General features: G+C 62.9%; 54 protein-coding genes and 1 pseudogene (1 of these 55 only partly in view). 19 read left to right on the plus strand and 36 right to left on the minus strand.

Annotation, left to right across the window (positions count from 1 at the left end):
- Positions 1–298 precede the first annotated feature (298 nt).
- From ACI2JX_RS07170 to lpxO, 3 genes are all read right to left on the minus strand, one after another.
- On the minus strand, positions 299–868 hold the full coding sequence (locus ACI2JX_RS07170; RefSeq protein ID WP_264234512.1) for a GNAT family N-acetyltransferase: 570 nt from the start codon (positions 866–868) through the stop codon (positions 299–301).
- A 79-nt stretch (positions 869–947) separates the two neighbouring features.
- Positions 948–1,292: a carboxymuconolactone decarboxylase family protein gene (locus tag ACI2JX_RS07175; RefSeq protein WP_264234513.1), complete on the minus strand. Its 345-nt coding sequence runs from the start codon at positions 1,290–1,292 to the stop codon at positions 948–950.
- 154 nt (positions 1,293–1,446) lie between these two features.
- Positions 1,447–2,346 carry a lipid A hydroxylase LpxO gene (lpxO, locus tag ACI2JX_RS07180; protein WP_186553379.1) on the minus strand — a complete coding sequence of 300 codons (900 nt, stop codon included), beginning with the start codon at positions 2,344–2,346 and terminating at the stop codon, positions 1,447–1,449.
- A gap of 212 nt (positions 2,347–2,558) precedes the next feature.
- Here lpxO and thpR point away from each other — a divergent pair, with 212 nt between their 5' ends.
- Positions 2,559–3,104, plus strand: coding sequence for an RNA 2',3'-cyclic phosphodiesterase (gene thpR / locus ACI2JX_RS07185; RefSeq protein WP_264234514.1), 546 nt, complete (start codon positions 2,559–2,561; stop codon positions 3,102–3,104).
- An 8-nt stretch (positions 3,105–3,112) separates the two neighbouring features.
- On the opposite strand, the gene ACI2JX_RS07190 is transcribed toward thpR, so the two are convergent.
- From ACI2JX_RS07190 to ACI2JX_RS07205, 4 genes are all read right to left on the minus strand, one after another.
- On the minus strand, positions 3,113–5,551 hold the full coding sequence (locus tag ACI2JX_RS07190; protein ID WP_404689750.1) for a TonB-dependent siderophore receptor: 2,439 nt from the start codon (positions 5,549–5,551) through the stop codon (positions 3,113–3,115).
- Between the two features lie 96 nt (positions 5,552–5,647).
- Entirely contained in the window at positions 5,648–6,622 is a 975-nt protein-coding gene (locus ACI2JX_RS07195; RefSeq protein ID WP_404689751.1) for a FecR family protein, read from the minus strand.
- Positions 6,619–7,125: a sigma-70 family RNA polymerase sigma factor gene (locus tag ACI2JX_RS07200; protein WP_186553375.1), complete on the minus strand. Its 507-nt coding sequence runs from the start codon at positions 7,123–7,125 to the stop codon at positions 6,619–6,621. Before ACI2JX_RS07200 ends, ACI2JX_RS07195 begins: the two co-directional genes overlap by 4 nt.
- Positions 7,126–7,235: 110 nt before the next feature.
- A complete protein-coding gene (locus ACI2JX_RS07205) occupies positions 7,236–7,835 on the minus strand; it encodes an NAD(P)H-dependent oxidoreductase (RefSeq protein ID WP_404689752.1) in 600 nt (199 codons plus the stop codon).
- Between the two features lie 93 nt (positions 7,836–7,928).
- Between ACI2JX_RS07205 and ACI2JX_RS07210 the strand changes: the two genes are divergently transcribed.
- Positions 7,929–8,525, plus strand: a complete 597-nt coding sequence (locus tag ACI2JX_RS07210) for a TetR/AcrR family transcriptional regulator (RefSeq protein WP_404689753.1) — start codon at positions 7,929–7,931, stop codon at positions 8,523–8,525.
- 97 nt (positions 8,526–8,622) lie between these two features.
- Here ACI2JX_RS07210 and ACI2JX_RS07215 read toward each other — a convergent pair whose 3' ends face one another.
- The 10 genes and pseudogenes from ACI2JX_RS07215 to ACI2JX_RS07260 all read right to left on the minus strand — a co-directional run bounded on the left by ACI2JX_RS07215 (position 8,623) and on the right by ACI2JX_RS07260 (position 21,263).
- The gene (locus ACI2JX_RS07215; RefSeq protein ID WP_404689754.1) at positions 8,623–9,828 is read right to left on the minus strand and encodes an NAD(P)/FAD-dependent oxidoreductase; all 1,206 of its coding nucleotides are present in this window, start codon (positions 9,826–9,828) and stop codon (positions 8,623–8,625) included.
- A 222-nt stretch (positions 9,829–10,050) separates the two neighbouring features.
- Positions 10,051–11,106 (minus strand): GlxA family transcriptional regulator, encoded by a 1,056-nt coding sequence (locus tag ACI2JX_RS07220; protein ID WP_404689755.1) that lies wholly within the window; start codon positions 11,104–11,106, stop codon positions 10,051–10,053.
- A 153-nt stretch (positions 11,107–11,259) separates the two neighbouring features.
- The gene (locus ACI2JX_RS07225; protein ID WP_186553370.1) at positions 11,260–12,369 is read right to left on the minus strand and encodes a sigma-54-dependent Fis family transcriptional regulator; all 1,110 of its coding nucleotides are present in this window, start codon (positions 12,367–12,369) and stop codon (positions 11,260–11,262) included.
- Between the two features lie 9 nt (positions 12,370–12,378).
- Positions 12,379–13,566, minus strand: coding sequence for an acyl-CoA dehydrogenase family protein (locus ACI2JX_RS07230; RefSeq protein WP_368972302.1), 1,188 nt, complete (start codon positions 13,564–13,566; stop codon positions 12,379–12,381).
- 9 nt (positions 13,567–13,575) lie between these two features.
- A complete protein-coding gene (msuE, locus tag ACI2JX_RS07235) occupies positions 13,576–14,136 on the minus strand; it encodes an FMN reductase (protein WP_368972303.1) in 561 nt (186 codons plus the stop codon).
- A 353-nt stretch (positions 14,137–14,489) separates the two neighbouring features.
- Positions 14,490–16,375: pseudogene (gene mrdA / locus ACI2JX_RS07240) on the minus strand (penicillin-binding protein 2).
- Positions 16,376–16,608: 233 nt separating this feature from the next.
- Entirely contained in the window at positions 16,609–17,619 is a 1,011-nt protein-coding gene (gene adhP / locus ACI2JX_RS07245) for an alcohol dehydrogenase AdhP (RefSeq protein WP_404689756.1), read from the minus strand.
- 98 nt (positions 17,620–17,717) lie between these two features.
- Positions 17,718–19,205 (minus strand): DASS family sodium-coupled anion symporter, encoded by a 1,488-nt coding sequence (locus ACI2JX_RS07250; protein ID WP_368972305.1) that lies wholly within the window; start codon positions 19,203–19,205, stop codon positions 17,718–17,720.
- A gap of 177 nt (positions 19,206–19,382) precedes the next feature.
- Positions 19,383–20,609 carry an MFS transporter gene (locus tag ACI2JX_RS07255; protein ID WP_404689757.1) on the minus strand — a complete coding sequence of 409 codons (1,227 nt, stop codon included), beginning with the start codon at positions 20,607–20,609 and terminating at the stop codon, positions 19,383–19,385.
- 216 nt (positions 20,610–20,825) lie between these two features.
- The gene (locus ACI2JX_RS07260; RefSeq protein ID WP_404689758.1) at positions 20,826–21,263 is read right to left on the minus strand and encodes an acetyltransferase; all 438 of its coding nucleotides are present in this window, start codon (positions 21,261–21,263) and stop codon (positions 20,826–20,828) included.
- Between the two features lie 374 nt (positions 21,264–21,637).
- Between ACI2JX_RS07260 and ACI2JX_RS07265 the strand changes: the two genes are divergently transcribed.
- Positions 21,638–21,877: a hypothetical protein gene (locus ACI2JX_RS07265; protein WP_264234527.1), complete on the plus strand. Its 240-nt coding sequence runs from the start codon at positions 21,638–21,640 to the stop codon at positions 21,875–21,877.
- Positions 21,878–21,953: 76 nt separating this feature from the next.
- Positions 21,954–22,223: a hypothetical protein gene (locus ACI2JX_RS07270; RefSeq protein WP_186553361.1), complete on the plus strand. Its 270-nt coding sequence runs from the start codon at positions 21,954–21,956 to the stop codon at positions 22,221–22,223.
- 131 nt (positions 22,224–22,354) lie between these two features.
- Here the strand turns inward: ACI2JX_RS07270 and ACI2JX_RS07275 are convergent, their stop codons facing one another.
- The 4 genes from ACI2JX_RS07275 to ACI2JX_RS07290 form a co-directional block, all read right to left on the minus strand.
- The gene (locus ACI2JX_RS07275) at positions 22,355–22,819 is read right to left on the minus strand and encodes a hemerythrin domain-containing protein (protein WP_186553360.1); all 465 of its coding nucleotides are present in this window, start codon (positions 22,817–22,819) and stop codon (positions 22,355–22,357) included.
- Between the two features lie 115 nt (positions 22,820–22,934).
- Complete coding sequence (locus ACI2JX_RS07280; RefSeq protein WP_264234529.1) at positions 22,935–23,378, minus strand: DUF421 domain-containing protein; 444 nt, start codon at positions 23,376–23,378, stop codon at positions 22,935–22,937.
- A 9-nt stretch (positions 23,379–23,387) separates the two neighbouring features.
- Positions 23,388–23,894, minus strand: coding sequence for a hypothetical protein (locus ACI2JX_RS07285; RefSeq protein ID WP_368972307.1), 507 nt, complete (start codon positions 23,892–23,894; stop codon positions 23,388–23,390).
- 10 nt (positions 23,895–23,904) lie between these two features.
- Positions 23,905–24,408 carry a CinA family protein gene (locus tag ACI2JX_RS07290; protein ID WP_368972308.1) on the minus strand — a complete coding sequence of 168 codons (504 nt, stop codon included), beginning with the start codon at positions 24,406–24,408 and terminating at the stop codon, positions 23,905–23,907.
- Between the two features lie 243 nt (positions 24,409–24,651).
- On the opposite strand from ACI2JX_RS07290, the gene ACI2JX_RS07295 reads away from it, so the two are divergent.
- The 4 genes from ACI2JX_RS07295 to ACI2JX_RS07310 all read left to right on the plus strand — a co-directional run bounded on the left by ACI2JX_RS07295 (position 24,652) and on the right by ACI2JX_RS07310 (position 27,172).
- A complete protein-coding gene (locus tag ACI2JX_RS07295) occupies positions 24,652–25,251 on the plus strand; it encodes a hypothetical protein (protein ID WP_264234532.1) in 600 nt (199 codons plus the stop codon).
- Positions 25,251–25,679 carry a phage holin family protein gene (locus ACI2JX_RS07300; protein WP_264234533.1) on the plus strand — a complete coding sequence of 143 codons (429 nt, stop codon included), beginning with the start codon at positions 25,251–25,253 and terminating at the stop codon, positions 25,677–25,679. Before ACI2JX_RS07295 ends, ACI2JX_RS07300 begins: the two co-directional genes overlap by 1 nt.
- Entirely contained in the window at positions 25,676–26,482 is an 807-nt protein-coding gene (locus tag ACI2JX_RS07305) for a DUF3618 domain-containing protein (RefSeq protein WP_404689759.1), read from the plus strand. Before ACI2JX_RS07300 ends, ACI2JX_RS07305 begins: the two co-directional genes overlap by 4 nt.
- Before the next feature lie 402 nt (positions 26,483–26,884).
- Positions 26,885–27,172, plus strand: coding sequence for a hypothetical protein (locus ACI2JX_RS07310; protein ID WP_404689760.1), 288 nt, complete (start codon positions 26,885–26,887; stop codon positions 27,170–27,172).
- 315 nt (positions 27,173–27,487) lie between these two features.
- Here ACI2JX_RS07310 and ACI2JX_RS07315 read toward each other — a convergent pair whose 3' ends face one another.
- Both ACI2JX_RS07315 and ACI2JX_RS07320 read right to left on the minus strand, forming a co-directional pair.
- Positions 27,488–27,790 carry an AzlD family protein gene (locus ACI2JX_RS07315; protein ID WP_404689761.1) on the minus strand — a complete coding sequence of 101 codons (303 nt, stop codon included), beginning with the start codon at positions 27,788–27,790 and terminating at the stop codon, positions 27,488–27,490.
- Positions 27,787–28,506 (minus strand): AzlC family ABC transporter permease, encoded by a 720-nt coding sequence (locus ACI2JX_RS07320; RefSeq protein WP_404689762.1) that lies wholly within the window; start codon positions 28,504–28,506, stop codon positions 27,787–27,789. The genes ACI2JX_RS07315 and ACI2JX_RS07320 overlap by 4 nt, the downstream gene beginning before the upstream one ends.
- A 118-nt stretch (positions 28,507–28,624) precedes the next feature.
- Between ACI2JX_RS07320 and ACI2JX_RS07325 the strand changes: the two genes are divergently transcribed.
- Positions 28,625–29,089 carry an Lrp/AsnC family transcriptional regulator gene (locus tag ACI2JX_RS07325; protein WP_264234537.1) on the plus strand — a complete coding sequence of 155 codons (465 nt, stop codon included), beginning with the start codon at positions 28,625–28,627 and terminating at the stop codon, positions 29,087–29,089.
- 305 nt (positions 29,090–29,394) lie between these two features.
- Positions 29,395–30,723: a DUF3100 domain-containing protein gene (locus tag ACI2JX_RS07330; protein WP_368973755.1), complete on the plus strand. Its 1,329-nt coding sequence runs from the start codon at positions 29,395–29,397 to the stop codon at positions 30,721–30,723.
- Between the two features lie 665 nt (positions 30,724–31,388).
- On the opposite strand, the gene ACI2JX_RS07335 is transcribed toward ACI2JX_RS07330, so the two are convergent.
- The 3 genes from ACI2JX_RS07335 to ACI2JX_RS07345 are packed head-to-tail and all read right to left on the minus strand — an operon-like array spanning position 31,389 to position 34,963.
- Positions 31,389–32,546, minus strand: coding sequence for a M20 aminoacylase family protein (locus ACI2JX_RS07335; protein ID WP_404689763.1), 1,158 nt, complete (start codon positions 32,544–32,546; stop codon positions 31,389–31,391).
- Between the two features lie 5 nt (positions 32,547–32,551).
- Positions 32,552–34,069, minus strand: a complete 1,518-nt coding sequence (locus ACI2JX_RS07340; protein WP_404689764.1) for an aldehyde dehydrogenase family protein — start codon at positions 34,067–34,069, stop codon at positions 32,552–32,554.
- Positions 34,070–34,072: 3 nt separating this feature from the next.
- Positions 34,073–34,963, minus strand: coding sequence for an NAD(P)-dependent oxidoreductase (locus ACI2JX_RS07345; RefSeq protein ID WP_368971420.1), 891 nt, complete (start codon positions 34,961–34,963; stop codon positions 34,073–34,075).
- Between the two features lie 179 nt (positions 34,964–35,142).
- On the opposite strand from ACI2JX_RS07345, the gene ACI2JX_RS07350 reads away from it, so the two are divergent.
- A complete protein-coding gene (locus ACI2JX_RS07350; RefSeq protein ID WP_186553349.1) occupies positions 35,143–36,054 on the plus strand; it encodes a LysR family transcriptional regulator in 912 nt (303 codons plus the stop codon).
- A gap of 5 nt (positions 36,055–36,059) precedes the next feature.
- Here ACI2JX_RS07350 and ACI2JX_RS07355 read toward each other — a convergent pair whose 3' ends face one another.
- From ACI2JX_RS07355 to ACI2JX_RS07390, 8 genes are all read right to left on the minus strand, one after another.
- The gene (locus tag ACI2JX_RS07355) at positions 36,060–36,794 is read right to left on the minus strand and encodes a peptidase (protein ID WP_404689765.1); all 735 of its coding nucleotides are present in this window, start codon (positions 36,792–36,794) and stop codon (positions 36,060–36,062) included.
- Positions 36,795–36,872: 78 nt separating this feature from the next.
- On the minus strand, positions 36,873–37,652 hold the full coding sequence (locus ACI2JX_RS07360; protein ID WP_264234543.1) for a transglutaminase family protein: 780 nt from the start codon (positions 37,650–37,652) through the stop codon (positions 36,873–36,875).
- The gene (locus ACI2JX_RS07365; RefSeq protein WP_264234544.1) at positions 37,649–38,599 is read right to left on the minus strand and encodes an alpha-E domain-containing protein; all 951 of its coding nucleotides are present in this window, start codon (positions 38,597–38,599) and stop codon (positions 37,649–37,651) included. The genes ACI2JX_RS07360 and ACI2JX_RS07365 overlap by 4 nt, the downstream gene beginning before the upstream one ends.
- A 3-nt stretch (positions 38,600–38,602) precedes the next feature.
- The gene (locus tag ACI2JX_RS07370) at positions 38,603–40,012 is read right to left on the minus strand and encodes a circularly permuted type 2 ATP-grasp protein (RefSeq protein ID WP_186553345.1); all 1,410 of its coding nucleotides are present in this window, start codon (positions 40,010–40,012) and stop codon (positions 38,603–38,605) included.
- 309 nt (positions 40,013–40,321) lie between these two features.
- The gene (locus tag ACI2JX_RS07375) at positions 40,322–41,263 is read right to left on the minus strand and encodes a LysR family transcriptional regulator (protein ID WP_186553344.1); all 942 of its coding nucleotides are present in this window, start codon (positions 41,261–41,263) and stop codon (positions 40,322–40,324) included.
- 103 nt (positions 41,264–41,366) lie between these two features.
- Positions 41,367–42,890: a tripartite tricarboxylate transporter permease gene (locus ACI2JX_RS07380; protein WP_404689766.1), complete on the minus strand. Its 1,524-nt coding sequence runs from the start codon at positions 42,888–42,890 to the stop codon at positions 41,367–41,369.
- Complete coding sequence (locus tag ACI2JX_RS07385; RefSeq protein ID WP_186553342.1) at positions 42,887–43,417, minus strand: tripartite tricarboxylate transporter TctB family protein; 531 nt, start codon at positions 43,415–43,417, stop codon at positions 42,887–42,889. Before ACI2JX_RS07385 ends, ACI2JX_RS07380 begins: the two co-directional genes overlap by 4 nt.
- A 20-nt stretch (positions 43,418–43,437) precedes the next feature.
- A complete protein-coding gene (locus tag ACI2JX_RS07390) occupies positions 43,438–44,448 on the minus strand; it encodes a Bug family tripartite tricarboxylate transporter substrate binding protein (RefSeq protein WP_404689767.1) in 1,011 nt (336 codons plus the stop codon).
- Positions 44,449–44,675: 227 nt separating this feature from the next.
- Between ACI2JX_RS07390 and ACI2JX_RS07395 the strand changes: the two genes are divergently transcribed.
- From ACI2JX_RS07395 to ACI2JX_RS07430, 8 genes are all read left to right on the plus strand, one after another.
- A complete protein-coding gene (locus ACI2JX_RS07395) occupies positions 44,676–46,001 on the plus strand; it encodes an MFS transporter (RefSeq protein WP_404689768.1) in 1,326 nt (441 codons plus the stop codon).
- On the plus strand, positions 45,994–46,953 hold the full coding sequence (locus tag ACI2JX_RS07400; protein WP_264234547.1) for an amidohydrolase: 960 nt from the start codon (positions 45,994–45,996) through the stop codon (positions 46,951–46,953). Before ACI2JX_RS07395 ends, ACI2JX_RS07400 begins: the two co-directional genes overlap by 8 nt.
- Entirely contained in the window at positions 46,950–47,963 is a 1,014-nt protein-coding gene (locus ACI2JX_RS07405) for a 4-hydroxythreonine-4-phosphate dehydrogenase PdxA (RefSeq protein ID WP_264234548.1), read from the plus strand. The genes ACI2JX_RS07400 and ACI2JX_RS07405 overlap by 4 nt, the downstream gene beginning before the upstream one ends.
- A gap of 388 nt (positions 47,964–48,351) precedes the next feature.
- Positions 48,352–49,665 carry an MFS transporter gene (locus ACI2JX_RS07410; RefSeq protein ID WP_368971427.1) on the plus strand — a complete coding sequence of 438 codons (1,314 nt, stop codon included), beginning with the start codon at positions 48,352–48,354 and terminating at the stop codon, positions 49,663–49,665.
- A gap of 30 nt (positions 49,666–49,695) precedes the next feature.
- Positions 49,696–50,871, plus strand: coding sequence for an L-lyxonate dehydratase (locus ACI2JX_RS07415; protein ID WP_186553336.1), 1,176 nt, complete (start codon positions 49,696–49,698; stop codon positions 50,869–50,871).
- Positions 50,872–50,926: 55 nt separating this feature from the next.
- On the plus strand, positions 50,927–51,922 hold the full coding sequence (gene araD1 / locus ACI2JX_RS07420; RefSeq protein WP_404689769.1) for a 2-keto-3-deoxy-L-lyxonate dehydratase: 996 nt from the start codon (positions 50,927–50,929) through the stop codon (positions 51,920–51,922).
- Between the two features lie 56 nt (positions 51,923–51,978).
- Positions 51,979–53,568, plus strand: a complete 1,590-nt coding sequence (locus ACI2JX_RS07425; protein WP_404689770.1) for an aldehyde dehydrogenase (NADP(+)) — start codon at positions 51,979–51,981, stop codon at positions 53,566–53,568.
- A gap of 104 nt (positions 53,569–53,672) precedes the next feature.
- Complete coding sequence (locus tag ACI2JX_RS07430) at positions 53,673–53,837, plus strand: hypothetical protein (protein WP_404689771.1); 165 nt, start codon at positions 53,673–53,675, stop codon at positions 53,835–53,837.
- A gap of 30 nt (positions 53,838–53,867) precedes the next feature.
- Here the strand turns inward: ACI2JX_RS07430 and ACI2JX_RS07435 are convergent, their stop codons facing one another.
- Positions 53,868–54,725 (minus strand): SDR family oxidoreductase, encoded by an 858-nt coding sequence (locus ACI2JX_RS07435; RefSeq protein ID WP_404689772.1) that lies wholly within the window; start codon positions 54,723–54,725, stop codon positions 53,868–53,870.
- Positions 54,726–54,767: 42 nt separating this feature from the next.
- Positions 54,768–55,066: the 3' portion of a type 1 glutamine amidotransferase domain-containing protein gene (locus ACI2JX_RS07440; RefSeq protein ID WP_404689773.1), read on the minus strand. Its footprint extends 241 nt past the window's final position; the window shows 299 of its 540 coding nt (coding positions 242–540); the start codon falls outside the window, past its right edge; the stop codon is at positions 54,768–54,770.

Consider the following 55,066-nt stretch of genomic DNA (forward strand, 5'->3'; position numbering starts at 1 on the left):
AGGCCAGACCCACAAGGTTCACAAGCTCTGTGGAAGTGGGCTAACCGGAGAAGAGGCCAGACCCACAAGGTTCACAGGCCCTGTGGAAGTGGGCTAACCCGAGAAGAAGCCAGACCCACAAGGTTCACAAGCTCTGTGGAAGTGGGCTAACCGGAGAAGAGGCCAGACCCACAAGGTTCACAGGCCCTGTGGAAGTGGGCTAACCCGAGAAGAGGCCAGACCCACAAGGTTCACCACCAACCCTGTGGGAGCGGGCTTGCCCGCGAAGAGGCCGGTACAGACGGCGCAAATGCTGTTGTTAGCGTCCGCGCCGCCGCGACACCCGCGCCTCGATATTCTTGCGCCCGATCAACAGCGCAGGCTTCTCCACCACCGGCTCATCGGCCAGCCATTTGTACATCACCAAACAATCCACCAACCCTAGCCGGGCATGCCGATAGGCCTTTGGCAGGCGCCCGACCGTTTCGAACCCCAGCGTGTGCCAGAGCGCCACGGCCACCTCGTTAGTGGCCACCACCGAGTTGAACTGCAGGGCGAGAAAACCTTCCTGGCGCGCCAGTTTCTGCGAGTGCTCGCACATCAGCTTGGCCACCCCGCGCCCGCGTGCTGCCGGGCAGACCATGTAGCCGCAATTGCCCACGTGCGCGCCAGGGCCAGCGGCGTTGGCCTTGAGAAAATATGATCCGAGCAACTCACCGTCCTGCTCTGCCACCAACGTGCGCAGGGGCAGTTCCAGCCACAACTGGCGAGCCTGCTCGGCGCTCAGCTGCGGGTCGTAGGCATAGGTCTCGCGGGCTTGGACGATGCTCTGGAACGTCGGCCAGAAGCGCTCGAAGTCTTCCGGGGTCATGGGGCGGATGTGAATCATGGCGGTTCCTGCGCAGGCTTGGCCGCCAAGTCTGGTGTGCGCAGCGTCGCCGCGCAAGGGCGACGACGCTCGCTGTGGCTTAGTCGCTAAGCTTGCCCACCGCATCCAGCGCGCGCGCCGAGTAGACCAGTGCTGCACCTGCGTTCATCGCCACCGCCACCCCCAGCGCCTCGGCAATCTCCTCGCGGCTGGCGCCGTGCTTGACGGCCTGTTGCGAATGCACGGCGATACAGCCGTCGCAGCGGGTAGTCACGGCCACGGCCAGGGAGATCAGTTCGCGGGTCTTGGCGTCCAGGTGGTTGGTCTTGGCCCCGGCGCCGCTGGCGGTCATGTAGCCGGCCACGGTATCGGGCGACAGTTGCTTGAGATCGCCGATGCCGGCCATCAGCTGCTTACGGTAGGCGTCCCAGTCCATCATGCTCATTGTCTTCACCTTGTGGGGTTTACGGCAGGAGCTTTGAGGCTAGTCGAATGTGCGCGGCGAGGAGGGGGGAAGATGGTCGGAAAAAACTACGACTTACGAACCTGTCGACACCGTGGGAGCGGCTAAGTCAGCTCCCACGCTGCCCAGCAGGGGTTCAGATGTAGATGAACAGCAACAGCAATGCTGCCACCACTGCCCATTTCTCCAGGTAGTAGCGCATGCGATTACGCTTTTTCAGCGCCTTGCCGCGTTCACGGATCTTGTAAATGCGGGTGAACAGGCGGTTGATGCCGCCAGTCTTGTCATTGGCATTGTTGGGCGCCGCAGCAGCGGCCATGACGTTGCGGCTGAACCAGCGATTGAACGCGGTCGCCCAACGGTACTTGAGCGGCCGCTCGACGTCGCAGAACAGGATGATTCGATTGTGCTCGGTGGTGTTGGCGGCGTAGTGGATGTAGGTCTCGTCGAACACCACGGCCTCGCCATCGCGCCAGGAATATTTCTCGCCGTCCACGTCGATGTAGCAGCCATCGTCGTTCGGCGTGTCCAGGCCCAGGTGGTAGCGGTACGAGCCGGCATACGGGTCGCGGTGACGCACCAGCTTGGCGCCGGGCGGCAGGGTGGCGAACATCGCCGCTTTAACCGTGCCGATACCCTGCAGCAGCTCGGTGGTGCGTGGGCACAGGTTCATAGCCGAGGGGTGGCTTTCGCCGTACCACTTCAGGTAGAAGCGCTTCCAGCCGGTCTTGAAGAACGAGTTGAAACCGACATCGTCATAGTTATCGGACTTCTTGATCTCGCCCACGTGCAGCAATTGCTGGGCTTCCTCGCGGATTTCCTGCCAATGGTCCTTGAGCGGTTGCAGCTCGGGGAAAGACTCCACCGGCAGGTAAGGCTTGGCCGGGTGCTTGGAGAACAGGTACAGGAAGCTGTTGACCGGAGCCAGGAAACTTGAGTGATCGCCCAGTTGGCGAGTCAACTTGTGTCGTACCCGACCGCGTAGGTGAACATAGGCGATCGAGAGAACGAAGATCAGTACGAGTGCAATTTTCATGAACGGATACTTGTCGAAAATGGCCATGCGCCATGGCGTAAGCGCGCCAGCATAAACAATCGTCGTAGGACTTTGTACCTCTTGTTACATCCAATCGGGGTGACTTTGGTGCAATGGCCTACCGATTGCGCAAACGTTTCAACTGGTTTTTTGCCGATTGAGAGACTAGGGAAGCGGTACACTCAGGTTGCCTTCACCCATCAGGAATGCCCATGGCCAAGGACGCACGCCCCACTGGCAGCCCATTCAAACGTCTGTTTTTCGCCCTGTCACTGAGCGAGGCACAGCATCGCGCGATCGCGCAATGGCGACGTGAGCTGGGCTTGCGCAGCGGAAAACCGGTGCCGGCAGAAAACTTCCACCTGACCTTGCTGTTCCTGGGGGATGTCGACGCGGCGCAGCTGCCGGCGTTGTGTGCGGCAGTCGATAGCATTGCCCGTCCCCAGGCGCCGCTGCGCCTGGTGCTGGATCGGTTGCAGGTGTGGCCGCGCCCCGGCGTGTTGGTGCTCGAAGCTGAGCAAACCCCACCCGCACTGCGCCAATTGGTCTATGCGCTGGAGCAGGCGGCGTTAGCGCTGGGGATTGCCCGCGAGTCGCGCGAATACCGCCCGCACCTGACCTTGGCACGGGAGTTCCGCGGCCAGCTGCCAGAGGCCGCCAGCGCGCCGGAGTTTTTCCTCAGTACTCGCCACTTCACCTTGTACGAGTCGCGCAAGGGCCGCTACTGGCCACTGGCGCAGTGGCCCTTGCTGGACTGACCCAGGCCTCAGAACTGCGGCGTGTACTTGACCGTCAGCATGAAGTTGCGCGGCTCGCCGTAGTTGTTGCTGCCATTGAGCTGGTTGAAGCCCGCTACCCAGTACTTTTTGTCGAACAGGTTGTTGGCGTTGACAGCCAGGTTCACTTCCGGGGTCAGCTGATAGGCAACGCGTGCGCTCCACACGGTGTAGCCGGGCACGCTGTAGGTACGTTCGTAACCGAGGGTGTGGCTTTGCGTGGTGAAGCCCAGGCCGGTGCTCCAGCGCTGGTCATCCACCGGTAGCTGATAGTCGGCCCAGGCGCGCAGCATGTGCTTGGGCGTCCACTGGCTGAACACGCGGCCTTCTTCGTCCGGGTCGTCAAGGAATTTGGTGGTGTTGTAGGTGTAGCCGGCAAACAACTGCAGGCCGCTGAGCACTTCGCCGCTGATCTCGGCTTCTACGCCCTGGCTGCGGACCTTGCCGGCGGCCGTGGAGCAGTACCAGTCGTCACAGGCAAAACCCGAGGCGGTATCGGTGACTGCGCGGTTTTCCTGATCGTAACGGAACAGCGCGATCGATGCGTTGACCCGTCCGTCGAGCAGCTCGGCCTTCAGGCCGGTTTCATAGTTACTGCCGATCACAGGCTTGAGCGGGGTATTGCCGACCGCGCGTTCGGTTTGCGGGATAAACACGTCGGTGTAGCTGGCGTACCAGGCCCACTCGCGAGTCAGGTCGTAGACAAAGCCCGCGTACGGGGTGACTTGCCCGGTTTCGGTCATGCGGCTGGTGGGATAACGATTGCCCGGATCGTTCGGGCCATTGAAGTCGATCGAGTCCCAGCTGTAGTCGAACCAGCTCACGCGGGTGCCCAGTACCAAGGTCAGGTCCTCGACTGGCTTGACTCGCCAGGCGCCGTACAGGCCCTTCTGGCGGATGTCGTAACTGGCCTTGTTGGCGCGGCCCATGTTGCCTGCCAGCAAGCTGTCACGGCTGGGTTCCGGGCGGCCATGGTCGATGTCGAAGATGCTGTCATCGGGGTCGGCAGCAAAATTGCGCCAGTAGGCATCGTCCGAGGTCAGCTTGGAGTAGTTGCCACCGAGGGTCACTTCGTGTGCCACGGAGCCTGTGTCAAAGTGGCCGACCAGGTTCATGTCCAGGCCGATCTTGGTGTTGTGAAAGTCGGTGATCCAGTCGGCATAGGTGATGCCGGTGCCATCGGGGTTCAGGCCCTGGCCGGTGGTCTGTACGCGCTGATGGGTCGAGGTGTTGGTCTCGTCCATGCGAATGGCCGCAGCCTTGTAGGTCCAGTCGTCGTTGAAGCGGTGCTCAAGGTCCAGGTAATAGGTGGTGACGTCGGTCTCGGCGCGGCTCCAGCGGGCGCCGGTGTAGGTCGAACGCGACACGTTGGCCGGCTTGCCGTCGGCGTAGCGGGGAATGCCACGCAGCATCGGCCGGGATTGCTCGCGGCTGTAGCTGATACCGCCGCCAATGGTAGTGGCATCGTTCAGGTCGATGTCCAGGGCGCCATACAGCGAGTGGGTCTTGCCCCACTGGTAATCGATGAAACTGTCGCTCTGGTCTTCATCGAGCACCATCCGCCCGCGCACCTTGCCGTCGCTGGTCAACGGCCCGCCGGCGTCCAGCTGTAGGCCATAGTGATCCCAGGAACCGGCCTTGCCGGTAATCGCCACGGTGGGTTTGGCCTGGCCGCGCTTGCGTACCAGGTTGATCGCGCCACCGGGGCTGCCGGTGCCTTGCAGCAGGCCGGAGGCGCCGCGCAGGACTTCGACGCGGTCGAAGAACACCAGGTCCTGGGTCGCCCAGTTGCCCAGCGAGTAGTTGTTGCGTGGGATGGGTACGCCGTCGTACTGCCAGTCATCGATCTGGAAGCCGCGCGAGGTGATGACCATGCCCGGGCCGATGCCCTGGGCGCCGACCAGGCCGGTGGTGTGGTTGAGCGCGTCCTTGAGGTCGGTGATTCCTTGATCGTCGAGCTGCTTGCGGGTGATCACCGTCACCGACTGGGGGATTTCTTTAAGGGTGTGCGTGCCTTTGCCCAGGGTCACTGCGCGGGCCGCATAAGAGCCACTGCCTTCGCTGGTGGCGTCTAGATAGTGGTCGGTGACACTGGTCGCGCCCAGTTCCATCACGTCCTCGCCAGCGCTGGCCGGGGCCACGCTGAAGTGGCCACTGCCACTCACCCGCAACTGCAAGCCGCTACCGGCCAGGGCCGCCTGCATGGCCTGTTCGGCGCTCATCTGGCCGACCACGGCTGGGGCCTGCTTGCCGCGCACCAGCGCCGGTTCCAGGGCAATGATGTGGCCGCTCTGGCTGGCGATGCGATTGAGCGTGGTGGCCAGGCTCGCGGGCGGCAGGTTGAACGACAGGGTCTGCGCCTGGACCAAGGCACTGAAGCTGCTCATGGCGACGACGAGGGGCAGGGCGCGGGGCCAGTTGTTGTGCACGGTGTTCTCCCGATTTAGAGGTTGGCTGTCAGGAGATAGGTGGGACGAGAATTGAAAACCGGACACCATTACGAATGATTTTCAAAAATATTTTCATTATTGGCGTTTTGGCCCGATCAAGGTCAGCCACGGACCATAGCGCTTGACCTCGATCGGCAAGGCCTCGCTGAGTGCGGCCAAGGCTTGTTGCGGCTGGTCCAGGGTGAATACCCCTTGTACGCGCAAGGTGGCGATATCCGGGGCCACGCGTATGTAGCCGCGCTGATAGGGGCGCAGCGCATCGACCACCGCCTGCAGCGGCTCGTCGAGCACTTCCAGGCGGCCATCGAGCCAGGCGGCGCGCTGCTGTTGCTCACTGGCCAGGGGTTCGATGCCGGTGGCGCGCAGCAGCGCAGCCTGGCCCTGTTGCACGTCCAGCTGACGGCCATCGACAAGGCTGGCGCGCACGCTGTGTTCAAGCACTACCACCCGCGTGGCGTCGAGCTCCTGGCTGACCAAAAAGCGTGTGCCAAGGGCCTGCACCTGGCCTTGCGCAGTGCGCACGCGCAGCGGCCGCTTAGGATCGGGCGCCACCTGGATCACCAGTTCACCGTGGCGCAGCACCAGCAGACGTTGTTCGGCGTCGAACAGCAGGTCGACGGCACTGGCGCTGTTCAGGCTCAGGCGGCTGCCATCGTCCAGGATGAAGCTGCGCCGTTCGCCCGCGCCGGTATGCAGATCGGCCATCCAGTCCTGGGCGGTGTCACTGCGCCAGCCGGCCCACAGGCCGCCACCCAGCAGGCCAAGGCCGGCCAGACCGCGCAGTACTTCGCGCCGCGACTGGGTGGGTTGCAGCAGCAGGCTACGTGCGGCACTGGCTTGGCCCGGCGCGCGTTGATCGAGCGTTCGCAGCGCCGCGCACGGGCGAGCCAGGCGCTGTTGCAGGCGATCCCAGGCCTGCTGGTGGCGTGGGTCCTGCTCCAGCCACTGCTGCAGGCGCAGCAGCAGCGCGGCATCGGGGCTGCGCGCATTGAGCTCGACCATCCAGTCGATGGCTTGTTCGCTGATGCTGTCCAGCGTGCGCGCGCTCATGGTTGCAGCTCGCACAGGTAGCACTGGCGCAGGGCCTGTTTCATGTAGCGGCTGACGGTACGCTCGGACAGCTGCAGCTTGCTGGCGATCTCGACATAGCTCATGCCATCGAGCTGGCTGTAGAGGAAGGCGGTCTTGACGATCGCAGGCAGGCCATCGAGCACTTGGTCAATGGTCAGCAAGGCTTCGATCAAGAGCAGCTGCTCTTCGGCCGAAGGGGCGACCTGCTCGGGCAGCAGGGCCAGGCGTTCGAGGTAGGCCTGTTCCAGTTGACGGCGGCGGTGGCGGTCGAAGATCAGCCGCCGGGCGATGGTCGAGAGGTAGGCGCGTGGTTGCTCGATGCTGTCCGGATCGACCCGCGCCCCGAGCATCTGGCAGAACGCTTCGGCCGCAGTGTCTTCGGCATCGGCGCGATTGCGCAGGCGCTTGTGGATGTGTTGGAGCAGCCAGCGGTGATGGTCGCTGAAAAAGAAGCCCAGCTTGCGGGTCGAGGAGCTGTCCAACGATTGATATCCGATCGTGAGTGTGAATCGTTCTCAATGGTAGCTGGGGAGGTTGTGCTCTCGCAATGGGAATCAATAGGGGCCACAAAGCGGCCCCACCGCTCCTGCGCTCAAGCCGCTGCCTCGACCCCCTCGAACAGCCGCAGCCCCAACTGACGCGCCCGCTGCAGATTGCCCGCATTGTCCCCGCTCTCACTGTCCGCCAACAGCGTCGAACCCAGCACCCGCGCGCCGCAGTAATCGAAAATGCCGTGCTCGATCTGGGCAACCATCGCCTGCCCATAACCATGGCGCTCGAAGGTCGCCGCATCGGCCCCGGCGACCCCAACCAGCTGCACCGGCAGCCCGCCCAGTTTCTTGATCAATTTGCCGTCGGGATAATAGTCGAACGCCCAGCCATTGCTGAACACCCGCTCGACCCAGCCCTTGAGCAGCGCGGGTAGCGACCACCAGTAGATCGGGTACACCAGCACCAGTGCATCGGCGCGCTCGATCCGCGCTTGCTCGAGCAGCACATCGGCCGGTGGCCCAGCCAAGCGGCGGTGCACCGCATGGTCAGCCAGGCCGAAGCGTGGATCGAAACCTTCCCTGGCCAGGTCGGCGATTTCACTGCTGTGTCCGGCGCGGGCCAGGCCTTCGGCGATCTGCCCGGCGAGGGCGTGGGTCAGCGAGGCGGGGTCGTGGTGGCCGATGACGATCAAGGCTTTCATGCTCGATTCTCCAGGATAGGGGTGCGCGCTAGCCACGGGGGCTATATACTCAAGGTAAGTTACGGTTAGTAAGTTACTTTTGGTAGGTAATCGATGTCAAGCGCCGAAAAAACCTCGCCGCGTAAACGCCTGTCGCGTGACGAACGTCGCCGCCAGTTGCTGGAGATGGCCTGGCAGTTGGTCCGCGAGGAGGGCACCGATGCGCTGAGCCTGGGCCGCCTGGCCGAGCAGGCGGGGGTCACCAAGCCGGTGGTGTATGACCATTTCGAAACCCGTACCGGCTTGTTGGCGGCGCTGTATCAGGAGTACGACGCGCGCCAGACGGCCATGCTCGATGCGGCATTGGCGCACTGCGAGCCGAACGTGCACAGTCGAGCGGCGGTGATTGCCCAGGCCTATGTCGATTGTGTGCTGAGCCAAGGGCGAGAGATTCCGGGCGTCAGCGCGGCCTTGGCGGGCTCGCCGGAAATGGAAGCGTTGAAGCGAGTCTATGAAGGACCGTTTCTGGAGAAGTGTCGCCTGGCCCTGGCGCCGTTTGCCCCAGGTGGGGATGTTGGCGTGGCGGGGTTGCGGGTGTTGGTCGGTGCGGCAGATGCGCTGGCGCTGGCGGCAGCGGCGGGCGAGTTGACGGCGGAGCAGGCCAGGCAGGAGCTGCAGGCGACCATTGTGGCGATGGTGGGGCGCCAGTGAGCGTAGTTATGCCCCTGGGACCGCTGCGCCCTCCATCGCAGGCTTTTGTAGGCGCTGGCGAAGCCTGCGATGGAGGGCGCAGCGGTCCCAGAAAAGATCACGCCACCGGAATCAACGGATCCGCCGCCGCCAACGCCGCAACCTTGTCTGCCGCTGGCGGATAGATCCACACCGAGTTGATCTGCTGCTTGAGTTGCTTGGCCTCGAATCGGTCCTCAGGCGGCGCCACCTGGCGATCCCAGCCCTCGGTATACACCGCGCCCCAGGCGCCCAGGTCCAGACAGGTCACGTACTTGGGCTGGCTGTAGGTCATCGGCGCCACGCCGATCAATTCGGCGGCGGCATTGTTGCCGGCATAACGCCCCAGCGGAATCGCGTGCTGGCAGGACATCACCGCATAGTTGCCGACCTCGTCGCACGCCGCATAGGCGACATCACCGGCGGCATAGACCGCGCCATTGCCCTTGACCTTGAGGTTGCCCTCGACATGCAGGCGGCCCTGGCGGTCGCGTTCGCCACGGATCTGCTCGGTGAGCGGGTTGGCCTTGAAGCCCACGGTCCAGATCACGGTCTTGGCCGGGATGCGCTGGCCATTGTCCAGCAGCACCCCATCGCCATCGACTGAGGCCACGCTGGCGCCGCAGATCCATTCGATGCCCAACTCGGTTGAAGCCGCCTCGATGGCCGGGCTGATCCCCGCGCCCAGCGCTGCGCCAATTTTCGCCCCGCGATCGACCACGACAATGCGCGGGGTCACCTGCTCACCGAAAATGGCGCGCAGCCGGGTCGGCAATTCGGTCGCGGTCTCGATGCCGGTAAAGCCGCCGCCGGCGACTACCACGGTATTGCGCGCTGGGCTGTCAGGCTGGGAGGCGAGCGACTTGAGGTGCTCTTCCAGGCGCGTCGCCGAGTCGATCTTGTCGACGTCGAAGGCGTGTTGATCGAAACCCTCCAGCGCAGGGCGGTTAAGCAGGCTGCCACAGGCCATGATCAGCCGGTCATAGCCAATGCTCAGCTCAGCCCCGGAAGGATCACGATAGGCCACCGACTGGCGGCCCTCATCGATGCGGTAGGCGGTGCCTTTGATGAAGCGTACGTTGACCGCGTCGAACAGCGCTTGCAGGGGGGCGGCCATGGTGTGCACGTCGGGCTCATAAAACCGCGGGCGCACGTGCAACTCGGCTTTGGGCGCAAGTACGCTGATCTGCACATCGTCGCGGCCCTGCAGGTCAAGCAGGCGCGCGGCACCCAAGGCGCTCCATAGGCCGGCGAAGCCTGCGCCAATGACAAGAATCTGTTTCATCGTTGTGCTCCAGGTGATTATTGGAATTATCAGTTCGGGCACGGCACGTGAACGGCGCGCATAAAGCTCGCTCGAAACGCAGAGGGGGCGCCTTTCCAGTTGGCTGGCCGATGGAAATGATAGGCCCTCCAGGCAAGTGCGTGCCGTGCTCCGACAAACGCAGCAGCCCACGCAGGTGTTGAGTTTGTTGCGCTGGATGCTAGGCGCGCAGGGCGTTTGGCCCTAGGCCAAAGAACCCTGGATTTCGGCCAGGGGCACGCTGTGGGCGAAACGTGCGCGGTAGTCGCGTGGGGTCACTGCCAAGTGGCGCTGGAACGCCAGGCGCAGGCGTTCTTCGCTGCCGAACCCGCACTGACGGGCGATTTGCTCGATCTGCAGGTCAGTGTTTTCCAGCAGGCGCCGGGCCGCTTCCAGACGAAACACTTCAATGGCCTTGGCCGGAGTACGACCGGTTTTTTGTTTGTACACCCGCGTGAAGTTACGCAGGCTCATGCACGCTTGCCCAGCCAGGCGCTCGACACTCAGCTGTGGATCGTGCAAATGCTCATTGAGCCACAGGTGCAGTTCATCGAAGGCGGCGCTGTGCTCGCCCTGGGCCTTGAGCAACTCGCTGAACTGCGCCTGGCCACCAGGGCGCTTGAGGAAAACCACCAGCTCGCGGGCCACCTGCATCGCCACCTCACGGCCGCAATCAGCCTCGACCAGGGCCAACGCCAAATCGATGCCGGCGCTGACCCCGGCCGAGGTCCAGACCTGCTCTTGCTGCACGAAGATCGCCTCGGCATCCACCTCGATGGCAGGAAAGCGCTGGCGCAGGGCATCGCACATGGCCCAATGGGTGGCGGCGCGGCGTCCGTCGAGCAGGCCGGCGGCCGCCAGCAGGAAGGTGCCGCTGCACACCGAGGCGGTGCGCCGCGCCTTGGCGGCGACCTGACGCAAGCAACTGACCAGTTCGACGTGCTCAGGCAGGGTGCGCACGATCTCCGGCGCACCGGGCACCACCAGGGTGTCGATCTGTTCGAGCAGTAGTGGTTCAAGGGGCTCGGTGTGCACCCGCAGACCTTCGGCGGTTGCGATCAATCCACCCGGCACGCTGGCCGTACACACCCGATAACCGGCCAGGCCACGTTCGGCGCAGGCCTTGTTGGCGGCCCAGAACACCGTTTGCGCGCCGGTCAGGTCGAGCAGGCCCATGTGCGCATAGGCCAGGAACAGCAACAGGCGTGGTTGGCTCACGGACGTGGCGACAGTGTCGGGAACGTTGGCTGCGTGGGTCATGCTCAGGTGTCCGGAGCGGGTATCAGGGTGAGTGCCTATGTTACTCCAGGCTCGGGCTGTTGGGCCTTGCGCTTATCGCGTGTTGCACCAGCGCTAACAAGCGCTTCGCGTAGCGCGGTGAGGGTGCAACGTGTCCAGTCGCCGGCGTAGCGGTCAGATCGACAAGCGTACCAGGCGGTTATCTAGTGGTTGCTCCTGATTGCGGCGTTTATTGACCACCAACTCGCCAATGGCGATCAGCCGGGTGCGGGTGACATTGCGTGATAAGCCGAGCAACTGCGCGGTGTGCACCTGGTTGTAATGGCAGAAGCGATAGGCCGAGCGCAGTAGGGCGTTCTCGACTTTCTCGTAAAGCTCGCCAGGCTGCTCTTCATAGAGCCGACTGAAGGCCAGCTGCAACAGATCTTCGACCGCATCGCCGCTGGATGCGCGCGCGGTGCTCTCGTCCTGTCGTTCCAGGCGCAGGTTCGACAGACGCAGGTCTTGCGCCTGGATCTCGCCATTGCCGCAGGTCAGCAGGCTGTGGTGAATGACGTTTTCCAGCTCGCGAATGTTGCCCGGCCAGCTGTATTCGACCAGCTTGGCCTGGGCGCGTGGGCTGAGCTCCACCTGGCCATAGCTCAGGCGTTCGCTGTAGCTGCGGATGAAGTGCCGCGCCAATGGCAGGATGTCGCCCGGCCGCTCGCGCAGCGGATGCAGCGACAAGGTCACCACGTTCAGGCGGTAATACAGGTCTTCGCGAAAGTGCCCGGCGTTGATGGCCTTTTCCAGTTGTACGTTGGTTGCTGCCAGCACTCGCACGTTGATCGGGATACTTTTGCGCGAGCCCAGGCGCACGACTTCCCGCTCCTGTAGCACGCGCAGCAACTTGACCTGGATCGGTAGCGGCAGGTCGCCGATCTCATCGAGAAACAGCGTGCCGCCGTTGGCTTCCTCGAACCAGCCAGCCTTCGCTGCCAAGGCGCCGGTGAAGGCGCCCTTGTCGTGGCCGAATAGCTCCGCTTCCACCAGCGATTCAGAGAACGCGCCGCAGTTGACCGCGACGAACGGCCCGTTGCGCCGGCCACTGAGGTTGTGGATGTGGCGTGCGACCAGCTCCTTGCCCGTGCCGGTCTCGCCGATGATCAGGACGCTGGCCTCACTGGGGGCGACCTGTTGCAAGTGGGCGAGCAGCGCCTGCGACCTGGGGTCTTCGAAGACCTGTGCGGTCGCCCTGATCGAGGTAGCCAATGACGGTGACGGGGGGAGGGTCAGCAATTGCATGAGCGTGCCTTATGAATAGAAAGACGGGACGGGACGCTTGCCGTTGAGGGCCCACTCGCCGAGCTCGTGGATGCGATAGTCCACAGGGTCGTGCAAGGTTTGCGTCCTCAGGTTGCGCCAATGGCGGTCGAAGCGCAGCGAGGCATGGGTCGCGCGGGCTCCGGTGACTTCGAACAGGCGGTTGCAGATATCCAGGCCATGGCGGGTGGCGGCGACCTTGGCAGTGCCGATGGCCAGCGCCAGGTCACCGCGCTCCTCGGCAGTCAGGGCATGCTCCTTGGCCCAGGCGCGGTCGAGCTGTTCGGCGGCGCGCTCAATCAACAGGCGCACGCTTTCCAGACCGACCCAGAACTCGCCGTAGTGGCGCAGGATGTATGGGTCTTCGCTGCTGCTGGTGGCCTCGGAGCGGAACCACGGCCGGCTCTCCTTGAGGCTGTACTGGCGTGCTTCGGCGAAGGCGCCCTCGGCGATGCCGAGGAACAGGTTGGCAAAATGCAACTGGGCGATCAGTGGCCGCAAGGCTGCGAATGGCGTGCTCAGCGGGCCGGGGTCGAGCAGCAGTTCGTCATGCTCGACGCGCACACGCTCGAACGTGGCGCTGCCGCTGTCGGTCTGGCGCTGGCCGATATTGTTCCAGTCATTGTGCAGGGTGATGCCGGTGCGCCCGCTGGGGATCGCGGCAATCAGCAGCTTGCCGCCCGCACGCTCGTCCACCGCCGAGGCGATGAGCATTTCCGAGTCGCTGGCCCCTGAGCAAAAGCTCTTCTGCCCGGAAAACTCACACCAGCCGTCGAAGTGCTTGACCTGGGTGCGGGTATCCAACGGGTTCAGTGCGTTGCCCCAGAACCAGTGCTTGCGCGCGGTCTGTTCGAACCACGGTTGCCACTGATCAGGGCGGGAGAACAGCCGCACGGTGGCCAGCATCAGGTGATGAAAGCCAAACACGTGGGCGATCGAGCTGTCGACGCGGGCAAACTCGCGTACCACTTCAAAGGTGTCGCGCCAGTTGGCCCCTTGGCCGCCGTAGGCGCTCGGGATGGCCAGCGACAACAGGCCGCTGCTGCGCAGGGCATCGCGCTCGGCTTTGGGCGTGCCGCCGCGCTCGTCACGCTCGACGGCGGTCTGGGCAAACTGCCCGGCCAGTTCTTGGGCGATGGCCAGGGCAGGGCGTTGGGCAGGTTTCACGGGTGCATTCATGGCCGCTCCTCAGGCGCTTTTGCGCAGCGCATGGTGAGCCGCGAACAACGGCACGGCGCGCTCGGCGGCCAGTCGGATGCGCGCAGCCAAAGCTTCGCTGGTCACCCGGTAGTCGGCCAGCTCGTTCTGGCTGGCGTATACGCCGATGGGCAAGGTCAGCGCTTGCAGGAAGCTGAACAGTGGCCGCAGCTGATGATCGAGGACCAGCGCATGGCGTTCGCTGCCGCCGGTGGCTGCCAGCAGCACCGGCGTGTCGACCAGCGCATCCTGGCCGATCAAGTCGAACAGGTGCTTGAAGTGGCCAGGGAAGCTGCCGCGATAGACCGGCGTGGTCACCACCAGCAGGTCGGCCTTTTCCACCAGGCGCAGTTGTTGTTCGACGCTCTCGGGCAGCTCGCTGCGCCACAACGCCGCGCCCAGTGGACGGGCGATATCGCCCAGTTCGATTAGCTGCGCCTTGATGTGCAGGTGCTGGCTCAGTTCAGCGAGGATGGCCTCGGTCAGGGCCAAGGTGCGCGAGGGGCGGCTGGTGCCACCGGACAAAGCGACGACGTTCAACGGGGTGCTCATGGCAAGTCTCCAGGTCAGGTTGAGCGGGACTTTGCTTGAGCAATCGTCGTGCCTATTTTAAATGTCCATATAGATCAACAGGTTGCACCGTTTCATTGTGCAGCCGGTGTTGCCTTGTGGGCCTGGATGTTGATCAACTGTTGCGCTGCGAACAGTTGGCCTGGTGTTGGCGGCTGTGCAGTGCAGAGAGTTATAGAGGATTTGCGTCAGGATAAAAAAGAATAAGAAGTCATATTCTTATTCATTTATGAGATTTAACAGTAAGGGATTTTGCGCTGAGATGTACCGGCCTCTTCGCGGGGCAAGCCCGCTCCCACGCCAGGTTGACCGTCCGGCATAGACGACCCAGGTCTTCAGCTATGCGGCGAGGTATGATCGCCACCGGCATACTGCGCCTTCAGATGCCCCTGCTCATCGAGCAGATAGGCATCCATCACCTCGCGCACAACAGGCCCGGCAACTCGGCCGCCGGCCTCACCGTTCTCGATCATCACCGCCACCACGATCGAGGGATGATCAGCTGGGGCAAACCCTACGAACAGCGCGTTATCGCGATGGCGCTCCAGGGTCTTGTTGCGGTTGTAGCGTTCACCCTGGCGGATTGCGACAACCTGTGCAGTACCGCTCTTGCCGGCAATCCGGTACTGCGCGCCGGCGGCAGATGCCCGGGCAATACCGCGTGGGTCGTGCATGACCATCTGCATGCCTTGGCTGACCTGATCCCAGGCGCGCTTGTCGTGCAAGACGATATCCGGCATCGGATGCGGATCGACCGGCTGCTCACCGGCGACGGTCATGGCCAGGTGCGGCCGGTGCCACACACCCTTGCTGGCCAGCAGGCTGGTGGCCTGGGCCAACTGCAACGGGGTGACCTGCATGTAGCCCTGGCCAATGCCAAGGATCAGCGTTTCGCCCGGGAACCAGGCCTGACGGCGGGTGGCACGTTTCCACTGGGCTGAAGGCATCAAGCCTGCGGCTTCTTCGAACATGTCCAGCGAGACCTTCTGGCCCAGGCCAAATTCGGCCATGTAGTCGTGCAGGCGATCGATGCCCAGTTTGTGCGCCAGGTCGTAGAAGTAGGTGTCGTTGGAGCGCATGATCGCGCTGTACATATCCACCCAGCCATCGCCGCTGCGGTTCCAGTTGCGGTATTTGTGCGCGTAGTTGGGCAGCTCGTAGTAGCCGGGGTCGAACACCCGGCTGGCCGGGGTGATGACGCCGCTGTCCAGGCCTGCGATGGCCACCTCTGGCTTGACCGTCGAGCCTGGCGCATACAGCCCGCGCAGCACCCGGTTGAACAGCGGGCGGTCGATCGAGTCGCGCAGGGCCGCGTACTGCTTGAAGCTGATGCCTTTGACGAACAGGTTGGGATCAAAGCTTGGCTTGCTGACCATCGCCAGCACATCGCCGCTGGCAGGGTCGAGCGCTACCACTGACCCGCGTCGGTCGCCCAGGGCCTTTTCAGCGGCCTGCTGCAAGTGCGCGTCGAGGGTCAGGATGATGTCCTTGCCGGGGGTCGGGTCCTGGTGACGCAGTACGCGCATGACCCGGCCCTGGGCGTTGGTCTCGACTTCCTCGTAGCCGACCTGGCCGTGCAGTTCGCGCTCGTAGAAGCGCTCGATACCGGTCTTGCCGATCGACTGGGTGCCGCGATACTCGGTGGCGTCGAGGCTCTTGGCTTCCTTCTCGTTGATCCGCCCGACATAGCCGACCGAGTGGGCAAAGTGCTCATTTAGCGGGTACTCGCGAATGAACTGCGCTTGGACCTCCAGCCCCGGCAAGCGGAACTGATTGACGGCGATCAGCGCGATCTGCTCCTCGGACAGCCCGACCATCAACGTCACCGGCTCGAACGGCTTCGGCCACGGCGCAGGTCCTTGTCGAACTGGACACGATCATCCTCGCCCAACCCGAGTATCTGCGCCAGGGCATCGAGCACCTTGGCCGAATCACCGGCGCGTTCGCGGGTCATGGTCAGGTTGAAGCTGGGTTTGTTGTCGGCCAGCACCACGCCATTGCGGTCGTAGATCAGCCCGCGTTCAGGCGCGATGGGCAGCACGTGCACGCGGTTGTTTTCCGATACCGCGCTCTGCTGGTCGTGTTGCAGGACTTGCAGCACGTACAGCCGCCCGACCAGCACTGCCACCAGGCCCAGGGTCAGCCCGGCACAGACCAGCAACCGCCGGTTGACCAGGTGTTTTTCTTTGTCGTGGTCTTTGAGGGGGATGGGTTGGGGCATGCGCGCTCTTGAGGTTGAGTACCGCCACAAAAAGGGCAGGTACGTTGACCGGGGCGGCGATGCTACGCAACCGATACGCCAGGCTCAAGGCGCACGCCGCCTGGCGGGGCGCAGGTTTGGCCTGTCCGGCCCGCTATCAGTAGCTTTACCGGACACATGAAGATTCGTTCATGTAAGGCAGCGAGCGATACCTCGGCATAGGCTGGCTGACTCATGCCGAGGTGAGGGCATGCTCAGCGACTGAAGTCGATCACCATGCGGCCTTTGATCTTGCCTTCTTGCATCTCGTCGAAAATCTGATTGATGTCTTCGACCGGGCGCAGGGTCACCTTGGGCACGACCTTGCCTTGCGCGGCAAACTCGAACGCCTCGTGCAAGTCTTGCCGGGTGCCAACCAACGAGCCGACCACTTCGATGCCATCGAGCACCAGCCGTGGAATGTCCAGGCTCATGGCTTCTGGCGGCAAGCCTACCGCGACCAGCCGGCCACCGGCACGCAGGGCATCGACCGCCGAGTTGAACGCCGCTTTGGCCACCGCCGTGACCACCGCAGCGTGGGCGCCGCCGGTCTTCTCCTGGATGATTTTCGCGGCATCCTCGCTCCGTGGGTTGATCACCAGATCCGCGCCCATCTCGCTGGCAAAGCGCAGTTGCTCATCGTTGACATCGATGGCAATGACTTTGGCGTTGAACACGTTCTTGGCGTACTGCAGGGCCAGGTTACCCAGCCCGCCGAGGCCGTAGATGGCGATCCATTGACCGGGGCGGATGTTGGAGATCTTCACCGCCTTGTAAGTGGTGACACCTGCGCAAGTGATGCTGCTGGCGGCGGCAGAGTCGAGCCCATCCGGGACTTTGACCGAGTAATCGGCGACCACGATGCACGACTCGGCCATCCCCCCGTCGACGGTATAGCCGGAGTTCTTCACCTCGCGGCACAACGTCTCGTTACCGCTATTGCAGTACTCGCAGTGGCCGCAGCCTTGGAAGAACCAGGCCACGCTGGCGCGGTCGCCTGGCTTGAGCGAGGTCACGCCGGGGCCAACTTCCTCAACGATACCGATGCCTTCATGGCCGAGGATCACCCCGGTCTTGTCACCGAAATCGCCGTTCTTGACGTGCAGGTCGGTGTGGCAAACGCCGCAGCACTGCATTTTCAGCAGCGCTTCACCGTGTTTGAGCGGGCGCAGGGTTTTGTCCACGACCTCGACGCGACGCCCTTGGGCAACAACAGCAGCTTTCATACATGCCTCCGTGTAATGCTGAGTGAGCTTGAGTTATTGCAGGGTCAGCATAGCCAATACGCGTGAAGCGTCGGCTGCGCGCATGACCCTGCTCGGGTTTACATCCAGCCAAGCCAAGACCAGTAGGTGCTGGCGAACACCAGCAGCAGCGCATAGCCGATCGCCGTGACCCACAGGCCGACCCGGGCAAACTGGCGCGGGGTGAACGTGTCGGTGCCCAGGCAGACCATGTTCTGCGGGGCGTTGATCGGCAAGATGAAGCCAAAGCTGACCACAAAGCCGAGCAACATGGTCATGCCGATGCGGCTGAAGTCGCCCGGCAGGGTTTGCAGCACGGCGATCAAAATCGGCAGCAGCGCCGAGGTCAGCGCGGTGGCGCTGGCGAACCCCAGGTGGATGACGATCAAAAACGCGCCGAGCACCGCCAGCACGCCCAGCGAGCTGAGCTGATCCAGGCCTGTGTGCTGCACCACTTGCGCGCCCAGCCACTGCCCGGCCTGGGTGGTGAGCAAGGTGGTACCCAGGCTGATGCCGACGCCGAACACGATCACCGTGCCCCACGGGATGCGCGCTTGCACATCCTTCCAGGTCATCACGCCAAAGCGTGGCAGCAACAGCACCACCAGGCCGGCGTAGGTGGTGGTCGTGGTATCGAACGGGTGCAGGCGGCCTTCAGTGGCCCAGGCCAACAGCAATAGCAGCGAGACCACACCCAGGCGCTTTTGCGCGGCGCTCATCGGCCCCAGTTGGGCCAGGCTCTGGCTGACCCCGGCCATGCCGCCGGGCACGCTGTCGCTTTCCGGCGGCAGCAGCTTCAATACCAGCACGATCAGCACCACCGACATGATCAGCGCCCAAGGCGCGCCGGCGATCAGCCAGTCGAGCCACGACACCCGCGCGCCCAGCATCTTGTCCATGAAGCCGATGGTCAGCAGGTTCTGCGCCGCTGCGGTCTGGATACCGACGTTCCAGATGCTGGTGCCCTGGGCGACGATGATCATGATTCCTGCAGCGATATTGGAGCGCGCCGGCACTCCGAATGCGGCGATCACCCCCATCATGATCGGCACCACGCAGGCACTGCGCGCCGTTGCGCTGGGCACCACCAGGCTGAGCAGGACGATAACGATCATCGCCCCGAGCAATACCCGTCGGGTGCTGGCTCCGACCTTGGTCAGGGTGACCAGGGCGATGCGCTTGTCCAGCCCGGTATGGGTCATCGCCGCGGCGATGAACAATGCGCCGACCACCAGCGCCAACGCCGGGTTGGCAAAGCCTGACAACGCCATCGACACGCCTGCTGAAGAGCCGTAGCTGACCGAAGGGTCGGCCAGGGTCGGCGCGGTGCCCAGCAGCACGGCCATCAGCGAGGTGATCATGATCGCGCTGGCTTCGTAGGAAACCGCCTCGGTGATCCACACGATCACGGCAAATACCAGGATCGCCAGCATGCGCTGGCCTGCTACAGGCAAGGTGTCGGGAAACGGCAGGAATAAGACCCCAGCCAACGCCAGGCAGGCGATGATCAGCCCGGGTGGAAAGCGCACAGCAGCAGGCGAGGGCTGCTGTGAGGCATGGTCCGTCATGGTTCGCTCACTGGCTGCAATAAAGGTGCTAGCCAGCATAGCGCGGGTTGCGCACGGTAAAGCTGCTTCAGGTCATGGGTTGGCTGAGTGGTCAGCGCGACGCGCAAGCCAGCGCCCGAGGAGCCGCTGCGACCTGTCCCGCGAATTGGGCCGCAGCAGCCTAGTGAGGTGTCGCTGCTAGCAAGGCTGCGCCGCCAGACTGTTACTGACCTTGCGCCCCAGCACCAGCACCGTGACAAAACCGCAGCCGACCAGCGCCGTGGCCAGACTCAGCAGCACAGAGCTGCCCAGCTGGTCGACGATCTGTCCGCCGAAGAACGAGCCCAGCGCGATAATCACCTGGAACATGGCCACGAACAGCGGCATGCCGCGTTCGACGTCCTTGGGCGCTACGACGAACATCCAGATGCTGGCGCAGGCCGGGAACGCGCCGAAGGCGAAGCCCCACAAAGCGATGAGCATCGCAGCGCCAGTCATGCCGGTCGCGAAATAGGGGAACAGCGCGGTGCTTACGCCAATCATCAACGCGACCAGCAACAAGGTGTGGCGCACGCTACGGTTAGCGGCAAAACCGGCGAAGATATTGCCCAGCACCCCGGCCACGCCATACAGCAACAACAGCGAGCTAATGGTCGGCCCATCGAAGCCTGCATTTTGTTTGAAGAATGGCGCGACATAGGTGTACGCGGCAAAGTGCGCCAGGCCAATCAGCAGCACCGCGATCAAGCCAACCCGCGCTTGTGGGTTGATGAACAATGCTGGCAGGTCACTGATGCGAATCGCTTTGTCGGGATTGAGCCGCGGCAGCAGGAAGATCTGCGCCAACAGCACCGGTATGCCGACCAACGCGGTGACCAGGAAGGTCATGCGCCAGCCCATCAGGCCACTGAGCCAGGTGCCCACCGGCACACCCAGCACGGTGGCCAAGGTCACCCCGACCATGATGATCGAAGTGGCCTGGGCTACGCCGACCCCCTTGGGCGCCAAACGGCCGCTAAGGGCAATTGCCGTTGCCCAGAAACCGCCGATGCTGATGCCCAGTAGTACCCGGCCAAACAGCAGCAGGCTGAAGTCGCTGGCGTAGGCCACGACCGCGTTGGCGATGATCATGATCAGCGTCAGGCCGATCAGCAGGTAGCGCCGATCCAACGCGCCAATGCCCACCGACAGCAAGGGCGCGGCGAGGGCGGCCATGATGCCGGGCAGGGTAACCATCAGGCCGGCTTGGCCGGCGCTGATCCCCAGGTCGCTGGCGACATCGTTGAGCACCCCCACTGGGAGAAACTCGCTGGTGACCAGGGCAAAGGCGCCCACCGCGACCGAGAGAATCGCCAGCCACTGCTGGCTGACGCTCTGTTGATTATGTTCGAGAAGGCCTTCAGAGGCCTGGTTGACGCTTGGCATTGTGTAGAGTTCCAAGGTGCAAGGTCGCCTGCAGCAGGCGAGAAAACGCAGAAAATTGACGGCGATTATAGGAGCCGGGCTTGTCAGCCGATTAGGCAGGCGGCTCGATAGTAATAATCAGCGCAATCGATGAATCGCCCCGCGCAGAGCGCCCGCAGGCGTGTGTTCAGGAGTCGCTTGTACGCGCAACGCGAGGGGCGATTGGCTGTCACGGCGTCAACCGGGCAGCTTCATATGCAGCAACGGGAACGGCCGCCCTTCACCATCGAGGGGGGAGCGACCAATCTGAACGAAGCCGTAATGCAGATAAAAACCCACTGCCTGCGGATTTTGCTCGTTGACATCGACGCTCAGTGTTTTGCGCGACTCGCGCACAAAATCGAGCAGGGCACGGCCAGTGCCTTGACCGTGCAGATGCGGATCGATGAAGAGCATTTCCACGTGGTCTTGGTTGAGCCCAATGAAGCCCTGTGGCGAATCTTCGCTATCAACCGCAACCCACAGTTCGACTGCCGGTAAGTAGATATCGCGTAGCTGTGGGAGCAGGGCGTCTATGTCGGACGCTTGCAAAAAAGGGTGGGTTGCGCGAACGGCGCGCAGCCAAATGCTAAGCAGCAGCGGATGGTCCGCAGCATTAGCCTGACGAATGATCATGCAATCATCCTCATTCACTGGATGTCGGAAGCGTGGTGCGCCAGTGCCTGGCGACCGTGGGGGACTCGGCATCGTGTATGCCCGCTTCGCGAATTAACGCCTGGGCGGTGCACTGAAGAGGTGGCCGAAAAAGAAGGGGGTGGTGAATTTACTAAGTGCTTGTTGGGGCGTCAAGGTGCTGCGGCGATGCGCTGGCCCAGTTCAATGCCAGCGCACCGCTCCTGGTGCCGACTAGCGAGCAGGGGAGCGGGCACTGACAGATCGCGGTGAAGGGCTTAAACCTCAGAACGCTACTGGACCTGATGCAATTGAATCAAACTTTTCCACGCTGTCGGGCTCTGCTGAATAACACACCCCATTGAAGGACAACCGCCATGAAGCACACTGATCCCAAGCTGGCTGATCGTGAATTGGCAGACAAAGTGCCTCGGCCGATATCTTCAGACCAGGCGCAAAAGGGCGAGCCTTCGCCCGATCCGGTGCTGGAACAGCCAGATCCAGATACCGAAGCGGTGGACAAGGTGATCACGCCGACTTCGATCAAGCAGCAACAGCAGCAGACGCTTGAAATCGAGCGGCGCCTGGCTGAAGCAGAGAAGAAAAACCGGCCTTGAGAAGGGGATGCAGGCAGGTGCGGCTCACCTGCCCCACAGCCTACAGTGCATGTACTGACTCTGAGGGTCTGTCCAAATGAAGGTCTTCTGCGCATCTTTCACAGCACACGACGAGTCACGACTGCGTGCGCTGGCTGCCTGGTATCAAATGCTCGAGGACTTGCAGCTGCGCATGGAGTGTCCGAACGACTACCACGACCAACTGCTCAGGCACGCGGACGAAATGGATCGATGCGGGCTGGTGAGTTGGCAAGAGTGGCGCGACTTGCGCATTGAGGCCGATCAACACTACCTGCTTGCCATCGCCGGAGCGGATTATTGGCCAAACGCAGGACGGCATGGCTGACATGCAGCACGCGTAGCGCAAACCCGCTGCTGCAGCGCTTGTGAACCGCGAACTGCCGAGATTGCGTGGGTCAAGCGCAGGGTGTGCGTGCGCCTATGCATCAGTCGCACGCACAACCTTAAAGCCGTCGCTCAAGCGGCGCGTTGCTCGTTCTTGAGCAATTTTTTCTGCGCCAGCATCGCCTGGCCCATGCTCTCCAATGCATCTTTGCCCAGTAGCTTTTTCGCCGTTGGGAACAGCTCGCTCTCTTCTTCCTCGATGTGGTGCTCCAGCAGCTCCTTCATGACCTTCACCCGGCCAGCAAATTCGACGGTGTCGGTGGCGGTGTGAAGCAGGTCGGGGAGTACCAGTGAATCGACGGTGCGGTGTTCTTCCTTGGCCTCGTAGTACAGCTTCTCTTCTTCTCTGCCGCCGGCTTGCTTGATGGCCGGATAAAGAATCTGCTCTTCAAGCGCGGTATGGATCTGCAGCTCCTGCTCGATGCGTTGGAGCAGTTCGCCGCGTTTCTTGACCGCGCGTTCAGTGGTGGTGGATAGCTCCTCCAGGAGCTTTTTCACGAGCTTGTGATCTTGCGTCAGCAATTCGATAGCGTTCATTCGAAGACCTCATTGCAGGCGGGATAATAGGCATTACCTGCGATGGAGTACGCGCTGAGCAACAGCGTTCAATAGCATTGACGGTTGGCATTGTCGGCGGCCAACCACAGCCAACCTACTCCTGCGGGATAATCGAAATCTTGCCGTTGCGCTCGACAACGGCAAATTTGATCTGCTCGACCCTCTCCAGGCCCTGGCTATCACGCGCCGATTCAAGAATATCGTCCTCGGTCAGTCGCGCCCGCCGCATTCGCTGGTGAAGAAAACGTCCGTGCTCGACCACCAAGGTCGCATGCCCGTCCAGTAGTCTTGCCAGCGGACGGGAGTTGAGCTTGGCCAATGACAGACCCACATCCAGCACGATCAAGGTGGCGATCACCAGCATTGCGTTGATGAACGAGAAGTCATCGCCCAGCAGCGCCTGTTGCGTTGCCTCGCCGATGATCAGCAGCAGGACGAAGTCGAAGGTCGTCAGGTCCGACAAAGAACGTCTGCCCGCTACCCGAAACAGCAACATCAAGGCCACGTACATGCCCGCGGCTCGAAGGATCGAGTCCATGCAGCGCTCCTAAGGAAAGAAAAACGTGGAAAAAGCAGCCGCGCTGGCGGGGCCCGATCTGACCACACCCTTCAGTCTCCCCACAGACTCGCTATGCAGTGTCAGGTACAAGGTGGCCACGCCATCTTCGCTGGTACCCAGCTCGAACAACAACGCTTGCCCGCGTGAGCGCGAGACCTGGGGCTCAGGTTGCAGCGTCTGGATGCTGACGTGCCTGAAAAATCCCCCGTCGAGCTCGACCGTCACCGGTGTTCCCGGCGTGCCGCGTACGCTGATGCGAAGGTTGTCTTGCGTGCCGCTGCGACTGATGCGCTGGTAGTCGACCTGGACCCGACCGTCAGCACTGATCGATCGCCCATCGCTGAGCGGGCCGTTACCGAACAGACCCGCCAAACCCAGCGAAACGATCACCACCAGCGCGTACCAGCCGAGCCGTTCGAAACGCCAGACGCGCTGCTGCATGCGCATGTTTTCTTCGACCGGATGGTGCCTGGAACTCAGCTCATCGTTGTCCATTGCCACGCCCTCACGCGCGCTCGCCGCGCAGCCAGCGTTGGTGATAGTGAGCCAGGCGGGTAAGGCCAAACACCGCCCCCTGGTGCATCACCTCGGCACGTTCACCGAAAAAACGCTGGGTGCGGGTGAACACCGCGAACGGTTCACCGGCAAATGCCCAAGCGAAACACAGCGTACCCGGCGCTACGCCGGCTTCAGGCTCGGGGCCGGCTACCCCTGTGGTGGCGATAGCGACATTGGCAGTGCTGTCTTTCAAGGCACCGATTGCCATCTCCCAAGCAACGGCTTCGCTGGTCAGTCCGTAGCGCTCGATGGTGTGTGGGTTGACCCCGAGCAGGCGTTGCTTGGCGCTGGGCGAATACACCACATAGCCACTCTCGAGCACTTCGCCAGTCCCAGGAATCTCGGCCAGCAGGGCCACCATGAAACCGGCCGTACAGGATTCGGCCGTGGTCAATAGCAGTGCGTTATGCCTGAGGTAGTCGAGTGCGGCCACGACGGTGTCTTTAGGCATCTGAGGTGCTCGCCGGGTTGTTTAGCGGTGGACGTTAGCCGCCCTGCTTTGGTTCACGCCAATTGACGGTAACCGCGTATCTAGCTAGTGCATTGCTCCCCAGTAAACCCCGCGCAAGCCCTTAGCGCTGAGGCTAAGGGTTACCGATCACTCTGACTGAACTCTATGAACCAGCGCTGCGTCCCCCGATTGAAGGCACTTCATCCGGCAGCCGCCGGCTGATCATTTGCGAGGGACATGACCATGGAACGCGATCAAGGCTCGGCGTCACCGCCGAGCAGCACCCAGGATCACCTGCACGCCATTACCGATGAAGCAGGGGCCCTGCTCAATGAGGCGAAGACTCAAGGCAATGAGCAGTTCGAGCATTACCGCGACACCGCCGCTGACCAGCTCGACTCGCTCAAGCAAGGTGCACGCTCGGCAGCGTCGGCGTTGCAAGGCGGCGATAGCCTGGGGCTGTCCCAGTACTTGGGTCAGGCCGCCGAGTGCATTGGCAGTTTCGCCGAACAAATCCGTCATGAGAGCGCCGAAGACCTGCTCCATCGAGGGTCTCGGTTGGCGCGGGATAATCCGGCGCTGTTTCTCGCCGGTAGTGTGGCGATCGGCTTTGCCTTGTCGCGGTTTCTCCGGGCCAGCGCCAACCCTGCTACAACCAACCCTGCGCCGACTCCAGCCTATGGTGCCAGCGAGCCCTATCAAAGCACGGCTGCGCACCCGGACCGCGCCAGCGATGTGTCTACCCACAAACCCTATACGCCGGTCGACCCGGTCGGCATGGGCGCCGGTACGCCGGTGAGCGGCGGGCCACTGGAGCGTGATCCGCTCAAAGGAGGTGAATGATGAACAAGGACCCTCTACAGGCGACCCCAGGGTTGCACACACCCGCTGACGATCCGGTCGGCGTAGGTGGCCTGCTGCGCCAGCTGATGCGCGAAGTCCCCGAGCTGTTCAGCAAGGAGCTGGCCCTGGCCAAGGCGGAGTTGCAGCACAACCTCAGTACCTTGAAGGCCGGCACTGCGGCGGTCGCTGCAGGTGCAATGGTGTTATTGGCAGGGCTGATCATCCTGCTACTGGCGGCAGTGTATGCCCTGGCCATGGTGGTAGAGCCTTGGCTGGCGGCGCTTATCGTCGGCGCCGTGACCGTGATTATCGGCTTCATCATGCTGCAATCGGGCAAGAAACAGTTCGAGCCCTCGCAGCTGACACCTGATCGCACGCTGCATGCCATGCAGCAGGACAAGGATGCGTTGAAGAGGAAACTGCCATGAATAGCTCATTCGAACAGGACACGCAAAAAGACCCTGACGTGCTCGAGCAGGAGATCAATGCCAAGCGCGAGCACATCAGCGATCTGGTCGATGCCTTGGAGCAGCGTCTGAGCCCCGGGCAACTGATGGATCAGCTGCTTGCCTACAGCAAGGGCAATGGCGGGGAATTTTTCCATAACCTGGGCACCACGCTGAAGAACAACCCGGTGCCCACCGCCCTTACGGTCTTAGGGCTGGCCTGGCTAGGCCTCAATCAGAATCGCCCGTTCAACCCCGGCCCTGCGCAGAGTGGAGCGGGATTGGGTGAAAAGCTCGGCGAGGCGGTCGACAGTGTAAAAGGTGCCTTTGCTCACGCAGGCGAGGCCTTGCACGATGCCAACCACAACATGCGCAGCAAGGCTCATGATCTGCGCGACCGGGTCGGCGAACTGGGCCAAGACGCGCGCGACTCGATGCAGGGTTCGGCAGACCGTCTGCGCGGTAGCGCACATCAGCTCGGAGACCAGGCCACGGCCTTGAAGGGGCAATTCGATCATCTGCTCAAGGAACAGCCGTTGGTCCTGGCCGCGTTAGGGATCGCGCTGGGAGCAGCCTTGGGAGCGGCGTTACCCGGCACGCACAAAGAGGATCAGTTATTTGGCGCCAGCAGTGACCGCTTGACTGAGACTTTGAAGGCCAAGGGTGCTCAAGCCAAGGAGGCTGTCCAGGAGACCGTCAGAGAAGCCACTGCCAAGGACGTACCCAATGCAACGCCCAGAACAGGGGATAGCGACCTTTCCTCAGGCTTGGGCTTCCCGTCATGAGGTTTCACATTTAGCTGCCGCAGAGCAAACTGTGCGCAACGGCTCGGGGCGCTGCAGCCGCCCCGGTTGCGCTGACCAGAGGTGTATCCCCTGGTTGTTTTAGCAGGCGAGCCAACGCACCTGCTCAGGTAGGCAGCGCCGCCCGCAACGCAGCGGTCACGACAATGGCGAACAGCACCACCGGCTCAATATCGTCCCTAGCGCTCACGTCCAATAATTTAACGATAGTAGTTAAGTGCAACCGTCATGACCCGAAGGTCTTGCGGTTGCTCATAGGGATGGTCAATCTTTCTGTACGTCGCGCCATAATTGAAATGGGGCAACTGGTATTTTTATCAGTTGTGTCAATTTTGTCGTGCGCTACGATCAGTTAGCAGTCAACATTCAATCAAGGAGATTCATATGTCGGCTACTATTACGGAAATTCTGGATAGCAATAATAAGGCGTTGAGCGCTGGTGACAGCAATGTGGGGTTTGTTCCGCCATTTACTATTCATGGTACGGCCTCGAAAAATTGTCTGATCTTTATTTGGCTGAACAAAAAACCTTTGAATGTCCAGCCTGCATCTACGCCGGAGGGTAAATGGACTTATAAGTTTACTCCCGAAACCACTGAGCTCGATGTGGTTGCTAGGGAAGTGAGCTTTACTGGTGACAGTAAGGGTACTTTCCAAGCTACCTATAAGTAGAGTGACGGGCTAGACGTTCTTAACGTTTTGGGAGGATGGCGCTAGTTTACGGCAGGCACGGTTGCTTAAGAGGCCATGACGTGGGGCGTGCCGAGTATCAATGCCATTGAACCGGCTGAGCTGCAGGATTCTATGTATCTTCCTCGTTATTTTTGCTTCTGTCGCGGGCCAAGCCCCTCGGTCACCTATTGCGCGGATCTACCGATCAGCGCAATAGGTGACCGAGGGGCTTGGCCCGCGATGGGCGCTGAATAAACGACGCCAGATAGATCCCCAGAACACTTTGATGTTCCCAAGGCCGTTTCAATGTATGGCTCAAGTAGGCAGCGCCGCCCGCAACGCAGCAGTCACGATGATGGCGAACAGCACCACCGGCAGGATCGAATACCGTGAAGCGGCATAGCCGGTGAGGGCCAGGGCAATCAGGTCCGCTGGGTGGCCAGAGACGAACTTGGGCGCGATCACGGCGATCAGCACGCAGCCGGGTGCGGCGTTGAGCACCTGGCTCAGTTGCGGCCCCAAGGTGCGCTTGCGCAATAGCACAAAGCCCATTGCGCGGGTCAGGTAGGTCGCCACGGCCATACCCAGGATGGTCACCAAGGTGGTTATATCGATCATGGCTTGGCCCACAAGTAGGCGCAGAGCAAACCCGCCAGGGTGCCCGCGAGCACATACCAGCCGCCGGGAATCATCAGGTAGAACAGCCCCGCAGTGATCAGGCTGAACAACCAGGGCAGGGCGGCATGTATGCCTTTCCACATCCCCTTGAGCAGCACCAGGAAGATCGCCGCGAAGGCCATGTCCAAACCGTAGCTGTGCAGGTCACCCAGCAGCGGCCCGAGCAGTACGCCGAGGGTGCTGAAACTGACCCAGGTGGTCCACAGGCACAGCGACACGCCCATGAAGTAAGGCAGGCTGAAGCCGCCACGCTGGCGGGCGTCGGCCAAACCCATTGCCCAGCTCTCGTCGCCCATGAAGAACAGCGCGCCGAGCGCCTTCTTCAGGGGCAGGTGACGCAGGTGTGGCGTCAAGGTCGCACCCATCAGCAGGTGGCGGCTGTTGACCAGCAGGGTCATGGCGACAATCACCAGCAGCGCTGGCGGCGACGTCCACAGCTCAATGGCGGCGAACTGCGAGCCACCGCCGAAATTGAGCCCGGTCATCAGCGCCACTTCGCCGGCCTTGAGCTGATGCTGCGAAGCTTGCGCGCCGAGCACCAGCGCCAGGGGTATGAAACCCAGCAGGACGGGCAGGGCAGCCAGCGCACCACGGCGCAGTTCGCTGTGCGGCGTGCTTGCGGGGGGATCGTTCAGTACGGATTCAAGGGTATTCATGGTCACCTCCAAGGGAGGAAAATTATTCCAATGAATCGCTGAAATCGGGTTGCGTAGTAGCGCCTCGGGCGTGAGTATTTGGCAGCTGCTACCACTAAATCGCACTCATGGGTTTTCTATGCCAATCAAGCTCGACGCCATCGATCGACGCATCCTGCGCGCGCTGCAACGCGACGGCAGGTTGCAAAACCAGGAACTGGCCAAACAAGTCGGCCTCTCCGCCTCGCCGTGCCTGCGGCGGGTGCGTTTGTTGGAAGAAGCGGGCGTTATCGAGCGTTATGTGGCGCTGGTGGACCCGGCCAAGGTAGCGCTGGGCCTGACCTTGTTCGTGCGTGTCTGGCTCAAGCGCCAGGATCAGGAGACGACTGATGAGTTCGTCGACGCCGTGCGGCAACTGCCGGAAGTGGTCGAGTGCCATGTAATGGCCGGTGACTGCGATCTGCTGCTGCGGGTAGTGGCGGCGGATCTAGAGGCCTATCGCAGGTTCCAGATCGCCCACCTGACCAGCTTGAGCGTGGTGCAGAACGTCAAGACCGAGGTGCCCATGGAGAAGATCAAGCTGACCACCGAGTTGCCGGTGTGAAGGAAGCTGCCCTGCGATAAACGAGTGTTGTGTGTTCTGATTTAGGCAACAACAAATGCATTTCAGAATATTGGAGTGGGTTCACCTGCTGGCCATACTGGCTGCGTACCGCTCGCAGCGGTGCGGCCCCCGGGTTTACTGGGGATCGCTGCGGACAGTCGGATAAAAACAAAGTGCTCGTCAGCAACCAACCTCCATGCCTGCCATGGATTTGCGATCTGCCCTGGGTACCGAAAGGTGCTCCCTGACAACAACACAACTATTGGGCCGCCGTCGCCGGGGGCTCAGCAGGCAAGGGGACTCACATGCAACACACCGACACACTCGCCATGCGCGAAAACAGCGCGACTTCCGCCACGGTCAAGCTGTACATCTGGGCAGCGATCATCTTGATCGCGGCCGAACTGATCGGCGCTATCAGTATTCCCCTGGGGCCCGGCAAAGTGGTGTTGCTGCCGATGGTCTGGGCGCTGCTGATCGGCGCCGGTATCGGCATAATGAGCCGCCGCATGCCAGGCACCATCGGCGTCGACACCGGTGCGCAAGTGCGCGCTGCCTCCATTTTGCAACCTGCACTGCTGGTGTTCATCGCCAAACTTGGCCTGGTCGTCGGCGGTTCGCTGCCGGTGGTATTCGCCTCGGGCTGGGCGCTGGTGTTTCAGGAATTCGGCCACTTCGTCGGCACGGTGATTCTCGGGTTGCCGGTAGCGTTGCTGCTGGGGATCAAGCGTGAAGCAGTGGGCGCGACCTTCTCGGTCGGCCGCGAGCCAAGCTTGGCCATCATCGGCGAGCGCTACGGCATGGACTCCCCAGAGGGCCGTGGCGTGCTGGCCGAGTACCTCACCGGTACCCTGTTCGGCGCGCTGTTCATCGCTATCGTTGCCGGCTTCATCACCAGCCTGGGGATCTTCCACCCCAATTCGCTGGCCATGGGCTCGGGCATCGGTTCGGGCAGCATGATGGCTGCCGCGGCCGGTGCCATCGCCGCCCAGCAAACGCCGGAAGTGGCCAAGGAAGTCATGGCCCTGGCCGCCGCTGCCAACCTGATCACCACCACCCTGGGCACCTACTTCACCCTGTTCATCTCGCTGCCGCTGGCGGTGTGGGGCTACCGTGTGCTGGAGCCGCTGATCGGCCGCACCACCAAGGCCTCGGTGATCGACCAAGGTCCAAGCAGTAGCGACGTGTCGCTGGAAAGCCACGAACTGGGCTGGGTCGGTCGCGTCAGCGCCTGGTTTGCCGCAGGTGCCCTGGCGCTGATGGCCAACTACGTCGGCTATCAGGTGTTGTCACCAGAAGCTTTCGCCGGCATGGCGATCATGATCGGCGCTGTGTTTGCCGGTGAAATGCTGTGCAGCCTGCTGGGGCGGAAAATTCCTGCAGTGTGCACGGTCTCGGTGGTTGCCATGTTCCTGACGTCGCCGCTGTGCCCATGGGCTGCTGAAGTGACCCGCCTGACCAACTCGATCAACATGCTGGCGGTGATCACGCCGATGCTGACGTTCGCCGGTCTGTCGATTGCCAAGGACCTGCCAGCGTTCCGCCGGCTGGGCTGGCGCATCGTGCTGGTATCGTTCCTGGCCAACTTCGGCACCTTCATTGGCGCGGTGCTGATCGCTGAGTTCTTCCACTGACAGTGCATTAACCGCTAGCCCACTTGCGCGGGCTACCTTAACGGCCGACTTCTGTCGGCCGTTTTGCTATCTGCCATTTGCCAATTGCTGGCGATGCCCAATGCCCAGGTCTGCGGCCAGAAGTGTTGCGTGGTAATGGTTTGAAGGTTGCCACGCTTTCCCTGCTGAAGTCGCGCAGTGGGTGGCGGCGCCTGGGCTGGTGTTCTCTGTTGAAAGTGTGAGGGTGAATGTTCTGGCCTCTTCGCGGGCAAGCCCGCTCCCACGGGGATAGCGCCGTTTTCAGGGGCGCAGCGGTACCTGTGGGAATCCTGCCTGCACTGAAGCGTTCTCCACACGATGCTCACCGCTAGGTTTTGTGGTGTCAAAACCGGCCTCTTCGCGGGCAAGCCCGCTCCCACAGGCACCCCGTTGACCTCGAAGCCAGCGCGGTACCTGTGGGAGCGGGCTTGCCCGCGAAGAGGCCGGGTCAAGCAACACTAAATAGAAAGTCAAAAGTTGGCTTCGACTAGCGCCAGATCTCGGTGATTCGCTGGCTCTTGATCTGACGCGCAGGTCCAGCCGACGCCGCGAAAAGCACAGGCATCTACGCAGCCATTTCGGTTGGTTCAAGGAGGGATAGGCAAGGTGTCATCAGGGCATGCGCAGCATGCCCTGATGCTGGAGGCTCAGAGAGCCGGTAGGTTCTGTTCGACCAGGGCGGTCCACACGGCAACGCCTGGTTCGATGACCTGGTCGTTGAAGTCGTAGTACGGGTTATGCAGGGCCGCCGATGGCTGCTCGCCGTCCACGCCCATCCAGATATAGGCACCCGGGCACGCCTGGAGCATAAAGGCGAAGTCTTCCGAAGCCATCGACGGTTGGCAGCCGAACTGCACCTTGTCTTCCCCCAGCGCCAACTGCGCGGCCTGGCTGATGACCTGGGCCTGCTGCACGTGATTTTCAGTCACCGGGTAGCCGACATTGTAGGTCAGCGCGCCATGGACGCCGAAGGCGCTCGGCATCTGCTCGACGAACTCGCCAATCAGTTGCTGTACCTTCTCGCGCACCGGCGTTTGCAGGCAGCGCACGGTGCCGCGCAGGGTGGCAGTCTCGGGGATGACGTTGATCGCTTCGCCAGCATTGACCTGGGTCACGCTGATTACCGCGCTGTCCAGCGGCGACAGGCGCCGCGAGGTGATGGTCTGCAAGCCCAGGATCAGCTCTGCAGCAGCGACGATCGGGTCAAAGCCGCGGTCGGGCATGGCGGCGTGGGAGCCTTTGCCGGTCAGAGTGATCTCGAAGGTATCCAGCGAAGCCATCATCGGCCCCGGATTGACCAGCACCTTGCCGGCCGGGACGCCTGGCCAGTTGTGCAGGCCGTAGATCGACTGCATCGGGAACAGCTCGAACAAGCCGTCCTCGATCATCTTCTGCGCGCCACCGAGGTTTTCTTCAGCCGGCTGGAACACGAAATACACGGTGCCGCTGAAGTTGCGCGTTTCGCTCAGGTGGCGTGCCGTGGCCAGCAGGATCGCCGTGTGCCCATCGTGGCCACAGGCATGCATACACCCTTTGTGCTTGGAGCTGTGGCCGCACTGGCCGAGCTCTTGGATCGGCAGCGCGTCCATGTCGGCGCGGATGCCGATACTGGGGCCTTCGCCGTTGCGCAGGGTACCGACCACGCCGGTACCGCCCAGGCCGCGATGCACTTCGATGCCGAAGCTGGTCAACAGCTCGGCGACCTTGTCGCTGGTCTGCACTTCCTGAAAGCCCAGCTCCGGCGCCGAGTGGAACTGACGCCGCCAGCCGGTGGCGTCTTTGATCAAGTTGGCTGAAATGCTCATGTTAGTTACTCCAGGCTCGCGCCGTAGCCAAAGCTTGCGGCGGGAACCGCAGCGGTTTCGACCCAGACGCTTTTCACCTCGCTGTACTCGCGCAGCGCGTCCAGGCCCGAAGAGCGGCCATAACCGCTTTCACCGTAGCCGCCAAAGGGCGAGCTGACATGGATGGTCTTGTAGCCGTTGATCCAGAAGGTACCGGCGCGCACCTGTTTGGCCACGCGGTGGGCACGGCCTACGTCGCGGGTCCAGACGCCACCGGCCAGGCCGAAGCGGCTGTCGTTGGCGATGCGAATGGCATCGGCTTCGTCTTCGAACGGGATGGCAACCACCACCGGACCGAAGATTTCTTCCTGGGCGCAGTACAGCGCGTTGTTGCCCGCCAGTACGGTCGGGTTGATGTAGTAGCCAGGCTTGGCCGGGATCGGCTCGGCGCCTTCGCCAACCAGGCGGGCGCCATCTGCCAAGGCACGTTCGACCATGTTTTTTACATGGCTGTACTGCTTGGCGTTGTTGATCGGGCCGATCTGGGTGTGTGGGTCGCTCGGGTCGCCGACCGTGAACTGCTGGGCCGCCTTGGCCAGGGCCTGGGTGAACTTGTCGAAGATCGACGCTTGTACCAGCAGCCGCGACCCGGATACGCAGCTTTGCCCGGCACCGGAGAAGATCGCCGCCTGGGCGCCGCGCAGGGCGACCTCAAGGTCAGCGTCGGCAAAGACGATATTGGCCGACTTGCCGCCCAACTCCAGTACCGCAGGAATGCAGCGCTGCGCCGCCGCGACGGCGATGTGGCGGCCGGTAGCAGGCGAGCCGACGAACACCACCTTGCGAATATCGGCCTTGGCGATCAATTGCTGGCCGATGCTGTGGCCGTAGCCGGCCACCACGTTGACCAGGCCCTTGGGCACGCCAGCACGTTCGATCAGCACTGCGACCACCAGCGAGGACAGCGGGGTCAGCTCCGATGGCTTGAGGATGACAGCGTTGCCGGCGGCAATGGCTGGGGCAATCTGCCACCCGCAGGTGAAGATCGGTGCGTTCCACGGGGTGATCTGCAACACGGTGCCCAGTGGTTCGTAGGTCACGTAGTTGAGGTGCGAGGTCGGCACCGGGATCACTTCGCCATGCAGCTTGTCGGCCCAGCCGGCGTAGTATTCGAACATCTCGGCGACCTTGGCCACTTCGACCTTGGCATCGCGAATCGGCTTGTTGGCGGTCAGCGATTCGATCTGTGCCAGGTTGTCGGCGTGTTGGCGAATCAGTGTGCCGATCTGGTACATGGCGCGTCCGCGCGCCTGGCCGGTCATGCCCCACCATTGGTGCTGGGCGGCCTTGGCGGCGCTGTCCGCCTGCGCCACCAATGCCTCGTCGGCGTCAGGGAAGCTCAGCATGAGGCTATCGTCGTGGGCGTTGCGCACCTCTACCGCTTGGCCATGGCCTTCGATGAACTCACCGCCCACGTAGCTGGCGATCACTTGCCGATCGCCCCAGAAGGGGCGCATCAGTTGGCTGATTGTTTCACTGCTCATCGGTTATTCCCCACGGCCAAACAAAGCGTTGTCGGTGCGCTGCACGATGCAGCAGAAATCGTCGGAATCAGGCAGGGTCTGGCTGCTCTGTTGCCACAGTTGCGCGACCAGGCGCGACAGTGGCAGGTCAAGGTCCAGGCTGGCGGTCAGGTCGCAGGCCAAGCCGACGTCCTTGCGCATCAGGCCCATGGTGAAGCCTGAGTCATAGGCCTTGTTCAACACCCAGGTCGGGAACATCACCTGGCTGGCGCCGCTACGGCCGGAACCGGCGTTCAGGCCTTGCAGCAGCTTCTCTGGATCGACGCCGGCCTTGGCCGCCATGCTGACGGCTTCGGCGGTGCTGATCAGGTGCGCGGCAGCCAGCATGTTGTTGGCGATCTTGGCAACGTTGCCGGCGCCGACACTGCCGATATGCACGCGGGTGCCGCTCATGGCTTCAAGCACCGGCGTGACCTTGGCGAGGTCGCCAGGTTCGGCGCCGATCACCATCGACATGGTGCCAGTGGCAGCGCCTTTGGGGCCGCCGGAGACCGGTGCGTCGATAAAACCGATGCGCTGCTCGCGCAGTGCCGCGGCCACCTTGCGGCTGGTTTCGGGGGTAGAAGTGGTGGTGTCGATCACCACCAGTCCGGCACGGCCCAGCTCGAGGATGCCGTCATAACCCAGGCACACGGCTTCGACGTGTTCCGCTTTAGGCAGCGACAGGATCAGCACATCGACCGCCGGGATCAGCTCGGCGCATACGCCGACCGATTTCACCCCGAGGTTTTCCGCCTGGGCCAGGGCTGCGCCCGACAGGTCGAAACCACTCACGTCAAAGCCTTTCCCCGCCAGGGTCGCGGCCATGCCGCGGCCCATGTTGCCAAGCCCGATCACACCTACTTTCAACGTCATGGAGATACTCATCCTCGAATATGTGCCCGCATTGGGTGAAGCAACCCCGTCGGGCCGGTGTGCAAGCGCTGCCGACGTCGCCCTGGGCTGATGGGTCGAGTATGGACAGCCCTCTGCGATCGCAGCAATAATCAGTGAAATGAATTTCTGTTGCCTTTAGCGCAACACACAGGAGCCTTATGAGCGTGGTCCAGGATCGCCGCATTCTTTACTTCTTCGAGGCCGTTAAACTGGGTAGCGTGCGCGCCGCCGCCGATTACCTGGACGTGGCGCCGTCGGCGGTCAGCCGGCAGATCGCCCAGCTCGAACAGGAACTCGGTAGCCCGCTGCTGGAGCGGCATCGGCGTGGGGTCAAGCCCACGGAGGCGGGTGATCGGGTGCTGCATTACTACCGTCAGCGCCTCTCGCAGCAGGAAGTGCTGCTCGATTCGCTGCAGGCGCTGCGCGGCTTGCAGAGCGGTTCTGTGGTGCTGGCGGCGGGCGAGGGCTTCATCGATGGCTTGGCGGCGCCGCTTAGCCGGTTTTCCGAGCTGTATCCGCGCATCGACCTGCAGGTGAACGTGTGCGGCACCAATGAAGTGATTCGCCAGGTGGTCGAGGACGAAGCGCATCTGGGCCTGGTGTTCAACCCCCCAGGCGATCCGAAGATCCGCTCCCATGCCCACACCCAGCAACCGGTGTGCGTGGCCGTCAGCCCCGATCACCCGCTGGCCAAGGAAACCGCGCCGCTGCCGCTCAAGGGGCTGGACAACTACCGCTTGGCGCTACCCGAGGTGTCCTACGGCATTCGCCAGATCGTCACCCTGGCCGAGCATCGCCTGGGCATCACCCTCAAGCCAACGCTGACCTGCGGCACCTTCGCCATGCTCAAGCGCTTTTCGATGTACGGCGGGGTGACCTTGATGCCAACTTTCGTCATGGAAGAAGAGATTCGCAGCGGCCACCTGGTCGCCCTGGCGCTGCAAAGCGAAGTGTTCAGCTCCCCGGAAACCCACTTGATCAGCCGCCTGGGCCGGCAATTGAGCGTCGGCGCCAGTCGTTTATTGAGCATGCTTTTGCAGGACATGACCGCGTTCAAGGCGCAGCCTTGAACGCATCACTCTGCCAGGTAGTTGCGTGGCGGAGGGGGCAGCTCGGCTAGCAGCTGTTTCAAGCCATCGCTCCATTGCTGGCGAATTTGCCGGTAATAAGGGTCATCGCTGGTAATGCGCAAGCGCTCCATGGCCTGCAAGCGGTCTTTGCGATACACCAGCAGATCCAGTGGCATGCCCACCGAGAGGTTGCTGCGAATAGTGGAGTCGAACGAGATCAGGCCGCAGCGAAGCGCCTCATCCAGAGGGGTGCAATAGCTGAGGTTTCGATCAAGAATCGGCCTGCCGTACTTGCTCTCGCCCAGTTGCAGGAACGGCGTGTCCGGCGTGGCCTGGAAAAAATTGCCCTGCGCGTAGACGTTGTAGATGCCCATCGGCGCGCCTGCGATCTGCCCACCGACGATGAACGAGCTGCTCAGCTCGATCTCCTCGGTCAGTACGCTGCGATCGCGCATCACCACTTCGCGCAGGGTTTCGGCGACCAGCACCGTGGCGTCGTAGAGCGTGGCGACATTCAGCAGGTGACTGCCAGTGGCGCGGGTCCGTTGTTCGAGCAGGTTGATCACCGATTGCGAGGTGGCCAGATTGCCAGCGGTTTGTAGCACGATCAGCCGATCGCCCGGCACGCTGAACACGAACAGTTTGCCGAAGGTGGAGATCTGGTCGATGCCTGCATTGGTGCGTGAGTCGCTGATGAAGACCAGCCCGTCCGCCAAGTGCATAGCGACGCAGTACGTCATGCTGTTTCCTTTGTTATCGAGATTGGATGATCCCGCCGTACTCGATGCGACGGGATCTGCTTGTGCAGCGACAGAGGGTTATTGGCGCTGCACCTGGACGTTGGCCATCATCGATTCGACCCCGCCACCACGGCGTACGCCCCTGACCGGGCAGGCATCGAGATAGTCCAAGCCAATCGCCAGCTTCAGGTGCCGTTCCGGTCGGGTCAGGCGATTAGTGATGTCGAAGCTGTACCAGGCCTCGTCGACCCAGGCTTCGGCCCAGGCGTGGCTGGCCAGGTGGTCTTGGTCCTCGGTGCACAGATAACCGGAGACATAGCGTGCCGGGATACCCAGGCTGCGTGCGCAGGCCAGAAACGCATGGGTATGGTCCTGGCAGACCCCAGCAGCGCCAGCGAAGGCCTCGATGGCCGTGGTGCCCACCGAAGTCGCCCCCGGGCTATACGGCATGTGCTCGGCCAAGGCCTGCATCAGCGCGGTCAGTGCGGCCCGGTCGCGCTGAGCGCCGCAGTGCTGCACCGCGAACGCTTTTAGGGCATCGCAGGCTTGGGTCAGGTGGCTGCTGCGCAGGAACGGCAGGGGCGACTGACTGCCAGCCTCCCATTCGCAATCCGGGTCGATCTCCACCCGGCCACTGGCCGTAAGGGCCAGGTGGCCATGGGGTTTGTCCAGGGTCAGCACATGCAGGATGTTGCCATAGGGGTCGATCTGGCTGTTGACCTTGCAGGGCAGGTCCAGCTGCCATTCGAGAATGCGCTGGCGCTCACTGCTGCGCGGGGTCAGGCGCAGGAACTGGATGCTGTTGCGCACGTCGCTGGCGTAGCTGTAGGTGGTGTCGTGGCGAATGGACAGTTTCATACGACCTCCAGATAGGAGTTATGCACGCTTTGGCCGAGCCGGTTGATGCGCTCGATGAAATCGCTCAGCCACAGGTGCAGGCCGGCTTCGAGAATTTCATCGATTGCGGTGTAGCGCAGGCGGGCATTGAGTTCGGCGGCCATGCGCTGGGCGGCGCGCCCGGTGCTGCCGGGCAACCCTGCGAGGATCAGGTCGAGCTCTTCGATACAGGCGTGCAGCGAACGTGGCACGTCCACCCGCAGCAACAGCAGTTCGGATACCGGGCGGGCGCTGGGTGGGGCGCGGTAGATTTCATTGAAGGCTTCATACGAGGTCAGTGCGCGCAACAAGGCGCTCCATTGGTAGTAGCCGCGGGCGGAGTCGTCGCTGACTTCCTCGGAGGCTTCCCCGAACATCTCGTAGCGCGCATCGAGCAAGCGCAGGGTGTTGTCCGCCCGTTCGAGGAAGGTGCCCAGGCGGATGAAACTGTAGGCGTCGTTGCGCATGATGGTGCCGGAGGTCGCGCCACGGAACAGGTGCGAGCGTTCCTTGACCCAATCGCAGAACTGGCTGATGCCGTAGCGCCCCAGGCCATTGCTGGCAATGTTGCGCATCTCGATCCAGGTGGCGTTGATGTTTTCCCACATATCGGCGGTGATCCGGCCACGCACGGCATGGGCGTTGGTTCGGGCGGCCTGCAGGCAGCAGTAGATGCTGCTGGGGTTGGTCGCATCGAGCGCGAAGAAGTGCAGCATGCGCTCGGTGTCGAGCTCGGTATGGCGCCGGATGTAGTCGTCCAGGGTGCCGGAGGCCAGTAGCGACATGGCCAGCTCGGCGTGGCCATCGCTACGCCCGGCCTGGGGCATCAGCGACAGCGAATAGCTGACCTCGAGCATGCGCGCAAGGTTCTCGGCGCGTTCCAGGTAACGGGACATCCAGTACAGATCGGAAGCGGTTCTTGAGAGCATCGGTCAGTCCTCCACCACCCAGGTGTCCTTGGTGCCGCCGCCCTGCGACGAGTTGACCACCAGCGAGCCTTCTTGCAAGGCGACCCGGGTCAGGCCGCCCGGCACCAGGCGGGTTTCGCTGCCCGACAGGACGAACGGACGCAGGTCGATGTGGCGCGGCGCGATGCCGTTTTCGACGAAGGTCGGACAGGTCGACAAGCACAGCGTGGGCTGGGCGATGTAGGCGTGCGGGCGGGCCTTGATGCGGGCCCGAAAATCCTCGATCTGCGCAGCGCTCGCCGCCGGCCCGACCAACATGCCATAGCCACCTGAGCCCTGCGTCTCCTTGACCACCAACTGCGGCAGGTGCGCCAGCACGTGGGACAGGTCCTGCGGCTTGCGGCATTGCCAGGTGGGCACGTTGCGCAGAATCGGCTCCTCACTGAGGTAGAAGCGGATCATTTCGTCGACATAGGGGTAGATCGACTTGTCGTCGGCGACCCCAGTGCCGGCAGCATTGGCCAGGATCACGTTGCCCGCCCGGTACACGGCGATCAGCCCGGGCACGCCGAGCATCGAGTCGGGGTTGAACGACAAGGGGTCGAGGTACTCATCGTCCAGTCGCCGATAGATCACGTCCACTTGCTGGGGACCTGCCGTGGTGCGCATGTAGACATGGTCGTCGCGCACGAACAGGTCGGCGCCTTCGACCAGCTCGATGCCCATCTCGCGGGCCAGGAACGCATGCTCGAAGTAGGCGCTGTTGAAGCGCCCCGGGGTGAGCACCACTGCGGTAGGGTTATCCAGCGGGCTGGCACTCTTGAGTGTGTCGAGCAGCAGATTGGGGTAGTGATCGATGGGCGCGATGCGCTGGGCGGCGAACAGCTCGGGGAACAAGCGCATCATCATCTTGCGGTCTTCGAGCATGTAGCTGACCCCGCTGGGGGTGCGCAGGTTGTCCTCCAGCACGTAGTAGGTGCCATCGCTGTCGCGAACCAGGTCGACCCCGGTGATATGCGCATAGAGGCCGCGATGCAGATGCAGGCCTTGCATGGCGACCTGGTAGCCCTCGTTGGCCAGCACCTGCTCAGGCGGGATGATGCCGGCCTTGAGGATGCGCTGGTCGTGGTAGATGTCCTGCAGGAACAGGTTCAGCGCCTGCACCCGCTGGATGCAGCCGCGCTCGACCGTGCGCCACTCGCTGGCGCGGATGCTGCGCGGGATGATGTCGAACGGGATCAGGCGTTCGGTGTCTTGCTTGTCGCCATACAGCGTGAAAGTGATACCGGCACGATGAAACAGCAAGTCGGCCTCGCGCCGACGTTGCTCCAGCAGCTCCAGTGGGGTGTTCGCCAGCCAGCGGGCGAAGGCTTGATAATGTGGGCGGCAACTTCCGTTAGCCTCATACATTTCATTGAAAAACGCTCGGGACATACCCACTCCTTGCCACGTCTAGTCGGCATTCTTATCGTCGGCGGCGCTATTGCAGGGCGCTGCAGGTCAGCACTGCAATGACGATGCCGAAACGCCTGGGGCAGGGGTGATAAGTGCAGAACGTGCAACAAACAGCCGATGTGCGCTGTTTGCTATCAAAAAAGCGGACCTATTGAGTGGATTACTGGCCAATGGCCGGGGGTCGCCGGCTTAGCCAAGGCTTGGGCATTATTGAAAATGCATCAAAACAGAGCGCGGCGGTCGTTGCCTGTGAAGATGACCCTAAGTGGTGCCTGGCCTGAACCAAGATCAGGTCGAACGCCCTTGCTCAGCCCGCACCGCCGCCATGAACGTCTGCATCGCTGACGACTGCACGCGATTGCGCCGGGTGATCAATCCATAAGGCGGCAGGCGCGGCTCAAGCTGGATCGGCAGCACCGCCAGCAAGTGCCGCCCTGGGTAGTCGTCGACCACCGAACGCGGGGTGATGCCAATCATGTCGGTCTGCTGCAGCAACGACAGCAAGGTCATGATCGAGGTGGTCTCGACGATGCTGCTGGGCAAGTCGATCCGGGCGTTGTGGAACGCCTGGTTGACGATGGTGCGCATCGGGCTTGGATGCTGTTGCAGCACCCAGGTCATTTCCTGCAGCTCGGTCCAGGCGATCTTTTTCACCTTGGCCAGCGGGTGCTGGGCGCCGGTGATCACGCACAGCTCCTCTTCGCCGAGGCTGTCGAACTGCAAGTCGTCGGTACGCGCATTGCTCGGGATGCGCCCCAGCACTACATCCAGCTGGTCCTGTTGCAGGGCCTGGACCAGGACATCGCTGGTGTCCACCTGCAGGCTCATCGACAGCCGTGGGTGGCTCTGCTTGAGGGTGGCGATGGTGCGCGTCAGCAAGCCTGAGGCCAGCGCTGGAATGGCACCGATGGTGACCCGGCCGAGGTTGCCCGATTCCAGCGCGACCATTTCCTCGCGCATGCCCGACAGCTCGGCGAAGATCATCCGCGCATAGTAGATCAGTGTTTCGCCGAATGGTGTTGCGCGCATGCCGCGGGCCAGGCGTTCGAACAGCTCGACGCCGAGCAGGTCCTCGGCTTCGTGGAGCATCTTGGTGGCGGCCGGTTGGGTCATGCCGATCTCTTCGGCGGCGCGGCGCAGCGAGCCGAGTTCGTCCAGGGCCAGCATCAGGCGCAGTTGCCGCAGGCGCAGCCGGCTGTGGATGATGTTGGCGTCGGGGATGCGGGACATGGTCTGGCTCGTGGGCATAGGGGAGGCCAAGATTGACAAGAAATGGAGGAGGGCGCCACCGCCGCGGGGCAGGCGCGCCCTCAAGGCGGTGGCGACTGCAAGGTTATGCCGGGCGCCGGGCCAGCTTGCGCCCGAGCACGCTACGCAGACTGGCGATGGCCTTGGCCAACAGCGGCCAGAACAGCATCACCAGAGCCGCGCTGGTCAGGCTGGCCACCAGCGGGTTGGACCAGAAGATCGCCAACTGCCCGTCGGAGAACAGCATCGACTGGCGGAAGGCGTCCTCGGCCTTGTCACCCAGCACCGCTGCCAGCACCAGCGGGGCGATCGGATAGCCGAGTTTCTTGAACAGGTAGCCCAGCGCACCGAAGATCAGCATCAGGCCGACATCGGTCATCGAGTTGTGCACCGAATAGGCACCGATAGCGCAGACCATGATGATGATCGGCGCGATGATCGAAAACGGGATGCGCAGGATCGAGGCGAACAATGGCACCGTGGCCAGCACCACGATCAGGCTGACGACGTTGCCCAGGTACATGCTGGCGATCAGCCCCCAGACGAAGTCGTGCTGTTCGACGAACAGCGTCGGCCCTGGATGCAGCCCCCAGATCATCAGGCCACCGAGCATCACTGCGGCGGTTGCCGAGCCGGGGATGCCCAGCGTCAACATCGGTAGCAGGGCGCTGGTGCCGGCGCTGTGGTCGGCGGTTTCCGGGGCGATCACCCCTTCCACCTCGCCACTGCCAAAGCGCTCGCGGTTTTTCGAGAAGCGCCGCGCCAGGCTGTAGCTCATGAACGAGGCGGCGGTCGGCCCGCCAGGGGTGACGCCCATCCAGCAACCGACCAGTGCACTGCGCAGCCAGGTCAGCCAGTAGCGTGGCAGCTTGGCCCAGGTGCGCAGGATCACCATCGGCGTGATGCGCGCCCGTTCACCGCGAAACACCAGGCCTTCCTCCACTGTGCAAAGGATTTCGCCGATGCCGAACAGGCCGATCACCGCCACCTCGAAGCTGAGCCCCGAGAGCAGCCAGGGTTGCTCGAAGGTCAGGCGCAGTTCGCCGGACACAGTGTCCATGCCGACGGCCGCCATGCCGAAGCCGATCATCATCGCTACCAGGGTCTTGAGCGGTGGGTTCTTGCTCAGGCCGATGAAGGTGCAGAACGCCAGCAGATACACGGCAAAGAATTCCGGTGAGCTGAACTGCAAGGCGAAGCGGGCGATATGGGTCGACAGGAAGGTCAGCAGCAACACCCCGACCAGCGCGCCGAGCAGCGCCGAGGTGAACGCGGCGGTCAGCGCTTCGCCGGCCTGGCCGTTGCGCGCCATCGGGTAGCCGTCGAAGGTGGTGGCCACCGACGACGGCTCGCCGGGTATGTTGAACAGGATCGAGGTGATCGAGCCGCCGAACAACGCTCCCCAGTACATGCACGACAGCAGGATGATCGCCGACACCGGCTCCATGGTGAAGGTCAGCGGCAGCAGCAGGGCCACGCCATTCGGTGCGCCCAGCCCTGGCAGCACGCCGACCAGAATCCCCAGCAGCACACCGACCACCATCAGCCCCAGGTGATGTGCGCTGAGGATCAGGCTCATGCCTTGCATCAACGAGTCGATTTCACTCATGGCCGCAGCCCTCCCAGTACATTGGCCACGTCACCCAGCAGGCCAGCTGGCAGCGGCACCTTGAACCACAACGCGAAGATCAGGTAGCTGGCCAGTGCGGCGCCGCAGGACACCAGCACCATGGTCAGCCAGCGATGGCCCTGACCTGCGCGCCGTGCGCGCCACATGAACCAGGCGATGAACAGGATCGAGGCCAGGTAGATGCCGGTGAACGGTATGGCGGCGACAAAGCCCACGATCGGCAGGAACACCGCCAGCACCTGGCGAAACGCCTGGCGGCCGACGAAGGATTCGGCGACCGCTGGGCGGCGCAGCAATGCCAGCAGCAGATTGCCGAGGCTGGCGCAGCTCAGCAGCAGGCCGATGTAGAAGGGGAAGTAGCCGGCCTCGGGGCCGGCATCGCCCCAGCCGATGCCGATCGCCAGGCTGCCGTGCATGAGGATGGCGCCCAATGCGCCGGTGAACAGGGCAAGGCCGGTCTCCACCCAGCGGGTGGCAACCAGCGGTGTGTCTGAGGGGCTGGACATGGTGCTCTCCCTTGCAAGGTTCACTGGCGCAGCCAGCCGGCATCCTGGAACAGCGGGATGACCCGCTCACGGTCCTGTTCGATGTAGCTGACCAATGCCTGCCCCTCAAGGAAAGTCGGGGCCAGCGCCGAACGCTCGATATAGGCCTTGAACTCCGGGGTCTGGCTGACCTTGCGCAGCAGTTCGACATAGAAACTGCGTTGCGCCTCGCTGATCGCTCCCGGCAGGAACACCGTGCGCGGGAAGCGGTACTGGTCGATGCCCAGGCCCTGCTCATGGCAGGTGGGGATGTCGGCCCAGGACTGCTCGGCGGTGACCTTTTCCTGGTAGATCATGCGTTCGTGGCTGAACACGCACAGCGGCCTGACCTGGCCGCCACGCCATTGGCTGAGGCTTTCGGCGGGGTTGTTGAGGTTGGCCGCGATGTGCTTGCCGGCCAGCTGGATCGAAGCCTCGCTGCCGCTCTTGAACGGGATGTAGGTGAGCTTGCTGCCGACCTGCTTGCCGATCAGCAGGGCCAGGGTCTGGTCGACATCTTTCGACTGGCTGCCACCAAAGCGCAGCTTGCCGCCATCAGCCAACGCGCCTTTGAACGCTGCGGCATCGGCCCAGGGTGCATCCTGATAGGTCCAGAGAATGAAGTCGTCCTCGGCCACCGCTGCCACTGGCGTGAGGTCGGTCCACTGGTAGCCGAGCTTGGCCACCAGCGGCAACAGGTACACATTGTTGGTGCCGATCACCAGTTTGTGCGCATCGCCCTGGGCCAGCTTCATGTCGAGAAAGGCTTCGGCGCCGTTGCCGCCACCTTTGTTGAGCACCACGGTATTGACGTCCAGCAGCTGATGCTGGCTGATCGCCGACTGGATCAGCCGGGCCAGTTGATCGGTGCCGCCGCCCGGGCCGCCGGCGACCACGATCTCCACGTTCTTCTGGGGTTTCCAGGCCTCGGCGAGGGCGGGCAGGGCGGGGGTGCTGAGCAGCGCGCAGGCGGCCAGGAACGACGACAGGTGACGCGCGTAGGCGTATCGCATGGGTGACCTCTTGTTGTCTTTGTTATGGGTAGCCGCAGTGTGCGAAGGGAACCGATAAGCGTCTATTCAAAGTTAGGCATACATCGATAGCCCTGGGTTATAGCTGAGCGATAACCTCAGGCAATGGCTGTATGAGCAGCTTTGATTAGACGGTTATCGTTGCGCCGGCCATAGTCGCTGTGCCGGCAACGACCGGATCACAACAATAACAAGCAGAGGTAGCTCCTATGGCTCAGGCACAAACGGCTGTGCTGCAAGCTGCGCGTTCAGCCGATAAAGCTGTCGCGCTGAAGGCCAGCAACGTGCGCTGGCGCATCTTCGCCATCATCTTTGCCCTGACGGTGATCAACTTGATCGACCGTGTTTCGCTGTCGATCGCCATGCCCACCATTGCCGCCGAATTCGAGCTTTCGCCGAGCATGCAAGGGCTGATTCTGAGCAGTTTCTTCTGGGCCTATGCGTTGTTGCAGATCCCTGGCGGCTGGTTGATCGACCGCTTCGGTCCGCGCCGGGTAATCGGCTGGTCAACGGGTTTGTGGGGGGCTTTCCAGACCCTCGCGGCATTCGCCACGGGCGGGTGGTCACTGATGTTCGCGCGGGTGGCGCTGGGCGCTGCGGAGGCGCCGTTGTTTCCGTCCGGCGGCAAACTCAATTCGCTTTGGCTCGGCCCCAGCGAGCGCAGCCGCGGCGCGGTGCTGATGGACTGCGGCGGGCCGTTGGGGGCTGCGCTTGGTGGGCTGATCATCGCCTACCTGATTGCTGTGCTCGGCTCCTGGCGCATCGCCTTTTTCGTCGCCGGCATCGCCACCCTGGCCATGGCCTGGCTGGCTTGGCACTACTTGCGCGACAACCCCGCCGAACATGCCTCGGTCAATGCCGCCGAGCTTGAGCAAATCAATGGTGGGCGCGCCGTACCGGCCGCTGAAGCGGCGCAGCAACAGGCTAAAGGCCTGGGCATCGCGCCACGCTCGCTGACCGGCATCCTGCTCGGGCGCGCCAGTTGGGCCATGGTGTTCTTTGGCCTGTTGACCTGGGGGCCGAGCTATCTGGCCCATGCCCGCGGTTTCGATATCAAAGGCATCGGCGCTGCTACCTTCATCATCTTCCTGTGCGGGGCGCTGGGTTCGCTGGTCGGTGGCTTCCTGTGCGACATGTTGATCCGCAAGGGCGTGCGCCGAGGCTTGGCGGCCAAGGGGCTACTGAGCTTTTCCGGCCTAGTGGCGCTGTGCGCGTTTCTCCTGCTGCCTGGCCTGAGCAATGCCTATGCCGCTGTAGCGCTGCTGTCGCTGACGGCGTTCTTCCTCATGTGGGGCAGCCTCTACTGGAGCTTCCCAGCATTGCTCGCCGCGCCCTCGCGGGTAGGCCTGATCGGCGGCGTGATGAACCTCGCCGGCAGCCTGGGCGGCATCGTCGTGCCGATTCTGGTCGGCGTTCTGTTGCAGCACCTTGGGGGCTACCCGGCGGTGCTCGGATTCTTTGCCCTGTGTTCGGCGCTGTTCATCGTCGGCACGTTGTTGATCGCTCTGGACAAAACCGAGGTTAACCATGGCTGAGTTGTACGACGGGCCAATCGTCGATGCCCATCATCATTTCTGGGACCCCGTGAACAACCCGCATCCGTGGTTGGCGGCGAGCGCCAATATCCCGTTTCGCTACGGCGACTACAGCGCGATCAAACGGCGTTACTTCCCGCAGGACTATTTTGCCGATGCCGGCGAGCACCAAGTGGTCGAGACGGTGTACGTGGAAACGGAGTGGGACTCAAACGACCCCATCGGCGAGTCCCGCTTCATTCATGCGCTGGCCGCCCGCTACGGCACGCCGAATGCGGTGGTTGCCCAGGCCTGGCTGGATGCCGACGATGCCCCCCAGGTGCTGGCAGCCCAAGCGGGCTTTGCGCGGGTACGCAGCGTTCGGCACAAACCGGGTGGGCCCACCCATCCCAACCAGGTTGGCCGTTCGCACAGCTTGATGAGCGATCAGCAGTGGCGCCGTGGCTACGCCGAGCTGGGCCGCCATGGTCTGCACTTCGACCTGCAGACGCCGTGGTGGAACCTCGACGAGGCGGTACGCCTGGCGCGGGATTTCCCCAACACCTTGCTGATTCTCAATCATGCCGGGCTGCCGTCCGATCGCAGCGCCCAGGGCCTGGCCGACTGGCAGGCGGCCATGGCGCGCTTCGCCCGTTGCGACAACGTCGCGGTAAAGATCTCCGGCATTGGCCAGGCCGGCAAGCCGTGGCGCGCCGAGGACAACGCCTGGATCGTGCGCCAGGTCATCGCCCTGTTTGGCAGCGAACGGGCGATGTTCGCCAGCAACTTCCCGGTCGATGGCCTGTGCGGCAGCTTCGATGAGATCTACCGCGGCTTCAAGCGCATCGTTGCCGACTTGCCGCCTACCACCCAGGAACAACTTTTTCTGCGCAATGCACGGCGGATCTACCGCACCGTGCCCGACACCCTGCGCCATGCCCAGCTATCGCCCGACATGAGGACTCCCGTATGAGCAAGCACACCCTTCCACGCCTGGCCATGGTGCTCGGCGATCCGGCCGGTATCGGCCCCGAGCTGATCGCCCGGCTGCTGGCCGAAGCGCAGGTACGCAGCCAGGCGCACGTGGTGTTGATCGCCGACGAGGACGAAGTGCGCCGCGGTATGCAGATCGCCGGTTGCGAGTTCCCCTATCGGCGGGTCGACTCGTTGCAGACCCTGGACTTCGCCGATGACACGCCGTTGCTCTACCCGTATCGCGGCCAGGCCCAGGGCGCCTTTGCGCGCAGCGAAGCCAGTGTGATTGGCGGGCGCTACAGCCTGGATACCTTAGCCGTGGCCCTTGAGCTGACCCAGTCGGGCAAGACCGACGCGATACTGTTCGGGCCACTGAACAAGACCTCGCTGCACCTGGCAGGCATGGGCCACAGTGACGAGCTGCACTGGTTTGCCGAGCGCCTGGACTTCACCGGGCCGTTCTGCGAGTTCAACGTGCTCGATGCGTTGTGGACCTCGCGGGTTACCTCGCACGTGGCCCTGGCCGAGGTGCCGGGCCTGCTCAGCCAGCAGCGAGTGCTCGAAGCGATTGGCTTGATCGACACCGCACTCAAACGCAGCGGTCTCGTCCGCCCGCGTATCGGGGTGTGTGGCCTGAACCCGCACAATGGCGACAACGGCAGCTTTGGCCGTGAGGAGCTGGACATTATCGGCCCGGCAGTGCAGCGGGCGCGTGAGCAGGGCATCGATGCCGATGGCCCGTATCCTGGCGACACCATCTTCCTCAAGGTACAGGGCGATGCCAAGGCCTTCGACGCCGTGGTGACCATGTATCACGACCAAGGCCAGATCGCCATCAAGCTGATGGGCTTCTCGCGCGGCGTCACTGTACAGGGCGGCCTGCCGATCGCCATCACCACCCCAGCCCACGGTACCGCCTTCGACATCGCAGGGCAGGGCAAGGCCAATGTCGGTGCCACCCGCCAGGCCTTCGAAATTGCCTGTCGCATGGGCCGCAACGCCCGCTGAGTGCCCGGCGGCTTTGCCTGACACAACTCAATCCCCACGGGTTGTACAGGATTCTGTGGGAGCGGGCTTGCCCGCGAAGGCCGCACCACCCCCTCCCAGCCCTGCGCAACCCCATCACAGCTAATCATCCGGCGGCCCCGTGAAGGGCCGCCTCTAATAACGCTCCTAACTTCTCCAGCCAGTTGGCTGCACAGCCTGCTACCCGCACGTCCAGGTGATAACCCCAACGCGACCAACCAAGCGAAAGGTATTACCTCAGGCTATCGATGGATACGCATAAGTGATTATCCAGGCCGGCAAGGCCCCTCTAAAGTCGCCCCCAACACCAACAATAAAAACCTGCCTGGCCGCTTCCCTCAGCGCTCCAGGCAAACGCGGAGATCGCTCCATGAACGACCCTGCCAGCTCTCTGGCCTCGGCCATTTCTACCAGCCGTGCGCGGCTGCTGCCTTTTCTGATCCTGATGTACGTACTGGCCTTCATCGACCGTGCCAACGTCGGTTATGCCCGCGCCTACCTGCAGGCCGACACCGGCCTGAGCGACGCCGCGTTCGCCTTCGGTGCAAGCATCTTCTTCATCGGCTATGCCTGTTTCGAAGTGCCCAGCAACCTGATGCTGCACCGTCTCGGCGCCCGCGTCTGGCTGTGCCGGATCATGGTTACCTGGGGCCTGGTCAGCGCGGCGATGATGTTCGCCGACAACGCCACCACCTTCTATGTGCTGCGCTTGCTGCTGGGCGTTGCCGAGGCGGGCTTCTTCCCCGGGATCATCCTGTACCTCACCTACTGGTTCCCGGCCCGCAGCCGTGCTCAGGCCCTGGGCTTGTTCTACTTCGGTCTGCCTTTGGCGCTGGTGCTGGGCGGGCCGCTGTCGGGCTGGCTGCTGGAGTTCAAGGGGGTGTTCGGCATGGCCAACTGGCAGTGGCTGTTCGTCGTCGAGGGGCTGCTGGCGTCGCTGGTCGGGATTGCCGCGTATTTCTACCTGGTTGATCGCCCAGCCCAGGCCCGCTGGTTGAATGACGCGCAAAAACAGGCGCTGGAGCAGCAGCTGGCCGAAGAAGATGCGCAGAAACAGGGCCACGGACCGCATGGCTTTCTCGGTGCGTTACGCAATCGCCAGGTACTGAAGTTCTGCCTGGTGTATTTCACCGTGCAGATGAGCGTGTACGGCGTGGTGTTCTACCTGCCGACCCGCATCGCCAGCTTCCTCGACGGCCAGGTCAGCCTGAATGTCGGCCTCTACACCGCCATCCCTTGGGCGTGCGCCTTGGTGGTGACCCGCCTGGTGACCCGTTACGCCGACCGTAGCGGACTGCATCGGCAGCTGGCGGTGGTCATGCTGGCCATGGCGGCGGCGGGTATTGCCGCCTCGGCGCTGGCCGGCAGCCTTGCACTGGCGATTGTCGCCTTCTGTTTCGCCGCCGCCGGCTTCGTTGCCGTGCAACCGCTGTTCTGGACCCTGCCCACCGGCTACCTCAGCGGCGCCGCCGCCGCCAGTGGCATTGCCCTGATCAACTCGTTGGGCAATCTCGGCGGTTTCGTTGCGCCGAACCTCAAGACCCTGACCGAAACCCTGTTCGCCGACCCCCGCGCTGGCATGTTCGCCTTGGCCGTGGTCGGCGTGCTGGGGGCCTGCCTGCTGTCCCGACTGAAAGCTTCCCGACCCACCCCAGCCCCGCTCGAAGTTGCCCGGGCCGGCTGATCATCCCTTGTAGTGAGAGGACCTTCACCGATGAAAATCAAATCTGTCCGCACCCGTGTCTTTGAATGGAAAGGCAAAGTCGTGCCGCCCCAGGCGCACTTTTGCACCAACGCCAGCGACATCCTCTTCGAGCGTGGCGATGCCATGGGCTCATTCCGCTTCCATGGTTGGCTGGTGGTAGAAATCGAAACCGACACCGGCATCGTCGGCATCGGTAACTGCGCCCTGGCGCCGCGAGTGGCCAAGGAAATCATCGACCTGTACCTGGCACCGATCTGCATCGGCGAAGACCCCTTCGACAGCGAGTACATCTGGCAGAAGATGTACCGCCGCACCCATGCCTGGGGACGCAAGGGCATCGGCATGGCCGCCATTTCGGCCATCGACCTGGCGATCTGGGACATCATGGGCAAGGCCGTCAACAAACCGGTGTTCAAGCTGCTCGGCGGGCGCACCAAGGAAAAGATCTGGACCTACGCCTCCAAGCTCTACGCCAATGACAACCTCGACCTGTTCCTGGAAGAAGCCCAAGGCTATCTGAACCAAGGTTTCACCGCGCTGAAGATGCGCTTTGGCTACGGCCCCAAGGATGGCCCGGCCGGCATGCGCCGCAACATCGAGCAGGTGCGCGCGCTGCGTGAACTGGCCGGCCCGGATGTCGACATCATGCTCGAATGCTACATGGGCTGGACCCTGGAGTACGCCCGGCGGATGCTGCCCAAGCTGGCCGAATTCGAGCCGCGCTGGCTGGAAGAGCCGGTGATCGCCGATGACATCGAAGGTTATATCGAGTTGAAGAAGATGGGCATCATGCCGATCTCGGGCGGCGAGCACGAGTTCACCGGCCATGGTTTCAAGGACCTGCTCGAGCGCCGTGCGGTGGACGTCATCCAGTACGACACCAACCGCGTCGGCGGCATTACCGCCGCGCGCAAGATCAACGCCATGGCCGAAGCCTGGTCGGTACCGGTCATTCCCCATGCCGGGCAGATGCACAACTATCACCTGACCATGGCCAGCACCGCCTCGCCGATGGCCGAGTTCTTCCCGGTGTTCGACGTCGAGGTCGGCAACGAGTTGTTCTACTACGTGTTCAAGGGCGAGCCGCAACCGGTCAACGGCTACATCCAGCTGGACGACGACAAGCCGGGCCTGGGGCTGGAGATTTCCGAGCAATACCTCAACGACTTCAACATCATCGAATGATCGCGTCGGGCGCCGCCACGCGCTGGCGCCCGGCCTTGCGCAAGGGGAACGACACATGCGGTTGATTCAATTCGAAGACCAGGCCGGCCAGCGCCGCGTGGGGGTGATCGAAGGCGCTCAGGTGCGCACGTTGCGAGCAACCAGCAGCACCCGCGAACTGGCCTTGGCGGCGATCCGCAGCGGCCATGGCCTGGTCGAAGAGGTCCTGGCCCGTGGCAGTGACGCCGGCCCGGACTATGCCGGCCTGCTGCAGGCGGGCAGGGTATTGCCACCGCTGGACCATGAAGACCCGGCCCATTGCCTGGTCAGCGGCACTGGCCTGACCCACCTGGGCAGCGCCGCGACACGCGACAAGATGCACCAGCAGGGCGAGCCAGACGAAGCGACCCTGACCGACACCATGCGCATCTTCAAATGGGGGCTCGATGGCGGCAAGCCTGCGCAGGGGCAGGTCGGGGCGCAGCCAGAATGGTTCTACAAGGGCGACGGCAGCATCGTCGTCCGCCCCGGGGGTGACCTGCCGCTGCCGGCGTTCGCCGAGGACGCTGGAGAGGAGCCGGAGTTGGTCGGGCTGTATGTGATCGGCGATGACGGCCTGCCGCATCGGCTGGGCTATGCCTTGGGCAACGAGTTTTCCGACCATGTGATGGAGCGGCGCAACTACCTCTACCTGGCCCATTCCAAGCTACGTGCCTGCGCCTTTGGCCCGGAGCTGCGGGTCGGCGAGCTGCCAGCGCACCTGCAAGGTCGCAGCCGCATCCTGCGCGGCGCGCAAGTGCTGTGGGAGGGTGAATTCCTCTCGGGCGAGGGCAACATGTGCCACAGCCTGGCCAACCTTGAGTTCCATCACTTCAAGTACGCCCAGTTCCTGCGCCCCGGCGATGTCCACGTGCATTACTTCGGCACTGCCACGTTGTCCTTCGCCGACGGCATCAAGGCGGCGCCTGGCGACACCTTCGAAATCGCCATGGATGAATTCGGCGCGCCTTTGCGCAACGGCATCGTCGCTTGCGAAGTGCCGATCCTGCCGGGGGCTGTCGCCCGTCTCTAGGATTGCTTGTCAGAAAGCCGGCCCAGACTCGGCCGGCTCACGCTTATGAGGTCGTTATGCTCAACTTGCTCGGTTACAACTACATTGGCGGCGCGCGCTGCGCCGCGGGTGCGGTGGTATTGCACAGTTTTGACGCGCATACCGCGCAGGCACTGCCGTACCGTTTTACCCAGGCCACCGCTGAAGAGGTGGATGCCGCTGCACAGGCGGCAGCCGCTGCATTTGCCGCCTACCGCAGTACATCCCCCGATCGACGTGCAGCATTTCTTGAGGCCATCGCTGAGGAAATCGACTTGCTCGACGACAACTTCGTCAGCGTGGTCTGCCGCGAAACGGCGCTGCCTGAGGCGCGTATCAAGGGCGAACGGGCGCGCACCAGCGGCCAGATGCGCCTGTTCGCCGAGGTGCTGCGCCGCGGTGACTGGCTCGGCGCACGCATCGACCGTGCCCAGCCGGATCGCCAACCGCTGCCGCGCGTCGACCTTCGACAATGCCGAACCGGCGTCGGGCCAGTCGCAGTGTTTGGTGCCAGCAACTTTCCCCTGGCCTTCTCCACCGCGGGGGGCGACACCGCTGCAGCCTTGGCCGCCGGCTGCCCGGTGGTATTCAAGGCTCATTCCGGGCACATGGCTACAGCCGAGCTGGTCGCCGATGCGATCATGCGTGCAGTGCAGCGTTGCGCCATGCCCGACGGCACCTTCAACATGATCTACGGCGCTGGCGTGGGCGAGCAGCTGGTCAAGCACCCCGCGATTCAGGCGGTGGGCTTCACTGGCTCGCTCAAAGGCGGGCGCGCCCTGTGTGACATGGCGGCGGCGCGGCCCCAACCGATCCCGGTGTTCGCCGAGATGAGCAGCATCAACCCGGTGTTGCTGCTGCCCGCTGCCATCGCCCAGCGCGGCGAGGCGGTGGCAACCGAACTGACTGCCTCCGTGGTGCAAGGTTGCGGGCAGTTCTGCACCAACCCAGGGTTGATAATCGGCGTCCGCGCCCCGGCCTTCACCGAGTTCCTCGAACAGTTTGCTGCGCGCATGGCCGACCAGCCGGCGCAGACCATGCTCAATGCCGGCACCCTGGACAGCTATTGCAACGGCGTCGCCGCGTTGCACGGTCATCCTGGCGTCCGCCATCTGGCCGGCCGGCCGCAACAAGGCCAGCAGGCGCAGCCGCAACTGTTCCAGGCGGATGCGCAGCTGCTGCTCGATGGCGATGCCAGGTTGCAGGAAGAGGTCTTCGGCCCTTGCACCCTCGTCGTCGAAGTGGCCGATGAGCCACAGCTGGTGGACGTAGTGCGGGCGTTGCATGGCCAGCTCACTGCGACCTTGATTGCCGAACCCGAGGACCTGCAGCAGTTCGCCAGGCTGGTGCCGGAACTTGAGCGCAAAGCCGGGCGCCTGCTGCTCAACGGCTACCCAACTGGCGTTGAAGTGTGCGATGCGATGGTTCACGGCGGGCCTTACCCGGCCACCTCGGACGCCCGTGGCACCTCGGTTGGCAGCCTGGCGATCGACCGTTTCCTGCGTCCGGTGTGCTACCAGAACTACCCGGATGCGCTGTTGCCGGATGCGCTCAAGGATGCCAATCCGCTGGGCATCATGCGGCTCGTCGACAGTGGCTACACGCGAGCGCCACTGACGTCTGCCTGAATCAGGAAAAACGTGGCAATGCCGGCTTGCGCTGTGGCCTGAACTTGATTGACCGTCAGGGCATCACTTGTTCAACGGGACACCGAGAGGGAGCAGGGCAAGCGATGAAAAAGCATAGCGAAGACAGCGTTGAAACACCGCCACCGGCCAAGCCGCAGGGTGAACAGGAGCGGGACAACGATGCCCATCGACCGGATGGTTCGTCAGGTACCGAGCATGATTCGACCGCGCAGAAGACGGCTCGCCAACAACCGTCGAAAAAGCACTGAGGCCCGCACCCGCGGGCCTCAGCGTCGTGCTCAAAGAATCGGTTTGCCGCCGGTGACCGCGTAGCGCGAGCCGGAGATGTAGCTCGCTTCATCAGAAGCCAGCAGGACGTAGATCGGTGCAACCTCAACCGGTTGCCCTGGGCGTCCCATCGGGTAGCCCGAGCCGAAGTTCCTCACCGCCTCATCCGGCATGGTGGCGGGGATCAGCGGTGTCCAGATCGGCCCAGGCGCGACACTGTTGACCCGAATGCCTTGCTTGGCCAGCAACTGGGCAAGGCCTGCGCTGAAGTTGGCGATGGCGCCTTTGGTAGCGGCATACGCCAACAGGTTAGGTGACGGGTCATCGGAGTTGACCGAACTGGTATTGATGATCGAAGCACCTTTGCCCATCGACGGCAACGCCCGCTGGCAGATGCGAAAGATCGCCGTGATGTTGGTGTCGAAGGTCTTCACCCACTCATCATCGTCAATCTCGTCCAGGGTTTCATGGGCCATCTGGAACGCGGCGTTATTGACCAGGATGTCGATGCGACCGAACTGCGCCACGGTTTTGTCGACGATCTCGTAGCAGTGCTGTTTGTGCGCCAGGTCACCGGGTAGCAGCAGGCATTGGCGACCCGCCGCCTCGACCCAGCGCGCGGTTTCCTGGGCATCGTCGTGTTCATCGAGATAGGCGATGGCAACGTCTGCGCCTTCGCGGGCATAGGCAATCGCAACCGCTCGGCCGATGCCGCTGTCGGCACCGGTGATCAGGGCGATCTTGCCGTCGAGCCGATTGTGCCCGGTGTAGGTCTGTTCACCGCAGTCCGGATACGGCTCCATCTTGCGTTGTGAACCTGGAACGCTTTGCGCTTGGGAGGGGAATGGCGGAGTAGGGTAGTCGCTCATGGAACAAGGCTCCTGCAGTGGTATTCGTTGGAAGAGTAAAAATCAGCCTGCCAAGGCCTTGATCAACTGCTCATTGAAGGCCGGAATATCATCAGGTTGGCGGCTGCTGATCAGGTTGCCATCGACCACCACCTGCTCATCGGCCCAGATGCCACCGGCATTGCGAATATCGTCTTGCAAGGTTTTGTAGCTGGTCATGCGCTTGCCTTTGGCCAGGCCACTGGACACCAGCAGCCATGCGCCGTGACAGATCACCGCCAGCGGTCTGCCGGCTGAGTCATGGCTTTTCACCAGTTTTTGCGCGCCGGGGATCAGCCGGATCGTGTCGGAGTTCTGCACCC

Origin of the sequence: Pseudomonas sp. NPDC088890 (assembly GCF_044900155.1) — a bacterium.
Taxonomy (GTDB): domain Bacteria; phylum Pseudomonadota; class Gammaproteobacteria; order Pseudomonadales; family Pseudomonadaceae; genus Aquipseudomonas; species Aquipseudomonas urmiensis.

Bases quoted from the DNA above. Each gene is read 5' to 3' on its own strand.
- ACI2JX_RS07170 (WP_264234512.1), bottom strand. From the start codon at position 868: ATGATTCACATCCGCCCCATGACCCCGGAAGACTTCGAGCGCTTCTGG.
- ACI2JX_RS07175 (WP_264234513.1), bottom strand. From the start codon at position 1,292: ATGAGCATGATGGACTGGGACGCCTACCGTAAGCAGCTGATGGCCGGC.
- lpxO (WP_186553379.1), bottom strand. From the start codon at position 2,346: ATGAAAATTGCACTCGTACTGATCTTCGTTCTCTCGATCGCCTATGTT.
- thpR (WP_264234514.1), top strand. From the start codon at position 2,559: ATGGCCAAGGACGCACGCCCCACTGGCAGCCCATTCAAACGTCTGTTT.
- ACI2JX_RS07195 (WP_404689751.1), bottom strand. From the start codon at position 6,622: ATGAGCGCGCGCACGCTGGACAGCATCAGCGAACAAGCCATCGACTGG.
- ACI2JX_RS07205 (WP_404689752.1), bottom strand. From the start codon at position 7,835: ATGAAAGCCTTGATCGTCATCGGCCACCACGACCCCGCCTCGCTGACC.
- ACI2JX_RS07210 (WP_404689753.1), top strand. From the start codon at position 7,929: ATGTCAAGCGCCGAAAAAACCTCGCCGCGTAAACGCCTGTCGCGTGAC.
- ACI2JX_RS07215 (WP_404689754.1), bottom strand. From the start codon at position 9,828: ATGAAACAGATTCTTGTCATTGGCGCAGGCTTCGCCGGCCTATGGAGC.
- ACI2JX_RS07220 (WP_404689755.1), bottom strand. From the start codon at position 11,106: ATGACCCACGCAGCCAACGTTCCCGACACTGTCGCCACGTCCGTGAGC.
- ACI2JX_RS07225 (WP_186553370.1), bottom strand. From the start codon at position 12,369: ATGCAATTGCTGACCCTCCCCCCGTCACCGTCATTGGCTACCTCGATC.
- ACI2JX_RS07230 (WP_368972302.1), bottom strand. From the start codon at position 13,566: ATGAATGCACCCGTGAAACCTGCCCAACGCCCTGCCCTGGCCATCGCC.
- msuE (WP_368972303.1), bottom strand. From the start codon at position 14,136: ATGAGCACCCCGTTGAACGTCGTCGCTTTGTCCGGTGGCACCAGCCGC.
- adhP (WP_404689756.1), bottom strand. From the start codon at position 17,619: ATGAAAGCTGCTGTTGTTGCCCAAGGGCGTCGCGTCGAGGTCGTGGAC.
- ACI2JX_RS07250 (WP_368972305.1), bottom strand. From the start codon at position 19,205: ATGACGGACCATGCCTCACAGCAGCCCTCGCCTGCTGCTGTGCGCTTT.
- ACI2JX_RS07255 (WP_404689757.1), bottom strand. From the start codon at position 20,609: ATGCCAAGCGTCAACCAGGCCTCTGAAGGCCTTCTCGAACATAATCAA.
- ACI2JX_RS07260 (WP_404689758.1), bottom strand. From the start codon at position 21,263: ATGATCATTCGTCAGGCTAATGCTGCGGACCATCCGCTGCTGCTTAGC.
- ACI2JX_RS07265 (WP_264234527.1), top strand. From the start codon at position 21,638: ATGAAGCACACTGATCCCAAGCTGGCTGATCGTGAATTGGCAGACAAA.
- ACI2JX_RS07270 (WP_186553361.1), top strand. From the start codon at position 21,954: ATGAAGGTCTTCTGCGCATCTTTCACAGCACACGACGAGTCACGACTG.
- ACI2JX_RS07275 (WP_186553360.1), bottom strand. From the start codon at position 22,819: ATGAACGCTATCGAATTGCTGACGCAAGATCACAAGCTCGTGAAAAAG.
- ACI2JX_RS07280 (WP_264234529.1), bottom strand. From the start codon at position 23,378: ATGGACTCGATCCTTCGAGCCGCGGGCATGTACGTGGCCTTGATGTTG.
- ACI2JX_RS07285 (WP_368972307.1), bottom strand. From the start codon at position 23,894: ATGGACAACGATGAGCTGAGTTCCAGGCACCATCCGGTCGAAGAAAAC.
- ACI2JX_RS07290 (WP_368972308.1), bottom strand. From the start codon at position 24,408: ATGCCTAAAGACACCGTCGTGGCCGCACTCGACTACCTCAGGCATAAC.
- ACI2JX_RS07295 (WP_264234532.1), top strand. From the start codon at position 24,652: ATGGAACGCGATCAAGGCTCGGCGTCACCGCCGAGCAGCACCCAGGAT.
- ACI2JX_RS07300 (WP_264234533.1), top strand. From the start codon at position 25,251: ATGAACAAGGACCCTCTACAGGCGACCCCAGGGTTGCACACACCCGCT.
- ACI2JX_RS07305 (WP_404689759.1), top strand. From the start codon at position 25,676: ATGAATAGCTCATTCGAACAGGACACGCAAAAAGACCCTGACGTGCTC.
- ACI2JX_RS07310 (WP_404689760.1), top strand. From the start codon at position 26,885: ATGTCGGCTACTATTACGGAAATTCTGGATAGCAATAATAAGGCGTTG.
- ACI2JX_RS07315 (WP_404689761.1), bottom strand. From the start codon at position 27,790: ATGATCGATATAACCACCTTGGTGACCATCCTGGGTATGGCCGTGGCG.
- ACI2JX_RS07320 (WP_404689762.1), bottom strand. From the start codon at position 28,506: ATGAATACCCTTGAATCCGTACTGAACGATCCCCCCGCAAGCACGCCG.
- ACI2JX_RS07325 (WP_264234537.1), top strand. From the start codon at position 28,625: ATGCCAATCAAGCTCGACGCCATCGATCGACGCATCCTGCGCGCGCTG.
- ACI2JX_RS07330 (WP_368973755.1), top strand. From the start codon at position 29,395: ATGCAACACACCGACACACTCGCCATGCGCGAAAACAGCGCGACTTCC.
- ACI2JX_RS07335 (WP_404689763.1), bottom strand. From the start codon at position 32,546: ATGAGCATTTCAGCCAACTTGATCAAAGACGCCACCGGCTGGCGGCGT.
- ACI2JX_RS07340 (WP_404689764.1), bottom strand. From the start codon at position 34,069: ATGAGCAGTGAAACAATCAGCCAACTGATGCGCCCCTTCTGGGGCGAT.
- ACI2JX_RS07345 (WP_368971420.1), bottom strand. From the start codon at position 34,963: ATGACGTTGAAAGTAGGTGTGATCGGGCTTGGCAACATGGGCCGCGGC.
- ACI2JX_RS07350 (WP_186553349.1), top strand. From the start codon at position 35,143: ATGAGCGTGGTCCAGGATCGCCGCATTCTTTACTTCTTCGAGGCCGTT.
- ACI2JX_RS07355 (WP_404689765.1), bottom strand. From the start codon at position 36,794: ATGACGTACTGCGTCGCTATGCACTTGGCGGACGGGCTGGTCTTCATC.
- ACI2JX_RS07360 (WP_264234543.1), bottom strand. From the start codon at position 37,652: ATGAAACTGTCCATTCGCCACGACACCACCTACAGCTACGCCAGCGAC.
- ACI2JX_RS07365 (WP_264234544.1), bottom strand. From the start codon at position 38,599: ATGCTCTCAAGAACCGCTTCCGATCTGTACTGGATGTCCCGTTACCTG.
- ACI2JX_RS07370 (WP_186553345.1), bottom strand. From the start codon at position 40,012: ATGTCCCGAGCGTTTTTCAATGAAATGTATGAGGCTAACGGAAGTTGC.
- ACI2JX_RS07375 (WP_186553344.1), bottom strand. From the start codon at position 41,263: ATGTCCCGCATCCCCGACGCCAACATCATCCACAGCCGGCTGCGCCTG.
- ACI2JX_RS07380 (WP_404689766.1), bottom strand. From the start codon at position 42,890: ATGAGTGAAATCGACTCGTTGATGCAAGGCATGAGCCTGATCCTCAGC.
- ACI2JX_RS07385 (WP_186553342.1), bottom strand. From the start codon at position 43,417: ATGTCCAGCCCCTCAGACACACCGCTGGTTGCCACCCGCTGGGTGGAG.
- ACI2JX_RS07390 (WP_404689767.1), bottom strand. From the start codon at position 44,448: ATGCGATACGCCTACGCGCGTCACCTGTCGTCGTTCCTGGCCGCCTGC.
- ACI2JX_RS07395 (WP_404689768.1), top strand. From the start codon at position 44,676: ATGGCTCAGGCACAAACGGCTGTGCTGCAAGCTGCGCGTTCAGCCGAT.
- ACI2JX_RS07400 (WP_264234547.1), top strand. From the start codon at position 45,994: ATGGCTGAGTTGTACGACGGGCCAATCGTCGATGCCCATCATCATTTC.
- ACI2JX_RS07405 (WP_264234548.1), top strand. From the start codon at position 46,950: ATGAGCAAGCACACCCTTCCACGCCTGGCCATGGTGCTCGGCGATCCG.
- ACI2JX_RS07410 (WP_368971427.1), top strand. From the start codon at position 48,352: ATGAACGACCCTGCCAGCTCTCTGGCCTCGGCCATTTCTACCAGCCGT.
- ACI2JX_RS07415 (WP_186553336.1), top strand. From the start codon at position 49,696: ATGAAAATCAAATCTGTCCGCACCCGTGTCTTTGAATGGAAAGGCAAA.
- araD1 (WP_404689769.1), top strand. From the start codon at position 50,927: ATGCGGTTGATTCAATTCGAAGACCAGGCCGGCCAGCGCCGCGTGGGG.
- ACI2JX_RS07425 (WP_404689770.1), top strand. From the start codon at position 51,979: ATGCTCAACTTGCTCGGTTACAACTACATTGGCGGCGCGCGCTGCGCC.
- ACI2JX_RS07430 (WP_404689771.1), top strand. From the start codon at position 53,673: ATGAAAAAGCATAGCGAAGACAGCGTTGAAACACCGCCACCGGCCAAG.
- ACI2JX_RS07435 (WP_404689772.1), bottom strand. From the start codon at position 54,725: ATGAGCGACTACCCTACTCCGCCATTCCCCTCCCAAGCGCAAAGCGTT.